The following is a 52,676-nucleotide window of genomic DNA, read 5'->3' on the forward strand; positions in this document are numbered from 1 at the left end:
AACCTGCAAACCGCAGTTACCAAGCGCAAAGGTTACCTGAACACCCGGCTTCACCGAAGTTCAAACCGCTAACTTTTTGCCAACCCGTTCACAACCCCACGCCATGAAAAACATCGTCATCTTCATCTCCGGCCGCGGCAGCAATATGCAGGCCGTTGTTCAGGCCGACATCCCCGGCACCCGCGTCGCCGCCGTGCTCTCCGACAACCCCGACGCCGCCGGGCTTCAATGGGCCGCCGCGCAAGGCATCTCCACCTTCGCCCGCCGCGCCCGCGATTTCGCCAGCCGCGCCGATTTCCACCGCGCCATGTTCGAAGCCGCCGAGCAATATCGGCCCGACCTCGTGTTGCTCGCAGGCTACCTGAAAATCCTGCCGCCCGAATTTTGCGCGCATTATCAAGGCCGCCTCATCAACATCCATCCCTCTCTGTTGCCTGCCTTCCCCGGCCTGCACACCCACCAACGCGCTATCGACGAAGGCTGCCGCCTCGCCGGCTGCACCGTGCACTTCGTTACCGCCGAGCTCGATTGCGGCCCCATCATCGCCCAAGGCGCCGTGCCCGTGTACGATACCGACACCGCCGATACCTTGGCCGCACGCGTGCTGAAAATCGAACACCAACTGCTGCCGCAAGCCGTGGCCGACTTCGCCGCCGGCCATCTGAGCATCCACGGCAAACGCGTACACAACCGGCGCACCGCAGGCGAAGCCGGGCAAAACTAACGGAGAAAATCAATGAGCTATCTGGTTTATTTACTAAACGACCAAGCTCCCGGCCAACCCAAAATCCTCGACAGTTTCAACGACACCGCCCGCCTGTTGAAAGAGCAGTTCCAGCTCGAAGCCTGCAATGATGCCGAGGGCAATTTCATCTGCTTCGCCCCGCCCACAAACGCCGACAGGCTACCTGAAAACGAGCCAGACGAAGACACCGCTATTTTCTACAGCCACAACGAGCAGGAAGGCGGCAGCCTGTGGCTGAAAAATCCAAGCGAAAGCCAGCTGCAATTGTTGCTAGACATCATGCTGGCGCCCAACGACGGCAGCTATGTGCTTGGCGATGCGGGCGAAAGTTACTGTGTAAAAAAAGGCGCGGTGGTTTATACCGAACCGCCTGCAACAGAACCACCTTCTGGCTGGCGGGGTAAAGCCCTCCAATTTTGGTATTCTTGGGGCTTCTCGATGACTTTGCTCATCCTGTTTGTGCTGCTGCAAATCATCTTATATCGCCTCGGCTGGTTGTAACGGCAGGCAGGGTTGGTGCTGCATATTGGTATATAGCAAGCCGCCCGCTGTTTATTTTTCAGGTAGCCTCCCCGCAAGAGGCTACCTGAAAGTTTTTGGGCGGCTATTTTGCCGCATTCCCCGCCGCCAGCAGATACCGCTATAATCCATCCAAGTAATAATCTAATCAAACTATTTTGGCGAAGCCCGCTGTGTTCGCTTTCAGGTAGCCTGTGCGCTGCCGCCCAAACGAGGTGTGATATGGCTTTTGTCGTAACCTTATTGCTGTTGATGTTCGGTGCTTTTGTGGTGATGCTGTTCCAAACGAGGATGCAGCAGCAGGAGATGGCCGAACAGCTATCGCGCTTGCAGAAAGAAGTGGAACAGCTGCGCCGCCGCCAGCCCCTGCGGGAGCAAAGGCTGGCTGAAAGTGAAAGTAGCGAGCTGCGCCAAAGCGATCAGGCTGTGCCTCAACACCTTGGGCAGGCCGGGCTTCAGCCCAATGCGCCTAGTGCGCCGCAGCCTGATTTCAGCGGCTGGCCGTACAACCCGAATGTGCCCACTTCAGCTGCTTCGGGCGCATCGCAGCCGAGTGTTGCTGCGTTTGATGCCATTCCTTCTGCGGCAGCCAGCCCGGCTCAATCAGCGCATCTGGCTGCCCATTACCAACCGGCAGAAACGGCGGTACATCCGCTTCCTGTCCAATCTGGTCAACCTAGCCAATCCACATTCGAACAACCTGCTGCGCCTGCGTTTTCAGGTAGCCTCACGGCTGCTGCATCGGCAGCGGGGGAAAAGGTGCCGCCTGCTCCGGCAGCGCAGCCTGCTCCTGCCGCACGGCAGCCTGAAGCGGCTGTTGAGGAACATGGCGTGATGCCGGGCAGCCGACCGGGCACGGTGAGAATCCGCAAACGGGGGTCGGCGCAAACCGCAGCCCAAACGCCTGCACGCACTCCGGCTCAAGCAGCGATGGCGGCGCAAAGCCAAGCTCAAACGACTGCCCAATCACCGGCCGATCAATCCGCCCAGCGGCGCCGCGTTGCCCGCCCGGCTGAGCGGGAGGAAAGCGCATTTGCTCCGCTGATCGATTGGCTGATGCACGGCAACCTGCTGCTGAAAACCGGCGTGGTGGTGCTGTTTTTGGGGCTGGTGTTCCTGCTGCGCTTTGCTTCGGAGCGGATTCATGTGCCGATTGAAATGCGCTATCTGAGCGTGATGGGCTCGGGTTTGGCGGCTGCCGTGTCGGGTTGGTTTTTGCAACGCCGCCGCCGCGAATATGGCCTGATTTTGCAAGGCTTCGGCATGGCGGTGATGTATCTGACCACGCTAGCGGCGGTGAAGCTGCACCCGCTGCTGCCTGCGGGCACGGCTTTTGTGCTGATGGTGGGGCTGGTGTGCGCAATGGCGGCGCTGGCGGTGCGGCAAGATGCGAAAATCATGGCGCAAGTGGCGCTTATCGGCGGTTTGGCCGCACCGATTCTGGTGAGCGATGGCAGCGGCAGCCATGTGGTGCTGTTCACTTATCTGGCGCTGCTCAACACCGGCGTGGCGGCAATCGCCCGCTTCAAAACTTGGCGCAGTCTGAACCTTATCGGCTTTATCGGCAGCCTGTTTATTGCCGTGATGTGGGGCTCTGCGGAATACACGGGCGAGTATTTCGCCAGCACCGAGCCTTTCCTGATTTTCCACTGGTTGCTCTACACGCTCTTGGCCTGCCTCTACGCGCTGCACCGGCGCGATGAGGCCGATGAGGCAGCCGTGCCGGATAACGCTGGGTTGGACGAACTGATTGATAGTTTGGTACGCCACGGCATGACTATCGGCGCGATAGACGGCACGCTGCTGTTCGGCTCGGCCGTGTCGGCGTTTGTGCTGCAATATCATATGCTGCCCGAGGGCGGCCATTGGTCGGCGGGCGCGGCACTGGGTTTTGCTGCGGTATATGCCCTGCTGGCCGGGGTGTTTACCGGCAGCCGCGATTTCCCGCTGTTGCGCCAAGCGTTGGCGGCGCTTTCGCTCGTGTTCGCCACCCTGGCGGTGCCGCTGGCCTTTGAGCAGGCGGCCACGGTGTCGTTGTGGTCGCTGGAGGCTGGGCTGGTATATGTGTTTGCACTGCGCCAGCAGCGGCCGCACACGCGGTTTTTGGCGGTGGTGGTGTATGCGCTGTCGCTGGGTGCATTGCTGTTTGGCGGCGAATTGGGCTGGCAGGTTGTGAGCGAAGAAAATGTGCCGCTGCTGGTTGGCCCGTTGGTGCCCACATTGGCGACGGCCTCGACCGGTCTGGCCATGTATGCCGCTTGGCTGCGTTGGCGCTGCCGCGGTTCGGCCTATTGGGAAAGCTGTGCCCAGCGCGGCGCTTTGGGCGCAGGCCTGCTGCTTGCAGGGCTGCTGCCGCTGATGTGCCTGCCGCGCCATTGGGCAATGGTGGCTTTGGCCGCATTGGCCTGGGCGGCGGTGCGGGTGCAGGCGGTGTTGCAGGATGCGTTTGCGCCCAACCCGCTGGCCGCACTTTCAGGTAGCCTCTCCGATGAAGGCGGGGCAGACGAAGATGCGGATGAGGCAGACGAATTCGCCTGGCTGCCCGGCAGCGGTTTGTTTGCAGTGGCCGCGGTAAGCTGGGGGATGCTGGCGATGCTGTTGCTGGCAGTTGTGTCCGGCGGGGAAGGCTGGCTGTCCACCATCTGCTGCTTTGCCGCCACGCTATTGTTGGGTGCGTCGGCCTACGCTTTGCACCGCCAGGGTGAGGCATGGCTACCTGAAAATGAACCCGGTGCGCTTCTGCGCGGCAAACACAGGCGCAGCAGGCAGCAGCACGATACCGCGTTTCCACTCCCTCTGCTGCTGCACCAAGCTGCCGGCTGGTTGCTGCTCGGCTTGGCATTCTTGGGCACGATACTCTCTTCGGTCAACCTGCTGCACCATCTGCCGGAAAGCCTGGCCGGCAGCGCCCCGCTGTGGACTTTGCCGTTGCCCTTCGCGTTGTGGACGGCGGCAGCCTGGCTGCTCGATTGGCGGCAGGGCAGGCGCACTGCGCTTTTGCTGGTGCCGCTGCTGATTCCGAACGCCATGCTGCTGTTTGGCGGATTGAGCCGTGCCGATTTGGTGGCGCACGCGCTTTCAGGTAGCCTCATGCACCTGGCGCTGGCTGCCTTGTTGGCATGGGTTTTGCGCCTGCAAGGCTTCCGTTCGCACGATACCGAACGCGGCTGGAGCATGGCGGCGTTTGCGCTGTGGGCGGCTTCGGCCACCGCCTTCTGCGGCATCCTTGCCGGCGAAATACTGGGCGGCGTGTGGGGGCAAATCGGCTGGCTGGCGCTGCCGCTGGCGTTGTGGCTGCTGCTGTATCTGGGGCGGGAACGTGCCGCATTGCGCCCCTATGCGGCCGCCTGCTCGCTGCTGTGCGGCGGCTACGCCCTGATGTGGCTGGTGGCAAACAATGCGCTCGAGCCGCGCACTGTGCAACCCTTCACCTACTTGCCGCTGCTCAATCCGATGGATTTGGCCGGGCTGTTGGTGGGGGCGCTGTGGCTGCGCTGCGTTGATTTGTGGCAGGAAGAATTTGAGCTGGAAAGCGAGGGCCTGCGGCTGCACCTGGCCGGTTCGGTGCTGCTCGGCCTCACCCTGGTGAGCGGCGCGGTGCTGCGCCTGTGGTATTTCTATATGGGCGTGGAGTGGACGCTGCACGGCATCATGGCTTCCTTCAGCCTGCAGGCGGCGCTGTCGATCGTGTGGGCATCCGCTGCCATCGGCCTGATGGTGTCCGGCCACCGCTTGGGGCGTCGCATCCGTTGGATGGCCGGTGCCGGGCTGATGGGCGTGGTGGTGCTGAAGCTGTTTACGGTGGAACTGGGTGGCAGCGGCGGCATCGCCCGCATCGTGTCATTTATCGGCGTGGGGCTGCTGCTCCTGCTGGTGGGCTGGTTCGCACCCGTGCCGCCGAAGGAGGGGGAGGATTAGCAGGGTGGAGGCTACCTGAAAAGTGAGGCTCCGGTGAAGTGGAAATACAGTGCAGCAGTGTTTCTGGTCAGCTGATAGTTTTCAGGTGGCTTGATTGAATGCTGATGTGTGGCTTGTTGTTAGTGAAAGAGAGATAAACTGTGGAAGAAATTGATCTGCTTTTTTTTAGAATGAAACGGCTTATGAATATCAATGAACCGTTTGAAGATCGGCATCGTTACCTATTGGATCGTCTCAGTCATGTCGGTGCGCCGTTTGGATTAAAAGGTGTGGATTTAAGCAGCTTAAAAATGCCACATCGCGAACAGCAAAAGCCATATGTTAAATATAAGCATCCTGATACGCCGCGTGTGTCTCAATGGTATGAGTATGAAAGACGTGTTGATTACGGAAGACCAGAACTTGATGAATGTTATTTCAGCGGGATAGACAAAATATGGTATGAGTTCAAGCCTGGCTATAAAAAGGTAAATTTTCATGATGTGGCTTATAGCCACTTCCCACAAGTGATTGAAATTTTCGAGCCACGAGCAGCTGAAAATTTTTATGCTGGTTACGCTATTTATTATGAAGAAGGATATCGCCCAGGTGAATCGCCGACTTTTGATTCCAGCGGCTTTTCTATTTCCATTGTTCCTGCCTACAACGATTTAAGGGCCCGCGGCATCACCCCTAACGGCCGCAACAATATCTACACCCTCAGCCCCGCCTGTTATTGGGATAAGGACCTGTGCCAAACCGCCTTGGGCTACGGCCGCGACGAAGTCATCCGCCGCCTTGCAGGGAAAGTGCCCGATGTGCGCCCGCTGGCTGATGGGGTGTACATCATCTTCAACGACAACCCCTTGCTCTCCTTCGATGACTTCCTCGCCATCCAGCACACTTTCAAGCCGATACTTGGTTTGCAATAGGCAGGACTGATGAAAGGCTACCTGAAAATTTCAGGTAGCCTTTTTAATGCCGCAAGAGTCTAGTGCAATGCTTGCCACACTTTCAGTGCATCAGCGGTGGCTTTCACGTCGTGAACGCGCAGGATGGCGGCACCGCGTTCCGCGGCATAGAGGGCAGCGGCTACGCTGCCGTGGATGCGTTGTGCAGGGTCGGCCTCGCCAGTGATTTCGCCGATCATGCGTTTACGCGATACGCCGATGAGCAGGGACAAGCCGGTTTGTGCTTGCAAATCGGGCAGGTGGCGCATGAGTTGGATATTGTGTTGGAGGTTTTTGCCGAAGCCGATGCCGGGGTCGAGTACGATGCGTTCGGAGCGGATGCCGGCGGCTTGGCCGGTTTGGGCACGGGCTTTCAGGTAGCCTGCCACTTCGGCCACCACATCTTGGTATTGCGGGTTGTTTTGCATGGTTTCGGGCAGCCCCTGCATGTGCATTAGGCATATGCCGGTGTCGGGGTGGGCGGCGAGCAGTTCGATAGCACCGCTGTCTTCTAGGGCGGATACGTCGTTGATGATGTCGGCCAGGCCATTACCGAGCAGGCGTTGCATAATGGCGGTGCGGCGGGTGTCCACGCTGAGGGGGACGTCCCATTTGATGATTTCGCTCACGATGGGTTGCAGTCGTGCCCATTCTTCTTCGGGGGAGACGTGGGCGGCACCGGGGCGGGTGGATTCGCCGCCGATATCGAGAATGTGTGCGCCTTCGGCCAGCAGGCGTTCGGCATGGGCGAGGGCGGCGCTACTGCTGCGGGAGTAGGTGCCGCCGTCGGAGAATGAATCGGGGGTGAGGTTGATGATGCCCATGATTTTGGGCGTGGATAAATTGATGCGGAAACGCCCGGCTTGCCAGGTGGGTTGTGTCATGTGAGGCTACCTGAAAAAGAGGGAAAATAGGATTATAAGCCTGCGTTGTGTAAAGGTCTTCTTTGCTGTGCTAGATAGCGGAAATAGGGTGGGTGCGGTGTGTTTGAAACAAAAAATAGCTGAAAAAATAGTGTTATGTAGTGAAAAAGATTGGCTGCATGGGTAGTGCTTTTTGTGCATAGATTTTTGATTTTTATTGATTATTTTTCTATTGAAAAGAGGGGTGTGGGGCTTGAGCGTATGTGCTTGAAGCAGCTATGTATCAAATGCATACAATTATGTCGGTGTTAATATTTACTTTGAAAAGCAAAAGGCATATACTGCGATTCAGTGTTGGACATGGCAGAAAAGCTTTTCTAGCCAGCTGCCTAGTTTGGTTCACTAAGAGAAGTAGGTGATATTTTTGGGATAATAAAGCCTGCCAAACCTTCCTGAGTTACAAAATAGAGAGTATGAATTAGTTTCGGGAAGTATGAACTGTTTGTTTTTATTTTGTTTTTGTGGAGATCTTGTAGAAAATGAATTACGATAAAACCGTAGCGGAAATGCTGAACGTGGATGGTGCCCTGGCTGCCGCAGTAGTGGATTACTCCAGCGGCATGTTGTTGGCCGGTGGCGGTAGCCCTTCCATTGATTTGGAAATTGCCGCCGCAGGCAACACTGAGGTGATGCGTGCCAAAAACAAAACCATGCAGATGCTTGGCCTGAAAGATGAAATCGAAGACATCCTGATGACTTTGGGCACTCAATACCACCTGTTGCGTCCGCTGCCCCGTCATGATGGTCTGTTCCTGTACTCTGTATTGGACAGAAGCAAAGCTAACTTGGCTTTGGCTCGCCGTTCTCTGATTAACGCTGAGCGCAACATGGGCTAATTGCCATATTCGAAACCGGCTGTCTGATAGACCAGGCAGCCGGTTTTTATTATTTACTGCTCCTAGTATGGTGCGGGAAAAATACAACAATCCTCCTGCCTTTTCTGCCATGCACTTGCCTCAGCTAGTATCCGGCCGCTACTATGCGCGGGTTTTCATTATTTATTCACCACTGCAAAGAAAGGAGCTGGCTATGCCGTACACTTCAATCCTCCGTTCAATCCTTTGCAGCTCAGAAGCCTAAGGCCATTCCCTTTTTCTGTGCCGCCCGCTTCGGGCTGCTTTCTCCCTATTCTGCAAACTGCATTTGATGCGCTGTTTTCCCGCGCCTGCCGTTTGCATTCTGCGGATAAATTTATTTGCCGTTTCAATCTATTGCCACCGTGTTCACGCGTGCTTGGCAGAGCTGTGCGCAAACGGATTTATCCGCCGCAAGAAAGTACATTATGGGCACACAAAATCCCCAAATCATTTCTGAAAACATTGTTTTAATAGCCGATTCAAATACCTGGGTTGAAGGCAACGCCATTCAACAACTCCAAACCACTGCCCGCCTGCCGCAGATGCGCCGGGTGGCCGGCATGCCTGATTTGCACGCCGGACGAGGTTATCCCGTCGGTGCGGCATTTTTCAGCCTTGGCCGTTTTTATCCCGCGCTCATCGGCAACGATATCGGCTGCGGCATGGCGCTGTGGCAAACCGATTTGCACACACACAAAGCCAAACCCGCCAAGCTGGCCAAACAGCTCGGTAGCATCGATACACCGTTAGGCGAAAATTGGCAGGAGCGGATTAACTCAATCCTGCCGCAGCATCCTTTTCAGGTAGCCTTAGGCACCATCGGCGGCGGCAACCATTTTGCCGAACTGCAAACCGTAGATACCGTTTACCGCCCTGAAAGGCTACCTGAAAACTTCGATACCGACTGCCTGCAATTGCTCGTGCACAGCGGCTCACGCGGGCTCGGCCAGCAGGTCTTACGTCGCCATGTGGACGCGCACGGCCATCAAGGGCTACCTGAAAACAGCCCCGAAGCTGCCGCCTATCTGGCCGAACACGACGATGCGCTGGCCTTTGCCCGCGCCAACCGCCTGCTGATTGCCGAGCGTATGCTGGAGCGTTGGCATGCCGAAGGCCGCTGCCTGCTTGATGTGCACCACAACTTCCTGCAACAGGCCGAAATCGGTGGCGAAACCGGCTGGCTGCACCGCAAAGGCGCCACCCCATCCGACTGCGGCCTGGTGCTGATTCCCGGCTCTCGTGGCGACTACAGCTATTTAGTCGAACCGGCCGCCGATTGCAGTATCGCCCTCAATTCGCTCGCCCACGGCGCCGGCCGCAAATGGCAGCGCGGCGAATGCAAAGGCCGCCTGTCGCACAAATACAGTGCCGACAGCCTACGCCGCACCGCCTTCGGCAGCATCGTGGTGTGTGCCGACAAAGCCTTGATTTTTGAAGAAGCCCCACAAGCCTACAAAAATATCGACAGCATCATCGAAGCCATGCGGCAGGCCGGCCTGATCGAGCCGATAGCCCGCCTCAAGCCGGTGCTCACCTACAAAACCAACGGCGGCTGCGGGGAGTGATGGCATGAAAATCATCAGCAAATTTAAAGACTTCTACGACCACAAAGTAGCCAAATACGGCATCGACCCCGTACTGGTATTCGACCGCCGCCAGCCGCCAGATGCCGAAATCCTGCGCGGCCTGCCCAAACCGCCTGCCGAATGGCAGCAGGAATTTGGCAGTTATGCCGTGATATCCGAACTGTATATCGGCAACCTGCGCGTGTTTCTGTTTGCTGCCGATAAGCAGGTATACAGCTCATACGACATCGATACCGTGTATCTGCAACACCGCCGCCACCGCTTTCCCCTGAGTATGGTTCGCTTTCTCGACGGCAGCGAATACTGCCTGCCGCAATGCCATAACTACTATTGGCCGGGGTATTGCCACTTCCAAACGCCCGACTTCAGCCCCCGCCGCTGCAGCCGCAGCCATCCCATAATCGCCAAATACCGCCATACGCCGCTTCTGCTCGCCTATTATGCCGACCCCAACCGGCCCACCCGGCTCGACAGCCGCCAAGATTTTGCCGAAAACCCGCAGCTCTCCGGCCTCGGCGTGTATATCGATCCCGATATCGTGTGGCAGCACCTTTGCGAATACCTCTCGCAGCTTAAAAGCGAGGCCGAAACCAGTCCGCCTGTACCAGATAAAGACAAAATCGGCAACAAAGGTTTCGATGCCAAGCATTCGTTCCGGCCGAAGATGAAAAGGAAGTAAACCATGATTTATCTGCAAATTTCCATCGCCCAGGGTCCGGCTGAATGTCAGATGTTTGGCCGCTTCGCCCTGCAAAAAATCCTGCGCGAGGCCGAAGCGGCAGGCGTGGAGGCCGAAATATTGGAAGAAACCTCGAGCAAACACGGCATCCTCTCTGCCGTGCTCAAGCTCTCCGGCAGCCGTGCCGAAAGCCTGGCCGCAAGCTGGCAGGGTACGCTGCAATGGGTGTGCCCCAGCCCGCTGCGGCTGCAGCACCCGCGCAAAAACTGGTATATCGGCGTGTTCAGGCTACCTGAAATTCCAGCGCTGCCGGAAAACGAAGGCATCGAATTCCAAACCTGCCGCGCCGGCGGCAAAGGCGGGCAGCACGTGAACAAAACCGAATCCGCCGTGCGCGCCGTCCACCTCGCCAGCGGCATCGCCGTGCGCGCCGAGGGCGAGCGCAGCCAGCACGCCAACAAAAAACGCGCGCTGGAGCTGCTCGCGCTCAAACTGGCCGAACACCACCAAACCGCCCTGCGCCAGCATGCCGCCGATGCGCACAAATCGCTCTACCAAGTGGAGCGTGGCAACCCGAGGCGGGTGTTTAAGGGGGAAGATTTCCGCGAACAGAGGTGATAGTGTGGATGGTGCGGCTTAGTCGGACCAATACAGTTCCGGTTTAGAATAAATTCACACTAGCAGGCTACCTGAAAGTTTCAGGTAGCCTTTTTTAAGCGAGCTTAGCCATCAGGCAACAGTGCCACGTCGTTGCTGGTGTTGGCTTGTTTTCAGGTAGCATATAGTTAGCTCTATCAGATGGAAAGTGTATCGACTGCTTAGTTGGAGCTTATCCAGCTTGCCGCTGTCAACTGCAAACGCGGTATCATCCCTAATTATGTTCAGGTAGCCTCCCATTTAAGCCGTCAGGCTACCTGAAAAACCATCCGGAGATTCATCATGCCCAGCCGTACCGACCGCCTGCTCAAACTCTTGCAGCTTCTACGTGCCAGCCGCCATCCGAAAAGTGCGCGGCTGTTGGCGCAGGAGCTGGGCATCAGCGTGCGCTCGGTGTATCGTGATATCGATACCTTGCGCGGGCAGGGCGCGGTGATTGGCGGCGAAGCGGGCGTGGGCTTCGTGTTGCAGCAGGATTGCAATCTGCCGCCGCTGATGTTTAGCGAAAACGAGCTGGAAGCGCTGATGCTGGGCATGCGTTGGGCGGCGGCGCATGCCGATGGCGAAATGGCTGAGGCGGCGCGCTCGGTGTTGGGCAAGGTGCACGCGGTGTTGCCGGCACGCCTGGCCGAGCAGGCGGCGGCGCATGCGGTGTATCCGATGGGCGGTACGGCGTATGGGAGCGGCGAAGGGCAGGTGTTGGCACTGGTGCGGCAGGCTTTGCGGCAGGAAACGGCGCTCAGCTTCAGCTACACAGATTTGCAGGGGCGAGCCAGTAATCGCACGGTGTGGCCGGTGGCGTTGGGCTATCTGGACGAAGTGCGGCTGTTGGCGGCTTGGTGCACGTTGAGGCAGGCATTCCGCCATTTCCGCTGCGACCGCATCACGCAAGCCCAAACCGGCGCGGCTTATCCGATGCCGCATCGGCTGTTACTGCAACGCTGGCGGCAGCAGGAAGGGCTGGATTTGAGTGCGTTTGATTTGAGCCGCTAGTGTTGATTTCGTTTCAGCGATGGTTTTGGCTGCTGACAAAAACTGACACAGCCATGGCGTATCATGGCGGCACTTCAGGCTACCTGAAAGCACAATCAACTGTTTTAAAAGGAAATATCATGAGCAAAATCACCCTCTATACCGTGCACCCTTCGCGCGGCAACAATGTACGCTGGATGCTGGCCGAATGCGGCGCGGATTACGACACTGTAGCGCTGGATTACTCGCAGCTCAAAGAGGCGGATTATTTGGCCATCAACCCGATGGGCAAAGTGCCCGCCATTAAGCACGCCGGACAAGTGATTACCGAGCTGCCCGCCATCCTCACCTATCTGGCCGAGCTTTTCCCCGAAAAAAGGCTGATCCCGGCTGCGGGCACGCCGGAGCGCGGGCAATACTACCGCTGGCTGTGGTTTGGTACGCAACTTGAATACGCCATCCTCGACCGTTGGCAACAAGTGCCGCAGAGTGAAGAGCGCCGCCGCGCGATCGGCTACGGCGATTTCGATACTGCGTTACACACCCTGAAAACCCTGCTGGCCGACGGCCGCGAATACGCCCTGGGGCAGTATTTTAGTGCGCTTGATTTATACTTGAGCGGCCTCTTGGCCTGGGGCATGTTTCGCACCCAAGTGGTGCCAAACGTGGAGCCGTTTGCAAGCTATATGCAGCGGCATTTGCAACGGCCGGCAGCGAGGGAGGCACAAGAGTAGGGAGTAAGTACGCAAAAGGCTACCTGAAAGTGGAGCGGAGTTTGCTGAAGCTAACTTTCAGGTAGCCTTTATAGCAGGCGTGTGATACAGAACTTTCATGGTCAGATCAGCAAGCAGAAGGAGGGTAGGATCGCGTACAACTGTATTGCTGAGATGAGGCTGCCTGAAATGAGATTGCCTCATCCGTTATAATCCTTATCTTCCTTATTCACACCTCCCGCCATGCCTGCCGCCCGCAAAATCATCCACATCGATATGGACGCGTTCTACGCCTCGGTAGAGCTACGCGAGCAGCCGCATCTGCGCGGCAAGCCTTTGGTGGTGGCTTGGGAGGGCGGCCGTTCGGTGGTGTGCGCCGCTTCTTACGAGGCGCGGCGTTTCGGGCTGCATTCGGCCATGCCTGCCGCTACTGCGCGGCGACTGTGCCCGCAGGCCGTGTTTGTGCCGCCGCGCTTTCATCTGTATCGTGAAGTGTCACAGCAGATTCACGCCGTGTTCCGGCAGCACACCGATTTAGTCGAGCCGCTCTCGCTGGATGAAGCCTATCTGGACGTTACCCATAACAAGCAAAACCTGCCTTATGCCAGCGAAATCGCCACTGCCATCCGTGCCGAAATCCTGTGCCAAACCGGCCTTACTGCCTCGGCTGGTATCGCGCCGAATAAGTTTCTCGCCAAAATCGCTTCCGATTGGCGCAAGCCCAACGGCCAATTCGTTATCCCGCCGCCGCGCATCGCCCAATTTTTGCTCACCCTGCCGCTGGGCAAAATTCCCGGCGTGGGCAAAAAGACTCTGCAAAAAATGCACGCCCTCGGCCTGCAAACGGCCGGGGATTTGCAAAAAATGCAGCGCGGCGAATTGGTTAACCTGTTCGGCCGCTGGGGCTACCGCCTCTACGACCTCGCCCGCGGCATCGATAACCGCCCCGTGCAGCCGCAGCGCGAGCGCTTGCAGATCTCCACCGAAATCACCCTGCCGCAGGATTTGCCGCTGAGTAAAATCGTTCGCCACCTGGCTGATTTGGCGCAAGATTTATGGGTGCAGGCTCAGCGTAAACAAGTGCAGGCGCACACGCTCACGCTCAAGCTGAAAACCGCCGATTTCCATATCCTCACCCGTTCGCAAACCTATTCCTCCGTCCTGCCTGATGCTGCCGCGCTGGAGCAGGCTGCTCGGCAGCTGGCTCAGCGCATGCCTGCCGGCCGCGACTACCGCCTTATCGGCCTGGGTGTCAGCCACCTGTTGCCACAGGGCAGTCAGCCGGAATTATGGGCAGAGCAGGGTATAGATACAGGAAAGACTACCTGAATCACTTTTGTTTCTAGTGTATTGATAAATAATGATTAAAATATAAAGTTTGATTTATATCAATAAAATACCGATTAACTAGAGTTTCCTGCCCAAAGTGGCATGGGGCGTGCTATTCTCTATGATGAATTTTAATTGGCAACGTTATTTTATTTACTCATACTAAACAGGAGGTTAATATGGCTTCAGCAATAGAACGTCCAGCTGCTTGGGCAGGCTTTGCCGGTGGCGATTGGGAAAACAGTATCGATGTGCGTGATTTCATCCAGAAAAACTACACCCCTTATGAAGGCGATGGCAGTTTCTTGGCTCCGGCCACTGAAGCCACCACCAAGCTGTGGGCGGAAGTGATGGAAGGCATTAAGGTTGAGAATAAAACCCACGCGCCGTATAAGATTGATGCGCAAATTGTTTCCGGTATCACTAGCCACGGGCCCGGCTATATCGATAAAGATTTGGAAACCATCGTCGGTCTGCAAACCGACGAGCCGCTGAAACGCTCCATCATGCCCTTCGGCGGCCTGAAGATGGTGAAAGATTCCTGCCGAATCTACGGTGTGGAACTGAATCCCGAAGTGGAAGAAATCTTCACCAAATACCGCAAAACCCACAACCAAGGTGTGTTTGATGTGTATACGCCCGACATCCGCCGCTGCCGGAAATCGGGCGTTTTAACTGGTTTGCCCGATGCCTACGGCCGCGGCCGCATCATCGGCGACTACCGCCGTGTGGCGCTTTACGGTATCGACCGCCTGATGGAAGATAAAACCGAGCAGTATCATTCTTTACAAGCCGATTTGGAATCTGGCCAAAACTTGGAAAGCGTTATCCGCCTGCGCGAAGAAATCAACGAGCAGCATATTGCGTTGAAACAGATGAAGGAAATGGCCGCCTCCTACGGCTTCGACATTTCCGGTCCGGCCAAAAACGCGCAAGAAGCCATCCAATGGACTTACTTTGCCTACCTCGCCGCCGTGAAATCGCAAAACGGCGCCGCCATGAGCTTCGGCCGCGTGTCTTCCTTCTTGGATATCTACATTGAGCGCGATCTGAAAAACGGAGTGATTACCGAAAGCCAGGCACAGGAATTCATCGACCACCTAGTGATGAAACTGCGTATGGTTCGTTTCCTGCGCACGCCCGAATACGACCAGCTCTTCTCCGGCGACCCGATTTGGGCCACCGAATCCATCGGCGGCATGGGCTTGGACGGCCGCACGCTGGTCACCCGCACCAACTTCCGCGTGCTGCACACCCTGTACAACATGGGCCCGTCTCCCGAACCGAACATCACCGTGTTGTGGTCCGAACAACTGCCGCAAGGCTTCAAAGAGTTCTGCGCCAAAGTCTCCATCGACACTTCGTCGATCCAATACGAAAACGACGACCTGATGCGCCCCGACTTCAACAGCGACGACTACGCCATCGCCTGCTGCGTGAGCCCGATGGTAATCGGCAAACAAATGCAGTTCTTCGGCGCGCGCGCCAACCTGGCCAAAACCCTGCTGTACGCCATCAACGGCGGCGTGGACGAAAAATCCAAAGACCAAGTCGGCCCCAAAACCGAGCCGATTAAAGACGAAGTATTGGACTACGACACCGTGATGACCCGCATGGACAGCTTCATGGACTGGCTGGCCACCCAATACGTTACCGCGCTGAACGTCATCCACTACATGCACGACAAATACAGCTACGAAGCCGCCCTGATGGCGCTGCACGACCGTGATGTGAAACGCACCATGGCCTGCGGTATTGCCGGGTTGTCGGTGGCTGCCGATTCGCTGTCTGCCATCAAATACGCCAAAGTGAAACCGATCCGCGACGAAAACGGCGTTGCCGTCGACTTTGAAATCGAAGGTGAATACCCGCAGTTCGGCAACAACGACGACCGCGTAGACAGCATCGCCTGCGATTTGGTGGAACGCTTCATGAAAAAAGTGGCCACCCATCCGACCTACCGCAACGCCATTCCGACCCAATCGGTGCTTACCATCACGTCTAACGTGGTATACGGTAAGAAAACCGGTAATACCCCGGATGGTCGCCGCGCCGGTGCGCCGTTCGGCCCGGGTGCCAACCCCATGCACGGTCGCGATGTGAACGGTGCGGTGGCTTCGCTGACTTCTGTGGCCAAACTGCCGTTTGAGTTTGCCAAAGACGGTATTTCCTACACCTTCTCCATTATCCCTGGCGCGCTGGGTAAAGACGAAAGCTCCCGCGAACGCAACTTGGCCGGTATGATGGACGGTTACTTCCACCACGAAGCCGGTGTGGAAGGCGGCCAGCACCTCAACGTAAACGTGCTCAACCGCGAAATGCTGATTGATGCAATGGAACACCCGGAAAAATATCCGCAGCTCACCATCCGCGTGTCCGGCTATGCCGTGCGCTTCAACTCGCTCACCAAAGAGCAGCAGCAAGACGTGATTACTCGCACCTTCACCAGCCGGATGTAATCATGCCCAGCTAGCTGGAATCAGTGCCGGAATTCCTTCCGGCACTTTTGTTTATTCCAGTTTTCAGGTAGCCTCACTCCTGTGCCCAGGCTACCTGAAAATTTATAGCCCAAGTAGGGCAGAGTGAGCTTTCAGCCCGCTGCCCAAACACCCAAAGCCATCAAGGCTACTTGAAACCAACACACGCCAACCACCATGCCAGAAACCATCCCTATTAGTTCCGATACTCCGCCTAAAAAGCAGCCCGACACCCGCGCCCGCCCCTACGAAGGCATCGGCTACGTCCACTCCGTAGAAACTGGCGGTGCCGTAGACGGCCCCGGCCTGCGTTTCGTCCTCTTCATGCAGGGCTGCTTGATGCGCTGCCTCTACTGCCACAACCGCGACACTTGGGATAGGCACAGCGAAAAAGAGCTGCACTTCACCGTGCCCCAGCTCATGCAGCAAGTGCTCTCCTACAAACACTACTTCCGCGCCACCGGCGGCGGCGTAACGGCTACCGGCGGCGAGCCCCTGCTGCAATACCAATTCATCCGCGATTGGTTTGTGGCCTGCCGCGAGCATGACATCCACACCTGTCTCGACACCAACGGCTACGCCCTGCATTACGACAGCGCCATGGAAGAGCTGCTGGATAACACCAATCTCGTTATGCTTGATCTCAAACAAATTGATCCCGAGATTCACAAAGTGCTGGTCGGCATCCCAAACACCAAAGTGTTGCGCTTTGCCCGCTATCTGGCCGAACGAGGCCAGCCCACCCGCATTCGCTATGTGGTCGTGCCCGGCTACACCGACGACGACCGCTCCGCCCATCTGCTCGGCGAATTCATTGCCGATATGCCCAACGCCGATACCGTGGAACTCCTTCCTTACCACGAACTCGGCGCCCACAAATGGGAATTGTGCGGCGACGAATACAAGCTCAAAGGCGTGTCTCCCCCGCCCAAAGAAACCATGCTGCGGATAAAGGAGATCATCGAAAGCTACGGCAAGCAAACCATCGTATAAGCCTGCCTGAAAAGGCTACCTGAAAACCCCCAAACATTTCAGGTAGCCTTTTTACCGCCATCCACCTTATACTGCCCACTTTCACACCCACCTTCGAAAGGCTCATCATGCGCCACGCCCAAGGCTTTGTCCTGCTGAAAGAAAACCGTTTCGACCCCGCTCGCTTCCTGCACACCTTACAACACGAATGGGGCATCAGCCCGGACGAAGGCGAAGGCATCACCAACGAAGACGGCATCCTCAACTTCAACGTAAACGGCCTGCTCTGCGCCCTCTCCCTCATGCCTGCGCCGCTGCCCGACGGCGAAGCCGAACAAAATGCCGCCTTTAATTACTACTGGCCGGAAGCCGTGGAGGAAACCGCCAAACATCAGGCGCACATCCTGCTTGTCGTGATGCCTCTTGGCGAAACCGACGCCACCCCGGTCGATGTGATGGCGCTCTACAGCAAACTGGCCTGCGCCGCCCTGGCCGACGAAAACAGCATCGGCATCTACACCTCCGGCACCGTTTTCGCCCCCGATTTCTACCGCGACGTATGCAGCAGCCTGCACGAAAACGAACTACCCATTCCCGCCTGGATATTTATCGGCCTCTACGGCAGCGAAGAAGGAAGCAGTGCCTACACCATCGGCCTGGAGCAATTCAACAAAATGGAGCTCGAAATCCTCAACAGCGAACAAGAGCCTGCCGATTTGCACGCTTTCCTGTGCAACATCAGCGACTACCTTATCTCGCAAAACGTTACCCTGCAAGATGGCGAAACCATCGGCTTTTCCGCCGAAGAAAAACTCTCCATCACCCGCTCCCCGGCTGTAGCCGGCGTGGCTGAAGAAACCCTGAAAATCGACTACTAAACAGTGTTATTTCAGGCGATCTTAACGGCATAACGGTGAAAAAGCGGTGGTGCTAACAAATTCTTAGTAAGGAGGAAAATAATGAAGTACGATAATTTTTTCTTTCCCGCCGATGATCTTGCTACGAGCTGCCGCTTTTACCAAGATGTGCTGGAGTTGCCCGTTAAATTCGACTTTTCTGCAAACGGCATGGTGGCTTTTCGGGTGGGTAACGAAGAAGCGGCCATCATCCTCAAAGAGCGGAAAAAATTCCCCGATATGGCTCCTACTTTGTGGATTGAAGTGGAAGATGTGCGGGCAAAATATGCCGCATTGCAGGGTAGGAATATCCGTTTTCTAAGCGAGCCATTCCGTATCCGTACCGGATGGGCAGTGGAATTTGTCGATCCGTCCGGCAATCGGTTGGGGTTGGTTGATTATCAGGAGTAAACGCAGATCAGAGCGCTCATGAAACCGAAAAGAATATGAGCAGCTAGCGCATAGATAAAGGCTACCTGAAAGTGCTAGCAAGCATTTTCAGGTAGCCTTTTGTATGGCAGGCAGTAGTTGAGTTGGTGGTTGTTAGCCAGTCTTTTTATCGACTCGGCCACTCAATCTCAAGCCGGCTTTGTTTTAAAGCCAAGCTGCGTCCACGCGAATACTGCCAGCGCGGCAACGGCGAGGGCGGCGCCTACCCAGCCTAGTGCGCCCAGCCCCCAGTGGCGCGAGATGATGCCGCCCAAGAGCGCGCCGCCGCCGATGCCGATGTTGTAGCTGCCCGAGTAAATCGCATTGGCCACATCGGTGGCATCCGGTGCATAGCGGATCACGTGGGCAACCATGCTCAACCCCAGCACACCGATGCCGATGCCCCAGACCAGCGAGAGCGCAAACATCGCCGCCGTACTGTCGCCTAAAGGCTTAAACAGCAGTAATGACACCAGCAGCAAAGTGGCGGCGCTGAGCAGGGTAGGGTTGGGGTGTTTCGGGTAGAAGCGTGAATACAGCCAGCTGGCCGCCATGCCCGACAAGCCGAACACCAGCAGCAGCGCCGTGGCCGTATCCGGCGGCATATGGGTGATTTCCAGCACATAAGGCTCGATGTAGCTATAGGCCGTGAAATGCGCGCTCACAATCAGCACCGCCATCGCATACATCCCCAATAGGCGCGGGCGTTTGGCCAACAGCGGCAAGCTTTTGAGTGAACCTGCGTTTTTGCTTTCCAGGCGCGGCAGTATTTTGGCCAGCAGCACCATCACGCCCAAGGCCAGTATGCCGATCAGCGCGAAGGTAAACCGCCAGCCCAGCCACTGCCCCACCAGCCGCCCCAGTGGCAAGCCTAATACCGTGGCCATGGAAGTGCCCAGCGACATCCAGCCCAAAGCCTGCTGCCGCCTGCCCGCCGGCGCCAATCGCATCACCAGCGAGGCGGTAATGGCCCAAAACAGCGCATGGGTAAAGGCAATCAGCACACGCGAAGCCAGGAGCACGGGAAAGCTCCAAGCCACGGCAGACAGTCCGTGCCCGGCCACAAACACAACAAACAACGCAAGCAGCAGCCTGCGCCGCTCCGCATTGGCCACCAGCAGCATCAGCGGCAGCGAAGCTAGCGACACCACCCAGGCATACACGGTAATCATGATGCCCGTATCGGCGGCAGACATATTAAAGCCCTTACCGATGTCGGTAAGCATGGCGATGGGGATGAATTCAGTGGTGCACACCACAAAAGCGGCCACCGACATGGCAAACACGCGCAGATAGGCCAGCAGGATCGGGGCATGGGGGTGATGTTTGAGCATAGCGTAGATGACAAGTAAAGTAAGGTTTTCAGGTAGCCTTTAGCGGCTGGGGAACGGAATAATTTTCTATCAGATAAACCTCTTCGGCACGGCAAGTTTCATATATCCATCGATTCCAATTATCCACCACCCATTCCCGGCTGATACCTGACGCGCCAGCCAGCTCGGCTTCTTGCGGCAGTTTTACCAAAACCAAACCTGCCTTATGGCCGGTGGTAACCAGCAAACCAAACCTTCTGTCGCCCCCCGGCAGCTCCACCAACATCAAATCAACATATTCCTCATGCGGATATGCGCCAGGCAGGCGAAGAACCATTCCACGCTTTAAATCACCGTGATAATCAAGCAGTTTTTTCATGATTGAGCCTTATGCCAGTGCTGAGCGTTTCCGAAATATAGGCTACCTGAAATGATTGGCAACAGTTTTCAGGTAGTCTTTAAACCCTAATTCGGCAGACGGGTTAAGGATTCAATATTCTTGCAATCAGCGCTTTATCCTTGTCTACCATATTCGGAATCTGCACTTGAATGCCGTTGCCGGGAGCAACTTCCGCTGCTTCGCCCCTGCGTTTCATGGCTTGCAGCACGATGGTTTGGTTGCCTTGCGGGTGGATGATTTCCAGCGTGTCGCCCACGGCGAAGCGGTTTTTCACTTCCACGGTGGCCCAGCCTTCGGCGTCGATTTCGGTAACGTGGCCGACGTATTGGCTCTGTTTGGCCACGGAATGGCCGGTGAGGTAGTTTTGGTAGTCTTGCGTTTGGTGGCGCTCGAGGAAGCCGGAGGTGTAGCCGCGGTTGGCGAGGCCTTCGAGTTCGGCCAGCAGGCTGTAGTCGAAGGGGCGGCCGGCTACGGCGTCGTCGATTGCTTTGCGGTAGGCCTGGGCCACGCGGGCGACGTAATACACGGATTTGGTGCGGCCTTCCACTTTGAGGCTGTCTACGCCGATACGGGCTAGCTCAGCCACTTGTTCTACGGCGCGCAAGTCTTTGGAATTCATGATGTAGGTGCCGTGTTCGTCTTCCATAATCGGCATCATTTCGCCGGGGCGGTTGCTCTCTTCGATGAGGAAGATTTTATTGGCGGCGGGGTGGCGCACTTGACCGTTGATGCCTTCGAAGGCGGCGTTGGCTTCTTCTTGGGCTTTGTTGAAATCAAAGCCTTGCAGCAGGCGGGCGTCGCCCATTTCGTCGATTTCGGCGGGGTGGACTTTATAGTCCCAGCGGCAGGAGTTGGTGCAGGTGCCTTGGTTGGGGTCGCGGTGGTTAAAGTAGCCGGATAGCAGGCAGCGTCCGGAGTAGGCGATGCAGAGTGCGCCGTGTACGAATACTTCGAGCTCGACGTCGGGGCATTCTTGGCGGATTTCGGCGATTTCTTCCATGCTCAATTCGCGCGACAAGATAATGCGTTCCACGCCGATGCGCTGCCAGAATTTCACGCCCCAGTAGTTGGTGGTGTTGGCCTGCACGGAGAGGTGGACGGGCATATCGGGCCAGCGTTCGCGGGTAACCATAATCAAGCCGGGGTCGGCCATAATCAGCGCGTCGGGCTTCATGGCAACCAGCGGCTCCATATCGGCCACAAAGGTTTTGAGCTTGCTGTTGTGCGGCAGGGTGTTGACGGTGAGGTAGAACTTTTTGCCGCGTGCGTGGGCTTCGGTAATGCCGGCCTGCAATATGTCGAGCTTGGCGAATTCGTTGTTGCGGGCACGCAGGGAATAGCGCGGGCTGCCGGCATACACGGCATCGGCGCCGTAATCGAAGGCGGTACGCATGCGCTCGGGGCCGCCGGCTGGGAGAAGGAGTTCGGGAGATTTCATGGCGTGATTCAAATGGGATAAGGGGGTAATCGGAATAGAAGCGGTTTGTTTTCAGGTAGCCTTTAAGTTATTCGGAGATGCTTTAAACGATTTTCAGGTAGCCCCTTAAGCAGGCTACCTGAAAACGAAGTTTCTGCGAAGCTAAAACATTTGCTTCCACAGTAAGCTAAACATCGGCTTCCACAGAAGCGGCAGTAAAACGAATTATAGCGCAAAACGGCGGCTAACCGGCTTCGGCAGTGTCGTGTTTGGGCGCGGGCTCCCAAATCTGCGAGGTGAAGAGTTGCGCATCGTGTACATAGGGGTTGTTTTGATCCCACACATAGCCGGCAAACACGGCGCTGAGCATGCGATCGGTTTCCGGCGTGCGCTGGCCGCTGAAAATCATGTCTTGCAGCGTGCCGGAGTACCAAGCCTCCACATAGTGCCGGAACACGTTTACGCCAGACATCAGCGGGCGGGCGAATTCGTTTTGCCAGTTCACCTGCTGGCCGTTCAGTTGGCGAGCCACCAAATCGGCGGCGAGCTTGGCCGAGTGGGTGGCGATGGTAACGCCGGAGGAGAATACCGGATCGAGGAATTCGGCGGCATTGCCCAATAGGGCGAAGTGGCGGCCGTAGAGCGATTTCACGCTGGCGGAATAGCCGGGCAGGTAGATGAAGGGGAAGTCGTTATCCCATTGTGCGTTTTTCAAAATGCGGCGCAGGAACGGCACTTCTAGTGCAAATTTTTTCAGGATAACGGCAGAGCTTTCCTGCCCGAGTTTTTCAGGTAGCCCCACCACGCCGATTGAAGCGCGACCGTTGGAGAAAGGAATCAGCCACAGCCAAATATCGCGGTGTTCGGGGTGGACGCACACTAGGTTTTTATTGCGGTCGAAGGACTGATCGGTGATGTGGTCTTCGATATGGGTAAAGTGCACGTGGCGTACAGGCAGGTCGGAAGGAATGTCCCAGCTGAGCATGCGCGGCAGCACGCGGTGGTAGCCGCTGGCATCCAGCACGAAGCGCGCGCCCAGCACATAAGGATCGCCGCCTTCCTGCTGCACCACCAGTTTGGCGAAATCGCCATGGTTGTCGAAGGCTTTCACCGTGGAGCCGAACTGTACGGTTACGCCTTGCTTGATGGCTTCGTCGATCAGGATTTTATCGAAACGGGCACGCTCTACATTGAATGCGGTGGATGGGCCGGAGGAGAATTTATCGGTGAATTTGAAGCTGGTGTTGCGTTCGCCCCAGGAGAAAGCGAAGCCGTTTTTATATTGAAAGCCGAATCCGGCCTGCACGGCAGGCAGGAAGCCGGCCTCATGCAGCAACTCTATGCAATGCGGCAGTAGGCTCTCGCCGATAACGAAACGCGGAAAATGCTGCTTTTCCACCACACAAACATTGAATCCCCGCTTGTTCAATAAAGCAGCCGCCACTGCCCCAGAGGGGCCGGCGCCGATGATAACGACGTCGTAATGCTGAATCATGTTTTCCCTTTAATTATTGGTTTCTGCTCAGCTGCAATTGGTTGGTTGTAAGTAGTGGCAAGATTATTTGTTTTCAGCCAATCAGCCATTGCATTCCATTACATGGCAATATGGGCTTGAATGGTTTGAAAACTATTTATGATTATTAATAATTGGACAAAAATTGTCCAAAACCAACCGCCGTGGGCAACACGGCACGACCTTTGCCTGTTTGAGCAGTGTTGCCCGGTAAGCAATAGACCTATAGGCTACCTGAAAGCAATTACTCTGCCAAGCTATATTTATTTTTAAATTAGCGGATTAACTTTATTCCTGCCACGGCGTATGTTGGTATTAATGTGCTTTCGAGTCTTGTTAGCGGTTTACAGCCCCGCATCGGCAGCAAATTTGATCCGCTATCGTCCGCAGACAGCTTGCTGGACAGGACGTACAATAATGCTCATTATCCATGGCTACCTGAAACTCCAAGGACTCCACCATGCAGGATTTCCACGTTGCACAACTGCCGCTGCCGCCGCAGGGCACCCACCTTGTCGAGGCTTCCGCAGGCACGGGCAAAACCTACAGTATCGCCGCGCTGTTCACCCTCCTGGTGGTGCTCGAAGGCTGGGCGCCGGAAAACATACTGGTGGTTACCTTCACCGAAGCCGCCACCGCCGAGCTGAAAAACCGCCTGCGCGCCCGGCTGGGCGAAGTTTTGGCTGCCCTGCAGAGCGGGGAAACGCCGGCCGATGAGTTTCTGCAAAGCCTGCTGGCCGAAGCCTTGGCCAAACAAGAGCGCGGCAAACTCATCCTGCAGCTGCAGGCCGCCCTGTCCGGCTTCGACACCGCCGCCATCTACACCATCCACGGCTTCTGCCTGCGCGTGTTGGGCGACTACGCCTTTTTGTGCGGCGTGCCCTTCGAACTGGAAACCGGCCCTGCCGATACTGACGCCCGCCTGGTGGCCGCGCAGGATTTCTGGCGTGAACACGTGGCCGACCATCCGCAAAACGCGCGCATTGCCGCCCAATTCGGCATCACCCCCGCCTCCGTGCTGGCTGAATTTTCAGGTAGCCTCAAACGTGCTTTTCTGGATTACAGGCTACCTGAAAACCGCCTGCCGCAAATATTGCAAGGCTACAATGCCGCTTGGCAGAAGCTGCAACGGGATGTGGAGGAAATCGAAGCGGTGTACCGCCGCATCAAGCCGCAGCTTCACGGCGGCACATTCAACGCCTCTATCGACACCCTGTTTGCCGAGCTCCGGCAAGCCGCACAAGAAGGTTTGGAACAACCCATGCTTTCCAAGCCGGACAAACTGCTGTGTTTTGAAGACAACGCCTTGCGCGGCAAAATCAAGAAAAACCAGCATATTGAAGAAGCCGACATCGCCGCCCTCCAGCCCTTGGCCGTTCTGGGCCGCCGCCTGGCCGAAATCAGCGAAGCCGAGCAGGAAGCCGCTATCCGCCTCAAGCTCGAATGTTTGGGCTACCTGAAAACCCGTTTGGCTGAAGACAAGCGCCGCAGCCCGCGCCGCGACTACGACGATTTGCTGCTCGACGTGCACGCCGCCCTGTCCAACTCCGATCATCCCGAGCAAGCCGAAGCGCTTGCCCAAGCCCTGGCGGCCAAATGGCGCGTGGCGCTCATCGACGAATTCCAAGATACCGACCCGCTGCAATACGCCATTTTCCACACCGCCTTTATCCGCCAAGGCGTGCCCGTATTTTTGGTGGGCGACCCCAAGCAGGCCATCTACGGCTTTCGCGGCGCCGACATCCACGCCTACCTCGCCGCCGCAGCCGAAACCGCCCCCGAACAAAGCTACACCCTGCACACCAACTACCGCAGCCACCGCAATCTGGTCAACGGCATCGGCCATCTGTTTGCCGCCCGCAGCCGCCCCTTCGTGCTACCGCAGATTGCCTACCCCGCCGTGCAGGCCGCCCGCGCCGAGAGCCTGCTCAGCCCCTCGCCCGAAGCCGCCGTGGCCGTGCGCTGGATCAACCCGGCGGGCGAAAGCGAAGGAAAGCTGCCGAATAAAGATGCCTTGCGCGAGCTCTGTGCCGATTATTGCGCCCGCGAAATTGCCGCACGGCTCAATCAGGCGCTTTCAGGTAGCCTTTCCATCGGCGGTAAACACGGCGGCGGAAACGTGCCACTGCATCCGGGGCAGGTGGCCGTATTGGTCCGCACCCACAGCGAAGCCGCCCTGGTTGCGCGCGCGCTCAAACGCCGGGGCGTGCGCAGCGTATTGCTGCAACAGCAATCAGTGTTCGACACGCCCGAAGCCGAAGCCCTGCACGCCCTGCTGCTGTTCTGGCTGGCCCCGCAGCAAACCGAATACCTGCGCTTCGTGCTCGGCGGCATTTTCTATGGCTACACCGCGCAAGACCTGGCCGAATTGAACGGCAACGAAAACCGCCTGGCCGAGTGGATCGCCCTGGCCGAAACCGCCGCCGAAGCCTGGCGGCAGCACGGCATCTACACCGCGCTCACCCGTTTCGCCCGCCAAAGCGGCCTCGAACAACACCTTCTGCACACCCGCAACGAACGCAGTTTCACCAACTTCTGGCAGCTGGCCGAAATCCTGGCGCTGGCCGCCGACGAATGCGTTACGCCTTCCGCATTGGCGCAATGGCTGGAAGCACAGTTGCAAAACGTTGGAAAAGACAAAAAAAACACGGAATACCAGCTGCGGCTGGAAAGCGATGAAGACTTGGTGAAAATCGTTACCATGCACGCGGCCAAAGGGCTGGAATACCCGCTGGTGTTTTGTCCTTTCGTGTGGGATACCAGCCGCGATTTGGTGAAAGACTGGAATATCATCAGCCAAAGCAACGGCCGTAACCTTTTGTTGGCCAAAGCCCAGCTGGGTGAAGAAGACGAGCGGCAGCTGTTTGCCGAAGACCTCGGCGAACGCCTGCGCCTCTTGTATGTCGCCCTCACCCGCGCCCGCGAGCAGCTCGTGCTCTACGCCGCCCCCTGCAGCAACACCCCGGAAAACACCTTCGCCTACCTCCTGGCCGAAGCGGCCGGAGACGACTGCCAAACCATCCGCGACTCTTGGCGCGGCCTGAAAGGCCAAGCCCTGGCCGAAGCCCTGCGCCGGGCCTGGCTCCAATGCATCCAAAGTGCCACGCCCGGCCAGTTGCAATGGCTGGAAGGCGAGCCGCCCGAAGCCAATTACCGCGCCCGCGACGAACAGCAGGGCAGTTACCGCGCCCTTGTGCTGCCCGAGCGGCCGCTGCAATTTATCCGCCATACCAGCTTTACCGGCCTGAGCCGCCAAACCCTTGCCGCTGAAGAGTTGCTATCTGAAAACCTGCTGGCTGATGAAAACCCCGCCGCCGAAACCGAAAGGCTACCTGAAAACGAACGCAGCGAGTTTCTGCGAAGCAAAAGTGTAAGCAGCGAGTTGCGTTTCGACGGCCCAAGCCCAGTTCTGCCAAGCGGGCAGGATGATTTGTGGCAAATCGAAGCTGAAACCGCACTGCTGGCTTTTCCAGCTGGCACCAATCCCGGCATCTGCCTGCACAGCATTTTGGAACAAACCGATTTTGTCCACCCCGCCGCCGAACAAGCGGCATCCTATGCCGATATCCTAGATAGACACGGCTTTGAGTCCGAGCAATGGCTGCCGGCGGTGTTGGAAATGGTAGAAGCTGTGCGCCGTGCGCCGTTGGCAGAGAATACGCAGTTGGCCGGCATCCCCGCCGGTAGCCGCATGGCGGAAATGGGCTTCGTGCTGCACCTGCACGATTTCGGTTTGAAACGCCTGCGCCGTTGGTTTGCCCGCCCTGACATCGGGCTACCTGAAAACGCTGCCGCCCACCTGCCGCAGCCGGATTTCCACGCCGTAACCGGCTTCCTCAACGGCTTCATCGACCTGATTGCGGCAGACGAGAACGGCAGGGTGTGCGTAATCGACTATAAATCCAATCACTTGGGCAATCATTTGGCCGATTACAGCCAGGCCGCGATGAGTGCGGCAGTGGGCGAACACCACTATTATCTGCAGGCGCTGATTTATGCCGTGGCCACCGCACGCTACCTGAAACAACGCCGCGCCCTGCCCGAATACATCCATGTGCGTTACCTGTTTGTGCGCGGCCTGAATCCGCATGGCCAGGAGGGTTTGTGGTGCTGGGACATTCCCGTTTCCGCCCTGCAGGAGTGGCTTGAATAGCCGCAGCCGTGCCGACGGGGCAAAGAGTGGCAGAAAAATCAGCATAAATAACAATCCTTAGCCAAGTTTTCCAGAATGGATATTGACTATTTGCTAAATCTGCCTATAATATGCCCCTTTCGTAAGTACGGCGCAGCCGGAAAACGCCCAAGCGGGAATAGCTCAGTTGGTAGAGCGCAACCTTGCCAAGGTTGAGGTCGCGAGTTCGAGACTCGTTTCCCGCTCCAAGTTTTCAATCATCCGAATCCCAAGCGGGAATAGCTCAGTTGGTAGAGCGCAACCTTGCCAAGGTTGAGGTCGCGAGTTCGAGACTCGTTTCCCGCTCCACTATCCACTTATCGATTCGGGTGCTACGCGGGAATAGCTCAGTTGGTAGAGCGCAACCTTGCCAAGGTTGAGGTCGCGAGTTCGAGACTCGTTTCCCGCTCCAAGTTTTCAATCATCCGAATCCCAAGCGGGAATAGCTCAGTTGGTAGAGCGCAACCTTGCCAAGGTTGAGGTCGCGAGTTCGAGACTCGTTTCCCGCTCCAAGTTTTAGCTTTTGGCCGATACAGTCGGCCAAAAGCTAATTTGGCGGGATAGCAAAGTGGTTATGCAGCGGCCTGCAAAGCCGTGTACGCCGGTTCGATTCCGACTCCCGCCTCCAAAATACCAAAGTGAATGTAAGCCGCAGATAGCAAATAGCCGTTGCGGTATCGGTTTAAATCAACCATACATCAATCAGCACGGCGGGGTGGCAGAGTGTTTATGCTGCGTGGGGTGCAACCCTCGCATAGGCCGGTTAAAATCCGCGCCCCCGCCTCCAATCATCCAGGCTGACAAACCACAGCCCGGCCCGAGTGGTGGAATTGGTAGACACAACGGACTTAAAATCCGTCGCTCCTTAATACGAGCGTACCGGTTCGATTCCGGTCTCGGGCACCACAAACCGCTTTATAGCGGTTCTTTTTTTGTCTATTGCCATCTACTGATACAAATCATCAAATTTATTTAGATAAATACATGAAGCATGGAGATGGGAACATGACTGACCTTAGTGATAAATTAATCCCAGATTTATATGCGGAAATAGAACCTAATGTTGGTGCTGCCAATATCAATCTAGGATTAAATTTTGATTTTTTTATAAAAAAAGTAGACTATATTAATGTTGAAGAACATGATGTGAGTATAAGAAATTGTTCATTGGGTATTCCGTATGAAGATTATGATGAAAATATGGGAGAAAATTTAATAATAAAAACAAAAGATATATGGTGTATATACAATGAAGAACCTTGGGAGTGGGATGGTGAAATAGTTGATGATATATACGCATATTGGAATAATTCAGTTGTCTTAAGGTTTTCAAAACGACAAGATGGTAGTTTTATCTTATCAAGTATCTGTCTGCAGAATAAATATAAAGGTAAATATATAAATTCATTAGGATTAGGAGATAGAGTATCTTTAGTTTTAGATAAATATGATATATTATTTTATGCAGACTTACATTACTTGGCCAAAAAAATTACTATAAACGAACTAGAGAATTTTGATGGTAATTTAGATCAATGTGAAGTAGGTTTTGTTAATAATTTATCATGGGAAGACAGAGAAATTATAAAAGGAATAAGTATACAGACTAACTATAGAGAAGCAGTTGATATAACTAATTTTAAAGATCAAATAATTGAGAGTATTGAAGTGTTTATTGATTCATAGCAAGAAGAGAATAATAGGTATTTATTATTCCATACATATTCTATCGGTATTACTGTGAGATAGCTGAAAATAAATAATCAAATAAATTTAATCAGTTGTACTGGTTTGTGTGGCACTCATCTAGAATCCTGAAAGTAGGATATGGATTTCTCAGGTAGCCTTTCATCAATCTTGTCTAAACAAGAGTGCGCATGGAGTCCATACCGTCAGCTGATAAGCCTTGCTGTTGTTCAGCTCCAATGCGGTATTTCCTAATACATATAACTACTCACATCACGGCTAGCGCGGCTAGGCATTTTTCGCGCTGGCCGTTTTGCGGGGGGATGGTTTGGCCGGGCAGGATTAAGGTGTAACGCTGGCCGCGGCCGTGGGCTTCGAGCACGCGGTAGCACAGGAGGCCGGCGAGGCGGTCGGTGCTGGTACCGGCGGGGTAGTCGGCATAGCTGATGATGTGGTCGGCGGCGTGGAAGGCGGGTTCTTCGAAGTGTTTGTCGAGCAGGCGGCCGCTTTTGGCGTAGCTTTTCCAGGCGATGTGTTGCAGAGAAGTGCCGGGTTGGTGGTCTTGCAGGAAGGCGAGGTCTTCGTTGCCGCCGAGCTTGCGGCGCGGCTCGCCTTCTTCGGCTGGGGTGCTGCCGGGCGGGGCGGTGTGCGGTTGGGGGGCGGGATAGACGAGGCCGTTGTCGGGCCAGTGCCATACGCATTCCACGCTGCTCACGGCAAACGGCCACACGCTGGCGCAGCGCAGCGGGGGCAGGATGAGGCGGCCGCGCCGTGCGGGCAGCACGGGCCAGATGAAAGGTTGGGGCTGCTTGGCGGTGAATAGGGCGGCGCGGTATTCGGGATCGGTGTTGCGGCGGCTTTCGGGGGCAAACCACAGCTGGCGGTGGCGGGCTTTGACGGAAGAGGCAGGGAAGAGTTGGATATCGGCAGGTTGCCCTTGGAAGAGTTCTTCGGGCAGGGTGAGGTCGAGGCGCAGGCCGAACAGTTGGAGGCAATTGAGCAGGGTGCCGACAAACAGGAAGCCGGCGAGCCAGAAGGCGACGATATAGGCGAGGTTTACCTGATAATTGAGCCCGACGAGCCACAACAGGGCAATCATGGCGGCCAGGCTGATGCCGAGCCGGGTGGGGCGCAGGCGGAGGTCGCGCAGGCGCGGGCTGTATTGGTTGGCGCTCACGATACGGCTACCTGAAGCAGCATTTGTTCCAGCAGCTGGGGGATGGATTGGGGCTGCAAGGTTTGCAGGCGGTGTCCGGCCACGGCTATCCATACGGCTTTGATGTCTTCCGGCAGCACATAATCGCGACCGGCGAGGAAGGCCCAGGCTTTGGCGGCTTTAACCACGGCAAGCCCGGCGCGTGGGCTGAGGCCGGTAACGAACAGGCCGGGCTGGCGGGTGGATTGCACCAGCCGATAAACATAATCGGCGGCCTGCTGCGAGCATTTCACTTGGGCGGCCTGCGCCTGCCATTGGAGCAGGATTTCGGCATTGCACACGGCTTTGAGCGCGGGCAGCAGTTGGCGGCGGTCGCCTTGGGCATAGAGTCGGCGTTCGGCTTCGGCGGAGGGGTAGCCCAGTGAGAGGCGCATCATGAAGCGGTCGAGTTGGGATTCGGGAAGGGGGAAGGTGCCGAGCTGCTCGATGGGGTTTTGGGTGGCGATGACGAAGAATGGTTTGAGCAGGCGGTAGGTTTTTCCGTCTACGGAAACCTGTTTTTCTTCCATGGCTTCCAAAAGGGCAGACTGCATTTTGGGCGAGGCACGGTTGATTTCGTCGGCCAGCAGGAAGTGGTGGAAAATGGGGCCGGGATGGAATTTAAATTGGCCGTCGGCAGGTTGGAAGACGTTGATGCCGAGAAGGTCGGCGGGCAGCATGTCGTTGGTGAATTGGACGCGGCGGTAGCCGAGGCCGAGCACGGCGGCTAATCCGTGGGCGAGGGTAGTTTTGCCCACGCCGGGTACGTCTTCGAGCAAAACGTGGCCGTCGGCCAGGATGCAGGCCATCAGGTGTTGGAGAACGGCTTCTTTGCCGAGAATCAGGCTGTTGAGTTGGGAGAAGACGTTTTGTAAGTAGGGATTCATGGTGTGGATGGTTTAGAGTTGTGGTGTGAGTGAGGCTACCTGAAAATGTTTTTGCGGTGGCGCTTATGAAGAAAAGCCCTGTTCAATCAACAGGGCATATTTTTCAGGTAGCCTAATCTTGTACTGGCTCTTCGGCGGCAACCTGCTCGATTAATTGGGAGATGCTCATGCCGCGTTCGAGCGATTGGTCGTATTTGAAGTGCAGCTCGGGCGTTTTAAACAGCTTGATGCGGCGGGAGAGCTCGCTGCGCAGGTGGCCTTTGGCGTGTTCCAGCGCTTCGGCGGTAATTTCACGCGTGGCATCGTCGAGCACGGTGTAATACACGGTGGCGTGGCTGTAGTCGCGGGTAAGCTCGACTTCGTTGATGGTGATGAAGCCGGCGCGCGGGTCTTTAAGGCCGGTACGGACGAGCTCGGCCAGCTCGCGCATAATTTGTTCGCGCACGCGGTCTTGGCGGGCGTAGCCGCGGTGGGTTTTGGCCATGTGGTCTTTCTCGATATAGGGGTTATTTCAGTTCGCTGGTGCGATCGAGCAGGGCATCCATCAGCGAATCATATTGTTTTTTACGATGTTGGATGCGCAGTTGGTCGAATTCGCCCAACTGTTCTTCAAAAGTGTATGTTTTGAAATAGGGCTTCAGGTCGAAGGACTTTTCCAAAAAGCGAATAACGTTGAGGTCGTTTTCACGATCAACAGGGCGCATGGGCAGCCGTCCGGTAAGCACGAAGTTGTCGGGCATGACAAGGGTGGCCACGATGATCGGCTCATCGTTTTCACGTTGGCGTATTTCTCGGATTAGGGTAAACGTTTCAAAAGTGTAGGTTTGTTTGTCGTTCATTTTCGCGTACTCATCAGGGCAGCGGTTGGTATGGTGGGCAAACACGGTGTAAACAGGCGATATGATACGACAACCATCGCCGGCTGGGTATAGGCTGAGGCATTTATTTCTTTACATATATAGCCAAATTGTTATAGCAAGCCAAATTGATTTCGATACAAGATGAACTAACGTCGTAACGAAAGTTAAGTTGGTTGGCTATAAAAACATCATCGAAATGTGGAGCTTTGGTAAAGTTGCTGATTTGCCCAACATTTTACTGCGCCACAATGCTCTCAATGCAGCCTGTTGTGCTTAAGATATAACAAGAGGCTACCTGAAACGGATTCGGGCAGCCTCCTGTTTCGCTTGATGCCTGTTTACAGGGTACGGGCTACTTCCACGATATCGAAGGCTTCCAGCATATCGCCTTCTTGGATATCGTTGTAGTTCTTCAGCATCAAGCCGCATTCGAAGCCCATGCGCACTTCTTTCACATCGTCTTTGAAGCGTTTGAGCGATTCGAGCTCGCCGGTGTGGATCACCACATGGTCGCGGATGAGGCGAACGCGGCTGTCGCGTTTGATGAGGCCGTCGGTAACCATACAGCCGGCAATGTTGCCCACTTTGGAAATATTGATGACCTGGCGGATTTCCACTGTGCCGGTTTGCTGCTCTTTCTGCTCGGGGGCGAGCATGCCGCTCATGGCTGCTTTCACATCGTCGATGGCGTCGTAGATGATGTTGTAGTAGCGGATTTCGATGTCTTCGTTTTCGGCCAGCTTGCGGGCGGAACCGTCGGCGCGCACGTTGAAGCCGATAATGAAGGCGCCGGAGGCGATGGCTAGGTTGACATCGCTTTCGGTAATGCCACCTACGCCGCTGTGCAGCACTTCCACTTTCACCTCGTCGTTTGACAGCTTTTTGAGGCTACCTGAAAGCGCTTCGTACGAACCCTGCACGTCGGCTTTGATGATAACGGCCAGATTTTGTGCCGCCTGACCATCGCCGGCGTTGGCAAATAGGTTTTCCAGCTTGGCGGCTTGCTGTTTGGCCAGCCGCACGTCGCGGTATTTGCCTTGGCGGAACAGGGCGATTTCGCGGGCTTTTTTCTCGTCAGCCAACACCATGGCGTCTTCGCCGGCATTGGGCACGTCGGAAAGGCCGAGGATTTCTACCGGAATGGAGGGGCCGGCTTCCTGTACCTGTCTGCCGTTTTCGTCCACCATGGCGCGGACTTTGCCGAAGGCTGTACCGGCCAAGAGCATATCGCCTTTTTTCAACGTGCCGCTCTGCACCAGCAGGGTGGCCACCGCGCCGCGGCCTTTATCAAGGCGGGCTTCTACGATGATGCCTTTGGCGGGTGCGTCTACCGGCGCTTTCAGTTCGAGCACTTCGGCTTCCAGCAGCACGGCTTCCAAAAGTGCATCGATATTGATGCCTTGTTTGGCGGAAACATCGACAAACTGCACATTACCACCCCAAGCATCGGGGATGACTTCGTGTGCGGTCAGCTCTTGGCGGATGCGTTCGGGATTAGCGGCTTCCTTATCGATTTTGTTCACGGCCACCACCATCGGCACACCGGCCGCTTTGGCGTGGGCGATGGCTTCGATGGTTTGCGGCATCACGCCGTCGTCGGCAGCCACCACCAGAATCACGATATCGGTGGCCTGTGCGCCGCGTGCGCGCATCGCGGTAAAGGCTTCGTGACCGGGGGTGTCGAGGAAGGTGATAACACCGCGCGGGGTCTGCACATGGTAGGCACCGATGTGCTGGGTAATGCCGCCGGCTTCACCTTGCACCACTTTGGCACGGCGGATGTAGTCGAGCAGTGAGGTTTTACCGTGGTCCACGTGGCCCATCACGGTTACCACCGGCGGGCGCGGCAGAGCCTCGGCTTGAACCGCGGTTTCGGTGTCGTCCAAGAAGGCTTCGGGGTCGTCCGCAGCGGCGGGTTTGCCGATGTGGCCCATTTCTTCCACCACAATCAACGCAGTTTCCTGATCGAGCGATTGGTTGATGGTCACCATCATGCCCATCTTCATCAGGGCTTTCACTACTTCCACACCCTTAACTGCCATTTTGTGTGCCAAATCGGCCACGGTGATGGTTTCGGGCACCAGCACTTCATGCACCACCGGCTCGGTCGGGGCTTGGAAGGCGTGTTGGTTCGGCTCCAGCTTGAGCTGTTTCTTACCTTTTTTACCACCACGTACGCGCTCCTCATCGCCACGATTGCTGCGTTCTTTGCCTTTGCCTTTGGCGGAACGGCTGCGCGGCATATCGTCGTCGCGCTGCTGGTGGCGATCGCCTTTTTTCGGGCGGTTGCCGACCGGAGCGGCATTGCCGGAGGAAAGGGGAGTTTTTTCGCTCGGTGCGGCACTGCGTGGGGCAGATTGCTGCTCTTTGGCCAGTTTGGCTTCCTGCTGAGCTTGCAGTTTGGCTGCTTCGCGGCGGGCCTGGCGCTCCTGTTTTTCTTTCAACAGGGCTTGTTGGTGGGCACGCAGGGCTTCGGCACGGCGGGCTTCTTCGTCACGCATGGCCTTTTCGGCGGCGCTAACCACTTCCACCGGTTGCGGTGTTGGCTCAGGGACCTTTTCTTTTTTCGGTTTGCGGCTGCGTTTCGGTTTGGCTTCGGCTGCCGGAGCGTCATCCGGCGTGGCTGCTTCAGTAGCTGCCAGTGTAGCATCAGCTTTGGCAGCAGTAGTTTCTGCGGTAGGTGTTTCAACCACTGTTGTTTCGACAGCCTCTGAGGCTACCTGAACATTTGGTTCTTCCACGGCAGGGTCGGCTGCAGGTGCTTCTGTGGCAACAGGTGCGGCTGGTTGTGCCGGGGCAACTTCAGCAGCGGGTTTGCTCTCGGCAACTGCTTCAATCGGCGGCACGGCCACGCGGCGGCGGCGGCGGGTTTCCACCTGTACGCCGGCCACAGTGCTGCGTTCGGTACGGGTACGGCTCACGCTGATGGATACAGTGCCACTGTCGTTCTGTTTGCGCAGGTGCGCCAGCAGGGCTTGTTTGTCTGCCGGGCTGATGCTGTCAGCACCACTGCTTTTTTCCACGCCGGCGGCTTTAAGCTGCTCCAAGAGCGTGGGCACGGATTTTTTCAGTTCGGCGGCAAATTGTTGTACGGTATTACTCATAAGTTTCCGGCCTCCTTATTCCTGTGTTTTGGCAAACCAATGTTCGCGGGCGGCCAAAATAACGGTTTTGGCTTCTTCTTCGCTCACGCCGGTGATTTCGATCAATTCGTCGGTGGAAAGCTCGGCCAGGCTGTCGCGGGTGGTGATGCCCGCTTGCGCCAAATCGCGCAGCATGTCTTGGTCGATGCCGTTGAGGGTTTTCAGCTCTTCTTCCACTTCGTCCAGTTTTTCTTCCGACATGATGGCCAGGGTGAGGATAGCGTCGCGGGCACGGTTGCGCAGGGTTTCTACGGTGGCTTCATCGAAGCCGATTTCCACCAGTTCGGCAGCAGGCACATAAGCCACTTCTTCCAAAGCGGCGAAGCCTTCTTCAATCAACAGGTCGGCGGTTTGTTCGTCCACGTTCAGGTGTTGCATGAACAGGCTGCGGATTTGCGCATCTTCGGCTTCGTGGCGCTCTTCGGCTTCCTGTACGGTCATGATATTGAGCTGCCAGCCGGTTAGGTCGGCGGCGAGGCGCACGTTTTGGCCACCACGGCCGATGGCGGGTGCGAGCTGGTCTTCAGCCACGATAACGTCTACCGAATGGTTGTCTTCATCAATCAGAATACGACTGACTTCGGCGGGGGAGAGTGCATTAATCACAAACTGGGCAGTTTCGGGCGACCACAGCACCACGTCCACCCGTTCGCCGGCCAATTCGTTGGACACGGCATTCACACGCGAACCGCGCACACCGATGCAGGTGCCTTGCGGATCGATACGCGCATCATTAGATTTAACGGCGATTTTGGCGCGTTGGCCGGGGTCGCGGGCAGCTTCTTTGATTTCTAGCAGGCCGTCTTCGATTTCCGGCACTTCTTGTTCAAACAGTTTCACCAAAAATTCGCGTGAGGTGCGGCTGAGGATAACTTGTTTGCGGCCGCTGTTGCCTTGTTCGTCCACGCGCAGGAAGAGGGCGCGGATGCGGTCGCCGCTGCGGAAGTTTTCGCGCGGGATGCACTGGTCGCGCGGAATCAGTGCGTCCAAACGGCCGATTTCCACGATGATGCCGTGGCGCTCAACACGTTTGACTGTACCCATTACCACGTCTTCGCGGCGGGCGAGGAATTCTTGCAGAATCTGCTCGCGCTCGGCATCACGGATGCGCTGCAAAATGATTTGCTTGGCAGTTTGTGCGGCTTGGCGGCCGAAGGCCACGTTTTCCAGCTCTTCTTCGTAATACTCGCCGATTTGCAGTGGGGAGTCGGGGAATTCTTCTTGAATTTCCTCGATGGTTTTTTGCGTGTCGGGGTAGGTGTAGTCTTCATCGGCTACGATTAACCAGCGGCGGAAGGTATGATATTCACCGGTGTTGCGGTCGATGCTCACGCGCACGTCCATGTGTTCACGGTCGGCCTTTTTCTTGGCGGCCACCGACAGGGCGAACTCCAATGCTTCGAATACCACTTCAGATTCAACGTTTTTTTCGCTGGCCAGAGCTTCGGCCAGTTGCAACATTTCGCGGCTCATGGGAATGAACTCTCCATTAATTGATAAATAGGCAAATTAGAATTCGGGCTTCAGGCGCGCCCGGTCGATATTGGATAATTCGATGGCAGCAGTTTTGCCATCGAAGGCGATAGTCAGTACATCGTTTTCAAAGTTTTCGATGCGGCCGATGAAGTTTTTCTGACCCTCTACCGGCAAACGGGTTTTCAGCTTGACGAGGCTACCTGAAAAACGGATAAAGTCAGCCGCTTTTTTTAGTGGGCGGTCGAGTCCGGGGCTGGAAATTTCCAGCCGTTTGTAGTCCACATCTTCCACCATGAAGAGGCGACTCAAATGGTTGCTGACGGTGGCGCAGTCTTCCACGGTAATGCCTTCGGGCTTGTCGATAAACACGCGCAAATCGCCTTGTGCAGTGAGCTCGAAATCCACCAGTTCGTAGCCCAGGCCGGGCAGGGTTTTTTCTAAAACGGCTTGAATATCCATGATTCCATAGTTGAAAAAACAAAAAAATGGCCTCGGGGCCATTTCTCATTTATCTCGTATAAATAACTGAAAAACGGCGCGATTCTAAACCATATTCGGCGGTTTGGCAAATCTGTTTGCACCCGATACGCAGGGTGACGGGCGGGTTGTGAGAATCGCGCAACAATGTAGGATTGGAACGAAGGAGAAGGTTGGATTGTGGCTTTAAACTGCTCTGAGGCTTATGTTTTGGCGTAACAGTACAGAAACGTTATTTTCATTTTAGATTGTGGCTGATACTTTCAGGTAGCCTGTGTTACCACGCGATGTAAAACATCGCTTTAGCCAGAAACACAATCAGCAGCATCTGCACCAGCACGGCGCGATGGATGTATTTGGAAAAGGCCACGGTCATGGTGTGGCGGCGCATACGGGTAACGGCGGCCAGAAAGTGGCAGAGGATGCTGAAAGCCAGCAGCAGCTTGATGGAGAGCTGGATAAAGAAAGAATTGGCAAACGGATTGTGGAGAATTTGCAGGTAGCGGTGCATCATCACCAGGCCGGAAAGAAACAGCAACCCAACTACCCAGGGCATGACTTTCACCGCCCGAGCGGAAAGTGCCCGTTCGGCTTCGCGCCGAGCCTCACGGCTGACTTTTTTGGTGTGTAGTACCGATAAAACCAGCGACTCAAACAACACCCCGCCCACGAAGGTAATGGCACAGAATAAGTGAATGATGTGTGCAACGGAGTAAACAGACATTTACCTGCCTTTTGATGCAATCACAGAAAAATGCGATACTCTCACAGGCAGGTAGGGTGGTCAAATCCGCCATACCTCTCTGATACTGATAGAAAGGGTATATATCATGAGAAAATCTACCATTACTTCTATTTTCACTGTTATGCTGCTGACTGCCTCCCTGAGTGCCTGTACCGGCATGACCACCAAACAGCGCAATATCGCAGTGGGTGCCGCAGTGGGCGGCGTGGCCGGCAATGTGATTGGCGGTGACACCGGCTCGACCTTGGGGGGTGCTGCCTTGGGCGGCCTGGTAGGCAGCCAGGTTCAATAAGTTCTAAACCCTTGCCAATGATGCGGGCGGAAGTGTGAAAGCACTTCCGCCCGTAGTTGTTTTGATATTTTATGGATTGGCACAGTTTCGATATTCAGTCATTCCGATTAGGCCGCGGTAGGGTAAATCAGGCAGCATCGGTTTTATCGAAACGGTTAGAAATAATGGGTACCGCAGCCGGCCGGTAAGCCGGGTTCTGTCGTTGGACAGTCATTCCTCTAGGCCGATTGTTGCCAAGCGGCTCAAGCAACCTACCCGAATGCTCGGCGAGCAGCGTCGTTGCATTCTGTTTGGTCTTGCTGCGGATGGGGTTTGGCCTGCTACGGACTGTTACCAGCCGCACGGTGCGCTCTTACCGCACCATTTCACCCTTACCTGTGCCGTGTTGCCACGGCCATCGGCGGTTATGCTTTCTGTTCCACTTTCCGTCGCCTCGCGGCGCCCGGCCGTTAGCCGGCATCCTGCTCTGTGCAGCCCGGACTTTCCTCCCCGCCCAAAGGCGCGGCGACTGTCTGGCCTGCTGCGATACGGACGGGATTATAACGGATTGGGTGGGAAAGGCTACCTGAAAATGGTGATGCCAGAAAGAAAACTTGGTCTTGCTCGCATAGTTCACCAATTACCTGGATTACTTTGTACAGGCTGCTCAATTGGTAGGCTACCTGAAAAGATAAGATAAAAGATCAAATGCTTACTCGGCCAAGTCGTCGATGCTGCTGGCTACTTGTTCCAGTTCGCCGCCGTCGCTCGACCAGAGGAAGATGGCTTCGCCGAGCTGTTGCGGGGATTCGGGCAATAGGAGCAGGAAGTCGCCGCATTGATTGTCGCCAATCAGCACGGCTTGGGCGGGGAAACCATGCCAGCTTTCCCGGGCAGAGGCGGTTTCTTTGGCAATGTGATTGCAGGTGCGGCGCAGGCGTTTTTTGTCGGAGGTGTCGAATACGGGCAGGAGGGTGAAGCTGCTGTCTTCGTTGTCGGGTTCGAGCAGGATTTCACCGCCGTTTTCGGCTGAGAGCCTGGCTTTGAAGCGGGGTGGGAGCTGGATGCCGAGGGATTGTTCGGCAGCTTGGATATATTTGGGCTCTACGGGGAAAGGCATGGGTTTGTTCCGATGAGGTGAATGGAATATTGGGCTGGATTGGGCATAAACGCCACGCTACTTTTCAGGTAGCCATCATCTGTGGTGAGGCTACCTGAAACCGCTCAACGCTATTTGCGCCAGTAGGCGGGGGTGAAGAGCATGAACACGGTGAAGATTTCCAGGCGGCCGAGCAGCATGACGGCGGCGCACAGCCATTTTTGCACGGCGGCTAGTTCGGCGTAGCTGCCGGCGGGGCCGACGCTGCCGAGACCGGGGCCGGCGTTGGTGATGCAGGCGGTGGCGGCGGTGAGGGCGGTAACGAAATCGAGGCCGGTGGCCATGAGGGCGAAGGTGGCGAAGATGATGGTGAGGAAGTAAACGGCGGTGAATACGAGCACGGTCATGGCGGTGCGCTCGGCGATGTGCATGCCGTTGATTTTTACGGTGTGCACGGCGTTGGGGTGCAGCAGCAGCATCATTTCGCGCAGGCTGAATTTAAACAATACGATGGCACGGATGGTTTTGAGCCCGCCGCCGGCGCTGCCGGCGTTGGAGAGGATATTGGCGAGGAAAAACATCCAGAGGGATACGGGCAGCGGCCAGGCGGCGAAGTCGGTGTTGGCGTAGCCGTTGGCCAGGCCGATGGAGATGAAGTTAAAACCGACAAAGCGCAGGGCGTGCGACCAATCGGGGTAGAAATCTTTGTGCCACAGATAGAGGGTGCAGGCAATGATGCTGGCAATCAGGGTGGTAATCATCACACGCACTTCGCTGTCGCGGCGGTAGACGTTGAGGCTGCGTTGGCGGAAGGCGTAGTAGTGGTTGGTGAAGCTGATGGCGGCGATGATGCTGCCGACGGACAAAATCATTTCGATGGGCACGGAATCGAAATAGGCGATGTTTTGGTCGTGGGTGGAGAAGCCGCCCAGGCCGAGGCAGGACATGGCGTGGCACACGGCATCAAGCCAGCTCATGCCGGCCAGGCGCAGGGCGAGGCAGGTGATGAGGGTGAAGAAAACGTAGATTAACCAAAGGTTTTTGGCGGTTTGGGAGATGCGGGGGGCGAGCTTGCTGTCTTTGTGGATGCCGGGGATTTCGGCTTTGAAAAGCTGGGTGCCGCCCACGCCGATCATGGGCAGGATGGCTACGGCCAATACGATGATGCCCATGCCGCCCACCCAGTTAAGCAGGTGGCGCCAGAAGTTGAGCGAGGGGGGAAAGCTGTCGAGGTTGGTGAAAACGGTGGCGCCGGTGGTGGTGAGGCCGGAGATGGCTTCGAAGAAGGCGTCAGTGTAGCTGATGCTGGGTAGATACCAATAAAACGGCAGGGAGGCGACCACGGCAAAACCCACCCACAGCAGGAAAACGAGGGTGAAGCCGTCGCGGGTGCGCAGCTCGCGCTGATGGCTGCGGGTGATGAGCCAGATGATGCCGGAGGCGCAGATGGTGGCGGCGGCGGTGTCGGCAAACACCCAGAAGGCAGCGTCTTGGTAGAGATACGACACGAGCGTGGGCGCCAAGAGCAGCAGCGAAAACACGAAGCCGAGGCGGGAGAGGACGTGGATGATGGGGGCGAGTTTGTAATACATGGCGTGGCAGTTTCAGGTAGCCTGTGCGGCAGGTATTTTACCTGTTTTAACGGGATAGCGTAGCGGCGGCTGAGGCTACCTGAAAAATAGCAGGCGGGGTGCTTTACTTTATCCTACGGTTTGTTTTTATTCATATTCACGATAAAACGCCAAAGGCTACCTGAAAGCGGATACGGCGGTTTCAGGTAGCCTGCGGCATGCGCCAACGGGTGCGGATTAGGCGCGTTTCGGGTCGTTGGGGCGCAGTTCGGCCGCCAGTTTGTCCAAAATGCCGTTGACGAATTTGTGGCCGTCGATGCCGCCGAAGGTTTTGGTGACTTCAATCGCTTCGTTGATGATCACGGGGTAGGGCGTTTCCGGCATATCGCGCAGCTCGAAGGCGGCGGCCAGCAGCACGGCGCATTCGATGGGGCTGAGGTCTTTTTCGTCGCGGTCGAGCAACGGGCGGATGATCTGCATCAGCTCGCGGCGTTTGGCCTGCACGCCGAAGAAAATGGCGGTGAAGAGCTCGTTGTCGGCCTTGGCGAAGTATTCGTTTTCGCGGATGTTTTTGGCCACTTCGGCATCGGGCAGCTGGTTGAGCGCGGCCTGATACAGCGCCTGCACGGCAAATTCGCGTGCGCGGCGGCGCGGGGTGCGGTTTTTCGGTTTCATTACTCGGCTTTCTGAAATCAAGGGCTACACGATGGCATCGGGCAGGTTGTTGCTGGCCGGATTGAGGCGGCGCAGCAGGTTGGCGCATTCCACCGCCACCACGGCGGCTTCGGCGGCTTTGCTTTGGATGCGCGCGTGGGCTTGTTCGTCGTTTTCGGTGGTGAGGACAGCATTGGCGATGGGGATGTTGAAATCCAGCCCCACGCGGCTGATGCCGGCGGCGGACTCGTTCGACACCAATTCGAAATGGTAGGTTTCGCCGCGAATCACCGCGCCTAAGGCCACCAGTGCATCAAAGCTGTGCGACTGCGCCATATTTTGTAGCGCCAGCGGCACCTCCAGCGCGCCGGGCACGGTGGCTACGGTGATGTTGCCGTCGGGCACGCCCATTTCCACCAGTTTTTCGGTGCACACTTCAAGCATGGCGCTGCCGATTTCGTTGGAAAAACGGGCTTGTACGATGCCGATATTCAGGCCTGCGCCGTCGTGGTTGGGGGGGATGATGGTCATGTCCGCTGCTCCGTTGTAGTGAAATAAGCAAAAGCGGCATGCGCCGCAAAGAAAGCGGATTTTACACCAAAGCGCACGTTTTGGGGCTGTGAAGGAAGATGGCTTGCGTTACAATGGCGGCGTTTTGCTCCACTTTTCAGGTAGCCTCCCATGCCAACCATCACTCTTATCGCCGCTGTGGCGGACAATCGCTGCATCGGCAGCGGCAACGCCATGCCCTGGCATATTGCCGAAGATTTCGCCTTTTTCAAACGCTACACCTTGGGCAAACCCGTGGTGATGGGGCGCAAAACTTGGGATTCGCTGCCGAAAAAACCCTTGCCCGGCCGCCGCAATATCGTGATTACCCGCCAGCCGCTCTGGCAGGCCGAAGGCGCGGAACGTGCCGACAGCTTAGATGCCGCGCTGGCCGTGCTGACCGACGTGCCCGAAATCATCATCATGGGCGGCGCGCAGATTTACGCCCAAGCCCTGCCGCTGGCCACCGATCTGCGCCTCACCGAAGTGCGCTTAGATATTGACGGCGACGCTTTTTTCCCCGCCTTTGACCCCGACGAATGGCAGGAGGTTGAACGCAGCAGCCACACCGCTGCTGCCAACGGCATCCGCTTCGATTTCGTGCATTACCGCCGCGCCCGGCAGGCCAGCTGAAAGATTGAGGCTACCTGAAAAATGCTGCACCGCCTGATCGAGCGCCATTGGCAAACGCCCAACCCGCTGCTCACGCCGATTTTATGGCCGCTGGCGCGGCTGTTCGGCCTGTTGGCGGCGCGGCGGCGTGAAGGCTACCTGAAAGGCCGGCGGCACAGCGAAAAGCTGCCTGTGCCGGTGGTAGTGGTGGGCAATGTGCAGGCTGGCGGCAGCGGCAAAACCCCGGTGGTGCAGGCCTTGGTGCGTTCCTTGCAGGAGCGCGGCATCCGCCCCGGCATCATCAGCCGTGGCTATGGCCGCAGCGGGCAGGGCGTGCATGTGTTAACCAGCCAAAGCACCGCCGCGCAGGCCGGTGATGAACCGCTGCTGCTGCATCGCAGCACCGGCGCTCCTGCCGCCGTGGGCAGCCGCCGTGCCGAAGCGGGCAGGGCGCTTTTGGCCGCGCATCCCGAAGTGCAAATCATCATTGCCGACGACGGCTTGCAACACTATGCCCTGCAACGCGATTTCGAACTGGCCGTGTTCCCCGCCGCCGATGTAGGGCGGCCGCTGGATTTGCTGCCCAACGGCAATTTGCGCGAGCCTTTGCAGCGGCTGGAAAGCGTAAACGCCGTGCTGCTCGCTAACAGCACGCCCGACAGCCACGAGCCGGATTGGGCGCTGCCGGATAACGTGTTGCTTTGCCGCAGCCGCCTGCAATGCGGGCAGATTTACCGCCTGCACCGCCCGCACGAACCCTTGCCTGAAGGCTACCTGAAACAGCGCCGCGTTATCGCCGCCGCCGCCATCGCCAAGCCCGAACGTTTTTTTGCCGAACTGGCGCGGCTGGGCATCGAAACCGAACGGCAAATTGCCCTGCCCGACCACGCCGCCTGGCAGATTGCCGATTTGCCCGCAGCCGATTGCTACATCGTCACTGAAAAAGACGCAGTGAAGCTCGCCGCCGACACCGCGCAGGAAGTATGGGTGTTGCCTGTGCGCGCCGAATTGCCGGAAGCCTTAGTGCAGGCCGTAATGCGCCGCTGCCTGCCGGACTAAGGAGCAGGCTACCTGAAAACAGCGGCACGGCAGGCCGCGCGGAAAAGTTTCGGGCAGCCTCACAGCGTAAGCAATTTTGCCAACAGGCGTTCGCGCCCGATACCCGCCGCGCCAACCCAACCAACCGGAGACCCCAAACCATGGACAAAAAATACCTCGACCTCCTCGTTTGCCCGCTCACCAAAGGCGCGCTCGAATACCATGCCGGCCGCCAAGAATTGTGGAGCCGCCAAGCCAAGCTGGCCTTCCCCATCCGCGACGGCATTCCCATCATGCTGGAAAACGAAGCCCGCCCCCTCACCGAAGAAGAGCTGCACGCATGAGCACCCCGTTTACCGTCATCATCCCCGCCCGCCTGGCCTCCAGCAGGCTACCTGAAAAAGCCTTGGCCGATATTGCCGGCAAACCCATGGTGGTGCGCGTGGCCGAGCGCGCCAAGCTGAGCGAGGCACAGCGCATCGTCGTGGCCACCGACCACACCGCCATTGCCGCCGCCTGCTCCGAATACGGCATTGAAGCCGTGCTCACCGGCAAACAGCACACCAGCGGCACCGCCCGCCTAGCCGAAGCCGCACTGCTGCTGGGCATGGCCGATAGCGACATCGCCGTGAACGTGCAGGGCGACGAGCCACTGATTGATCCCGCCCTCATCAACCGCACCGCCGAATTGCTCGGCAGCAGCAGTGCGCAAATGGCCACCGCCGCCCACCCGATTGCCGACGCGGCCGAATTTCTCAACCCCAACTGCGTGAAAGTGGTGCTCGACCAGCGGCGCAACGCCCTCTATTTCAGCCGCGCCCCCATCGCCTGGCCGCGCGACGCCTTCGCCGAAACGCAAGCCGTGCTGCCCGAAGGCTTCGCCCCGCTGCGCCACATCGGCCTGTATGCCTACCGCGTGGGCTTTTTGCACCAATACGTCGGCCTGCCGCCCTCGCCGCTGGAGAGCATCGAATCGCTCGAACAGCTGCGCGTGTTGTGGCATGGCGGCAAAATCGCTGTAACCGTGTGCGACAACGCCCCCGCCGCCGGGGTGGACACCGCCGAAGATTTGCAGCGCGTGCGCGATTGGTTTGCCCAGCATCCCGAAGAGGCTACCTGAAAATAAATCGCAAATAGTACGGCAAGGCGAGCCAACGCTGTACCGGTTTATGTTAATCCACTATAAATCGCCCGGCCGAGCAAAGCCTATATGGTTTTAACTGCGTTGAGGCTTCGCTTCCAGGTAGCCTGTTCTCCCGAAACAGCTTGCCTCCGCCTTGAACGACCGATTTTAAGGAGTTGAGTTATGCGTTTGCTCCGCCGCGTTGGTTTCGCCGCCCTACTGATTGCCGTTGCCCTCTCTGCCGCTTATTTTGCGAATCCCACCCGCCCGCCGCAAAATCCCGCCGCGCCGCCGCCTGCATCGGAGCAGGTCGGCAACGCGGATAAGGCGCCGCCCATCGTCCGCGCCGCCCGCAGCCAAATCGGCCGAACCGTGCGCTACGACCCCGCCTATACTGCGCTGGATTATCCGATGGGTGATGTGCCGATAGCGAAAGGTGTGTGCACCGATGTGGTGGTTCGCGCACTGCGGCAGCAGGGCATAGACTTGCAGCAGCTGGTTCACCAAGACATGAAAGCGAATTTTTCCGCCTACCCGAACCGCTGGGGGCTGAAACGCCCCGATCCGAATATCGACCACCGCCGCGTGCCGAATCTGGAGGTTTATTTCACACGGCACGGCTGGGCGGTGCAAGACGGATACCGCGCGGGCGACATCGTTACCTGGCGGCTGGCGGGCAGAGGGCTGCCGCATATCGGCATCGTATCCGACCGCAAACAGGGTGATACACCGCTGATTATCCACAATATAGGCGCAGGCACGCGCGAAGAGGACGTCCTGTTCCGCCACGAAATCGTCGGCCATTTCCGGCAGCCCGCCAATAGGGCGCCGTGAAGTGGCGGCGCGGCCAAGCCCGATGCTGTTTTCAGGTAGCCGATTGCCCGAGAGGCTAGCTAAAAGCGATGTTTGGCTAAGCTAAGGCTGAGTTCCTGTAAAGTTGAAAACCGCTTGAGCTGCCATTCCTGTTTTTCAGGTAGCCTCTTCGCGCCAAGCAGGCTACCTGAAATCAAAATCTGCCTAACAAAGAAACGAATATGACCACACCCGACAACACCGTCCGCCTTTCCAAACGCATGGCCGAGCTCGGCCTCTGTTCGCGCCGCGAAGCCGATGCCTATATCGAGCGCGGCTGGGTGAGCGTGAACGGCGAGAAAGCCGTGCTCGGCCAAAAGGTGGGCGCAGGCGACCGCATCGAGCTGCACCGCGCCGCGCACGAAGAGCAGGCCGGGCGGGTGACCATCCTGCTGCACAAGCCGGTGGGCTTCGTGAGCGGGCAGGCCGAAAAAGGCTACCGCAGCGCTGCTGAGTTGATTACTGAGGCCAACCATTGGCCGGAAGACCGCAGCCCGCAAAAGTTTAAAGCGGCACACCGCCACGGTCTCGCCCCCGCCGGCCGGCTGGATATCGACTCGGTCGGGCTACTGGTGCTCACGCAAGACGGACGCGTGGCCAAAAGCCTGATCGGTGAAAACAGCGGTGTGGAAAAGGAATATCTGGTGCGCGTGAAGGGCAAGCTTTCCGAAGAAGGCCTGCGCCTGCTGAACCACGGCCTGAAGCTGGACGGCGAAGCGTTGCGGCCGGCCAAGGTGTCGTGGCAAAACCAAGACCAGCTGCGCTTTGTGCTGAAACAGGGCAAAAAACGCCAAATCCGCCGCATGTGCGAGCTGGTGGGGCTGCGTGTGGTGGGGCTCAAGCGCATCCGCATCGGCAAGGTGAAACTCGGCGCGCTGCCGCCGGGGCAGTGGCGCTATCTGGCGCCGCACGAGCGGTTTTGATTGAAGATAATTGAATAAGGCTACCTGAAAAGCGTGTGTGGTTTACGCTATGTTTCAGGTAGCCTTTTGTTGTGGCCGGGCTGATTCATCAGTTTTTGGCTAATTCAAAATATTTCTGCATCACCAGCAGGCTGGTGATCAGTTCTTGCCTGCTATTGAAGAAGGGCTGCATATAGGCGTTGGCGTTGCGGATGATGCGTTCGGCGGCATCGGGGTGTTGCTGGTAGAAGGCGAGTTTTTCTTCGAAATCGCTGTAGTCGGGCTGGAGGTGGACGTAGTGGACTTCAGGCTGCAGCAGGCCTTCCAGCAGCCAGGTTTCGTAGACGGGGGGGGTCATGAAACAGAGGGATCGGGAGGCAAGTATCCATTTGAGGTTGGTGGCGACGTCGTTGCCTTCGATGCTGAGGATGTATTTGTATTGCAGCTGTTGGCCTACGCTCATGAAGCTGCGGTGGTAGGGCTGGCCGATGGATTGTTTGTGTACGCAGCCGACGTCGCACTGGGGATGGTCGTGGTATTGGCTCAAGAAACGCAGACGTTGTTCTTGAAAGGCGGCGCCGCGCCAGACGAGTTGGTTGCGTTTGGCGGCAAAGGGGGTACGGTCTGGATAAATGTAGAAGTGGCGCACGCTGTCGAGCTTGAGTAAAACGGAGTGTTGGTTGTCGCTCCGGATGGGGCGGCTTTTCACGAAAGCGGGCTGGGCGGGAATGTGGGTGACATCGCCGAATTCGTAGGCGAAGCGGGCTTCTGCCGGGAAGTAGCGCAGGAGGGCGGCGAGGTCGTAGTAGTAGGCGGAGGTGTGGCTGCCGCGTTTGAAGTTGCCGGCTTGGCCTACCGGGGTGAGGCTACCTGAAAGGGCAAACGGTTGGTTTTGCCGGTTGCAGTAGTCCACGCGCTGCCGGATTTGCTGCTGGATTTCGCTGGGAAGGCGGGCAAACTCGGCCAATACGGGCTCTATGGATTTGGCGAGCAGGCGGTGTGGCAACAGGCCGAAGGGGCTGTGGCGGGTGTAGTAGGCGAGTTTGTGCAGGCGGCGGTGGTAAATGCCGAGGTCGATGGGCATGGCAGTTTAGCGGGGTTGCATCAATTGTTTGGCTTCCTGGCGTTTGAGTTTCCAGCCGTGGGAGCAAATGGGGCAGGTGAGGTAGTATTTTGATTCCATGCGGAACAGGGGGATGAAGAAGAAGGTGAATTTGGTGTAGGCGTTGGTGATGTGCAGGTTGACGCGGTTGTTGCAGTGGCTGCAGATGCAGCTCTCGCCGCTTTCGCCAAGGTCGTCGAAATAGCCTTTGCTGCCCCAGATGAAGATCATATTATTTTCCCTTTATACATAGATGGTTATATGTGAAAGCCGAGCCGGCATGCTGCAGCCGGCCCGGCTGGTTTGCTTATACGATTTCGGCTTTGGTGATGACTACGGGTTCAACCGGCACGTCGTCGTGGTAGCCGTGGCGTTTGGTGGCCACGCCTTCGATGGCGTCGACGACATCTTGGCCTTCCACTACTTTGCCGAATACGGTGTAGCCCCAGCCGTGCAGGCTTGGGGAGGTGTGGTTGAGGAAGTCGTTGTCTTTGGTGTTGATGAAGAATTGGGAGGAGGCGCTGTGCGGGGCTTGGGTACGCGCCATGGCGATGGTGTATTTGTTGTTTTTCAGGCCGTTTTGGGCTTCGTTTTTAATCGGGGCGCGGGAGGGTTTTTCCTGCATGTTTTCGTCCATGCCGCCGCCTTGAATCATGAAGCCTTTGATCACACGGTGGAAAATAAGGCCGTCGTAGAAGCCGTCTTTCACGTATTGTTCGAAGTTGGCGGCGGTTTCGGGGGCTTTTTCGTGGTCGAGCTCAATGCCGATGGTGCCGAAGTTGGTGTGGAGTTTGATCATGTCTATTGTCCTGTAATTAGGTTGGAGAAAAGGGAAGAGGCTACCTGAAAAACGGTTTGGGGTTTCAGGTAGCCTTTGATACGGGATTATTGTTTAACGGCTTCGATTTGGATGTTCAGCTTCACTTGGTTGCTGATCACGCCTTGCAGGAAGTTCATGCCCCACTTGCTGCGGTCGATGGTGGTGCTGAAATCGCCGCCACACACTTGGGCGTTGGCGCGCTGGCTGTGGTAGCAGTTGAAGCGGTCGGCGTTGAGGCGCACGGGGTGGGTTTGGCCGAGCAGGGTAAGGCGGCCGTCCACGCTGGCGAGCTTGCCGTTGCGGAAGTTGAAGCGGGTGGATTCAAAGCGCATGCTGGGATATTGGGCGGCGTTGAATAGGTCGGCGGAGGCAAGGTGGTGGTCGAACTGTTCGTTGCCGCTGCGCAAGTTGGCCACGGGGATGTCGATTTTCACGCTGCTGGTTTTGGCCTGCGGGTTGTATTCCACCGTGCCGGAGAGGTTGTAGAAGCCGCCGGTGTTGGTGCTGGTGTTGAAGTGGTCGATGGCGAAACGGGCGTTGGTGTGATGGCTGTCGATTTTATAGGTGTCGGCCTGGGCGCTGCCGAAGGCGGCGGCGAGAACGGCGAGGGTAAGGGCTTTTTTCATCTGGTCATACTCCTGATGCGTTGGGATTATTGCGAAAGGACGCGCACTTGGCGGATCACGACGGGCGTGTGGGGCACGTTTTGATACATATCCACCGTGCCGGTGGGCACGCCGGCGATTTTGTTCACCACTTCCTTACCGGCGGTTACTTTGCCGAACACGGCATAGCCGTAGCCGCGAGCGGTGGGGGCGGTGTGGTTGAGGAATTCGTTGTCTTTCAGGTTGATGAAAAACTGGCTGGTGGCGGAGTGCGGCTGGGGGGTGCGCGCCATGGCGATGGTGTAGCGGTTGTTTTTCAGGCCGTTGGCGGCTTCGTTATCGAGGGCGCGGCGGATGGGGGCTTTTTCGGCCATTTGGGCGGTGAGGCCGCCTCCTTGGATCATGAAGCCGGGAATCACGCGGTGGAAGATGGTGCCGTTGTAAAAGCCGCTGCGGGCGTAGGCGAGGAAGTTTTCCACGGTTTTCGGTGCACGGGTTTCATCCAGAGAAAGCTCAATATTGCCTTGGCTGGTTTCAAGCAACACGCGGGTTTCGGCATGGGCGGCGAGGGCGGAGCAGCCGAGTGCGGCGGCCAGGATGAGTGTGCGGAACGGTTTGTTCATGATATTGGTTAAGATGTGGAAATGAATAATGGCGTTAGGGTAAAGGCTACCTGAAAATTTTGCAAGCACGGCTAAAGCACTTCTGCCTGCTGCGTCAGCAGGCGTTGCGGTATTGCTCATGCTGTTTGCAACTCCTCGCCCGGCAAGAAGAAAGAACGGCTTCCGCTGCCATAGATGCCGGCTATGGTGAGAAGGGTTGTTTTAAATACAGAAAGCATTGATTGTGTTAAAATCGCCCGCTTTTTATATTCTAATTTTCCGCAAAGGCGCACCCATGATTTCCACTTCCGGCATCACCATGCAGTTTGGCGCGAAGCCGCTGTTTGAAAACGTATCCGTCAAATTCGGCGAAGGCAACCGCTACGGCCTTATCGGCGCGAACGGATCCGGCAAATCCACCTTCATGAAGATTTTGGGCGGCGATTTGGAGCAGACCAGCGGCGAAGTGGCGATTGAACACGGCGTGCGCTTGGGCAAACTGCGCCAAGACCAGTTTGCCTACGAAGACATGCGCGTGCTGGACGTGGTGATGATGGGACACACCGAAATGTGGGCGGCGATGACCGAACGCGACGCAATTTACGCCAACCCCGAAGCCACCGAAGAAGACTATATGCACGCGGCAGAACTGGAAGCCAAGTTCGCCGAATACGACGGCTACACCGCCGAGGCGCGTGCCGCCGAATTGCTCAGCGGCGTGGGCATTGCCGAAGAACTGCACAACGCCACCATGGCAGAAGTCGCGCCCGGCTTCAAGCTGCGCGTGCTGCTGGCGCAAGCCCTGTTCTCCAAACCCGACGTGCTGCTTTTGGACGAGCCGACCAACAACTTGGACATCAACACCATCCGCTGGCTGGAAGGCGTGCTGAACCAATACGACAGCACCATGATTATCATCAGCCACGACCGCCACTTCCTGAACGAAGTCTGCACCCACATGGCGGATTTGGACTACAACACCATCACCGTTTACCCCGGCAATTACGACGACTACATGCTCGCCTCCGCCCAATCCCGCGAACGCGCGCTGAAAGACAACGCCAAAGCCAAAGAAAAATTGCAGGAATTGCAAGAATTTGTGGCGCGGTTTAGTGCCAACAAATCCAAAGCCCGCCAAGCCACCAGCCGTCTGAAACAGGCCGATAAAATCAAAGCCGAAATGGTGGAAGTGAAACCGTCCACCCGCCAAAACCCGTATATCCGCTTTGAAACCGACGAGAAAAACAAGCTGCACCGCCAGGCCGTGGAAGTGGAAAACCTCGCCAAATCATTCGACAAAACTCTGTTTGAAAAACTGTCTTATATTTTGGAAGCCGGACAACGCCTCGCCATCATCGGCCCGAACGGCGCGGGCAAATCCACCCTGCTGAAACTCCTTGCCGGCGCGTTTGACGAAAAACTTTCCGACATCAAACCCGATGCAGGCTGCATCAAATGGGCGGAAAAAGCCACCATCGGCTACTACCCGCAAGACCACGAAAACGACTTCGACTGCGACATGGACCTGACCGAATGGATGCGCCAATGGGGCCAAGAAGGCGACGACGAACAAGTGATTCGCGGCACGCTCGGCCGTTTGCTGTTCGGCAGCAACGACGTGGTGAAAAAAGTGAAAGTGCTCTCCGGCGGCGAAAAAGGCCGCATGCTCTACGGCAAACTGCTGCTGCTGCGCCCCAACGTGCTGATTATGGACGAGCCGACCAACCACATGGACATGGAAAGCATCGAATCGCTGAACATGGCGCTGGAAAAATACAAAGGCACGCTGATTTTCGTGTCGCACGACCGCCAATTTGTGTCTTCTCTTGCCACGCAGATTATCGAGCTCGACGGCAAAGGCGGCTTCGAATATTACATGGGCGATTACGAAGGCTACTTAGCCAAGAAAGGCTTGGTGTAACCACAAAAGGCTACCTGAAAAATGGAAATCAATTTTCAGGTAGCCTTATATATTTCGCGCCGTCGGGGGCTAGTCCTGACGGTATCTTTGCCAGACAGGCATTATTCACATCATAAGGCTGGACTAGCTCTCTTTGATCAAGCTAACTCAAAGGAGCTTTTTTCATGTCTTATCAATTACCTACCTATCCAAACATCACCGCCTACCTAGGCCAGCAACCAGGCGATCTTTTCTGTGAACTCGCCATCAAACTGAACATTGAATCAGATCGCAGCTTCATCCTTTTCGAACACATCATCGAATCAGATCACCTTTCAGCCGTGGACTGCTCCCATCTATAACAACCATAACCGCAATATCCAAACCATGCCCTACCCTGTTGCCTGTGTGCAAACCGATACAAGCTGCACTTGCTACACCGAACAGGCCACGCCCTTGGATCTGCCTGCCAAGCAATGCCAAAACTATGTGAAGAACGGCATATACAACCCCTATAAGGCACGGCAGGAAACCACTGACAACGCACCGCAGGGCAGTTATAGCGGCGGCAGCGGGGCAAGTGTCCTGAGCTTGGATAGTCCTGCTAAGGCTACCATGGCACATGCGGAAACCAGGGGGACTATGGGCATACACACTCGGGATTCCCGCGCTGCTTGCCTTGTTTGCTTGGATGGTGGGCGTGTTGGATTCATTGTCGCCGCTGGCGGGGCAAATCCTATTTTGGCTGGCGGTGGGCGTGATGCTTGCCTACGCCCTTTTGCCGTTTTTCCTACGCTATCGAGCCTGTAAGGCAATCGGTCTGCGTTACAAAGAGCTGAATGAATCGCCTCTTACTTGGCTGATAGTGGTGTTGCTGTTACTTGCTTTTGGTTATGGGGTATTGTTTGGGAATAAACCGTAGCGTAGGTTTGGAATCTGCCCAAGTATGAGGCTACCTGAAAATCGGTGCAGCGGTTTTCAGGTAGCCTGTAGCTGAAATATTTTCCATACATGCCAGTCAAGGCTGTATGCGGCACTTTGGTTATGCATAGTGCAAATCAAACGGGACGGTTGTTCAAAACCGTCCCGCCA

49 protein-coding genes, 7 tRNA genes and 1 other RNA gene are annotated in these 52,676 nt (G+C 56.7%); 34 read left to right on the plus strand and 23 right to left on the minus strand.

What is annotated here, in order from left to right:
* The first annotated feature begins 103 nt into the window (after positions 1-103).
* From purN to HMPREF2796_RS11120, 4 genes are all read left to right on the plus strand, one after another.
* The gene (gene purN, locus HMPREF2796_RS06825) at positions 104-724 is read left to right on the plus strand and encodes a phosphoribosylglycinamide formyltransferase (RefSeq protein ID WP_070632248.1); all 621 of its coding nucleotides are present in this window, start codon (positions 104-106) and stop codon (positions 722-724) included.
* Positions 725-736: 12 nt separating this feature from the next.
* Positions 737-1,246, plus strand: coding sequence for a hypothetical protein (locus tag HMPREF2796_RS06830; RefSeq protein ID WP_070632251.1), 510 nt, complete (start codon positions 737-739; stop codon positions 1,244-1,246).
* 240 nt (positions 1,247-1,486) lie between these two features.
* Positions 1,487-5,182, plus strand: coding sequence for a DUF2339 domain-containing protein (locus tag HMPREF2796_RS06835; protein ID WP_070632254.1), 3,696 nt, complete (start codon positions 1,487-1,489; stop codon positions 5,180-5,182).
* Positions 5,183-5,364: 182 nt separating this feature from the next.
* Positions 5,365-6,093, plus strand: a complete 729-nt coding sequence (locus HMPREF2796_RS11120) for a hypothetical protein (RefSeq protein ID WP_141749182.1) — start codon at positions 5,365-5,367, stop codon at positions 6,091-6,093.
* A 59-nt stretch (positions 6,094-6,152) separates the two neighbouring features.
* Here the strand turns inward: HMPREF2796_RS11120 and folP are convergent, their stop codons facing one another.
* Positions 6,153-6,995 carry a dihydropteroate synthase gene (gene folP, locus HMPREF2796_RS06845; protein ID WP_070632260.1) on the minus strand — a complete coding sequence of 281 codons (843 nt, stop codon included), beginning with the start codon at positions 6,993-6,995 and terminating at the stop codon, positions 6,153-6,155.
* 518 nt (positions 6,996-7,513) lie between these two features.
* Between folP and HMPREF2796_RS06850 the strand changes: the two genes are divergently transcribed.
* From HMPREF2796_RS06850 to HMPREF2796_RS06900, 11 genes are all read left to right on the plus strand, one after another.
* Positions 7,514-7,870, plus strand: a complete 357-nt coding sequence (locus HMPREF2796_RS06850; protein WP_003821944.1) for a hypothetical protein — start codon at positions 7,514-7,516, stop codon at positions 7,868-7,870.
* Positions 7,871-8,316: 446 nt separating this feature from the next.
* Positions 8,317-9,456, plus strand: a complete 1,140-nt coding sequence (locus HMPREF2796_RS06855) for an RNA ligase RtcB family protein (RefSeq protein WP_070632263.1) — start codon at positions 8,317-8,319, stop codon at positions 9,454-9,456.
* Between the two features lie 4 nt (positions 9,457-9,460).
* Positions 9,461-10,156, plus strand: a complete 696-nt coding sequence (locus tag HMPREF2796_RS06860) for a hypothetical protein (protein ID WP_070632266.1) — start codon at positions 9,461-9,463, stop codon at positions 10,154-10,156.
* 3 nt (positions 10,157-10,159) lie between these two features.
* Entirely contained in the window at positions 10,160-10,774 is a 615-nt protein-coding gene (gene prfH / locus HMPREF2796_RS06865; RefSeq protein WP_070632268.1) for a peptide chain release factor H, read from the plus strand.
* A gap of 321 nt (positions 10,775-11,095) precedes the next feature.
* The gene (locus tag HMPREF2796_RS06870; RefSeq protein WP_070632271.1) at positions 11,096-11,806 is read left to right on the plus strand and encodes a helix-turn-helix transcriptional regulator; all 711 of its coding nucleotides are present in this window, start codon (positions 11,096-11,098) and stop codon (positions 11,804-11,806) included.
* A 119-nt stretch (positions 11,807-11,925) separates the two neighbouring features.
* Positions 11,926-12,519 (plus strand): glutathione S-transferase family protein, encoded by a 594-nt coding sequence (locus tag HMPREF2796_RS06875; protein ID WP_070632274.1) that lies wholly within the window; start codon positions 11,926-11,928, stop codon positions 12,517-12,519.
* A 222-nt stretch (positions 12,520-12,741) separates the two neighbouring features.
* The gene (dinB, locus tag HMPREF2796_RS06880; protein WP_070632276.1) at positions 12,742-13,827 is read left to right on the plus strand and encodes a DNA polymerase IV; all 1,086 of its coding nucleotides are present in this window, start codon (positions 12,742-12,744) and stop codon (positions 13,825-13,827) included.
* A gap of 179 nt (positions 13,828-14,006) precedes the next feature.
* Positions 14,007-16,286, plus strand: coding sequence for a formate C-acetyltransferase (pflB, locus tag HMPREF2796_RS06885; protein WP_070632279.1), 2,280 nt, complete (start codon positions 14,007-14,009; stop codon positions 16,284-16,286).
* Positions 16,287-16,481: 195 nt separating this feature from the next.
* The gene (gene pflA / locus HMPREF2796_RS06890) at positions 16,482-17,297 is read left to right on the plus strand and encodes a pyruvate formate lyase 1-activating protein (RefSeq protein ID WP_049258723.1); all 816 of its coding nucleotides are present in this window, start codon (positions 16,482-16,484) and stop codon (positions 17,295-17,297) included.
* A 107-nt stretch (positions 17,298-17,404) separates the two neighbouring features.
* Complete coding sequence (locus HMPREF2796_RS06895) at positions 17,405-18,154, plus strand: DUF4261 domain-containing protein (protein WP_023886315.1); 750 nt, start codon at positions 17,405-17,407, stop codon at positions 18,152-18,154.
* A gap of 81 nt (positions 18,155-18,235) precedes the next feature.
* The gene (locus tag HMPREF2796_RS06900; protein ID WP_070632282.1) at positions 18,236-18,583 is read left to right on the plus strand and encodes a VOC family protein; all 348 of its coding nucleotides are present in this window, start codon (positions 18,236-18,238) and stop codon (positions 18,581-18,583) included.
* 167 nt (positions 18,584-18,750) lie between these two features.
* Here HMPREF2796_RS06900 and HMPREF2796_RS06905 read toward each other — a convergent pair whose 3' ends face one another.
* The 4 genes from HMPREF2796_RS06905 to HMPREF2796_RS06920 all read right to left on the minus strand — a co-directional run bounded on the left by HMPREF2796_RS06905 (position 18,751) and on the right by HMPREF2796_RS06920 (position 23,226).
* Positions 18,751-19,935 carry a sugar transporter gene (locus HMPREF2796_RS06905; RefSeq protein WP_070632286.1) on the minus strand — a complete coding sequence of 395 codons (1,185 nt, stop codon included), beginning with the start codon at positions 19,933-19,935 and terminating at the stop codon, positions 18,751-18,753.
* Positions 19,936-19,963: 28 nt separating this feature from the next.
* Positions 19,964-20,293 (minus strand): Imm45 family immunity protein, encoded by a 330-nt coding sequence (gene imm45 / locus HMPREF2796_RS06910; RefSeq protein WP_070632288.1) that lies wholly within the window; start codon positions 20,291-20,293, stop codon positions 19,964-19,966.
* Positions 20,294-20,396: 103 nt separating this feature from the next.
* Positions 20,397-21,752: a prephenate-dependent tRNA uridine(34) hydroxylase TrhP gene (gene yegQ / locus HMPREF2796_RS06915; protein WP_070632291.1), complete on the minus strand. Its 1,356-nt coding sequence runs from the start codon at positions 21,750-21,752 to the stop codon at positions 20,397-20,399.
* A 223-nt stretch (positions 21,753-21,975) separates the two neighbouring features.
* Positions 21,976-23,226, minus strand: coding sequence for an NAD(P)/FAD-dependent oxidoreductase (locus HMPREF2796_RS06920; protein WP_003821904.1), 1,251 nt, complete (start codon positions 23,224-23,226; stop codon positions 21,976-21,978).
* Between the two features lie 478 nt (positions 23,227-23,704).
* Between HMPREF2796_RS06920 and recB the strand changes: the two genes are divergently transcribed.
* The 9 genes from recB (at position 23,705) to HMPREF2796_RS06960 (ending at position 29,101) form a co-directional block, all read left to right on the plus strand.
* The gene (gene recB / locus HMPREF2796_RS06925) at positions 23,705-27,397 is read left to right on the plus strand and encodes an exodeoxyribonuclease V subunit beta (protein WP_070632294.1); all 3,693 of its coding nucleotides are present in this window, start codon (positions 23,705-23,707) and stop codon (positions 27,395-27,397) included.
* A 151-nt stretch (positions 27,398-27,548) separates the two neighbouring features.
* Positions 27,549-27,624, plus strand: a tRNA-Gly gene (locus tag HMPREF2796_RS06930).
* Between the two features lie 24 nt (positions 27,625-27,648).
* Positions 27,649-27,724: transfer RNA gene (locus tag HMPREF2796_RS06935), tRNA-Gly, on the plus strand.
* 27 nt (positions 27,725-27,751) lie between these two features.
* A tRNA-Gly gene (locus HMPREF2796_RS06940) sits at positions 27,752-27,827 on the plus strand.
* Positions 27,828-27,851: 24 nt separating this feature from the next.
* A tRNA-Gly gene (locus tag HMPREF2796_RS06945) sits at positions 27,852-27,927 on the plus strand.
* 42 nt (positions 27,928-27,969) lie between these two features.
* A tRNA-Cys gene (locus HMPREF2796_RS06950) sits at positions 27,970-28,043 on the plus strand.
* An 81-nt stretch (positions 28,044-28,124) separates the two neighbouring features.
* Positions 28,125-28,202 (plus strand) — tRNA-Cys (locus tag HMPREF2796_RS11390).
* Between the two features lie 28 nt (positions 28,203-28,230).
* Positions 28,231-28,321 (plus strand) — tRNA-Leu (locus HMPREF2796_RS06955).
* Between the two features lie 99 nt (positions 28,322-28,420).
* Positions 28,421-29,101, plus strand: coding sequence for a hypothetical protein (locus HMPREF2796_RS06960; RefSeq protein ID WP_141749183.1), 681 nt, complete (start codon positions 28,421-28,423; stop codon positions 29,099-29,101).
* Between the two features lie 268 nt (positions 29,102-29,369).
* On the opposite strand, the gene HMPREF2796_RS06965 is transcribed toward HMPREF2796_RS06960, so the two are convergent.
* The 8 genes from HMPREF2796_RS06965 to HMPREF2796_RS07000 all read right to left on the minus strand — a co-directional run bounded on the left by HMPREF2796_RS06965 (position 29,370) and on the right by HMPREF2796_RS07000 (position 37,863).
* Positions 29,370-30,278 carry a DUF58 domain-containing protein gene (locus tag HMPREF2796_RS06965; RefSeq protein WP_070632301.1) on the minus strand — a complete coding sequence of 303 codons (909 nt, stop codon included), beginning with the start codon at positions 30,276-30,278 and terminating at the stop codon, positions 29,370-29,372.
* Entirely contained in the window at positions 30,275-31,183 is a 909-nt protein-coding gene (locus HMPREF2796_RS06970) for an AAA family ATPase (RefSeq protein ID WP_070632303.1), read from the minus strand. The genes HMPREF2796_RS06965 and HMPREF2796_RS06970 overlap by 4 nt, the downstream gene beginning before the upstream one ends.
* Positions 31,184-31,295: 112 nt before the next feature.
* Positions 31,296-31,667 carry a 30S ribosome-binding factor RbfA gene (gene rbfA / locus HMPREF2796_RS06975; protein ID WP_003821868.1) on the minus strand — a complete coding sequence of 124 codons (372 nt, stop codon included), beginning with the start codon at positions 31,665-31,667 and terminating at the stop codon, positions 31,296-31,298.
* Between the two features lie 22 nt (positions 31,668-31,689).
* Positions 31,690-32,022, minus strand: a complete 333-nt coding sequence (locus HMPREF2796_RS06980) for a hypothetical protein (protein WP_003821867.1) — start codon at positions 32,020-32,022, stop codon at positions 31,690-31,692.
* A 359-nt stretch (positions 32,023-32,381) separates the two neighbouring features.
* Positions 32,382-35,147, minus strand: a complete 2,766-nt coding sequence (gene infB / locus HMPREF2796_RS06985) for a translation initiation factor IF-2 (protein WP_070632306.1) — start codon at positions 35,145-35,147, stop codon at positions 32,382-32,384.
* 15 nt (positions 35,148-35,162) lie between these two features.
* Complete coding sequence (gene nusA, locus HMPREF2796_RS06990) at positions 35,163-36,659, minus strand: transcription termination factor NusA (RefSeq protein WP_070632309.1); 1,497 nt, start codon at positions 36,657-36,659, stop codon at positions 35,163-35,165.
* A 36-nt stretch (positions 36,660-36,695) separates the two neighbouring features.
* A complete protein-coding gene (rimP, locus tag HMPREF2796_RS06995; RefSeq protein ID WP_049258550.1) occupies positions 36,696-37,121 on the minus strand; it encodes a ribosome maturation factor RimP in 426 nt (141 codons plus the stop codon).
* A gap of 295 nt (positions 37,122-37,416) precedes the next feature.
* Positions 37,417-37,863, minus strand: coding sequence for a CopD family copper resistance protein (locus HMPREF2796_RS07000; RefSeq protein WP_003821861.1), 447 nt, complete (start codon positions 37,861-37,863; stop codon positions 37,417-37,419).
* Positions 37,864-37,969: 106 nt separating this feature from the next.
* Here HMPREF2796_RS07000 and HMPREF2796_RS07005 point away from each other — a divergent pair, with 106 nt between their 5' ends.
* Positions 37,970-38,176 carry a glycine zipper 2TM domain-containing protein gene (locus tag HMPREF2796_RS07005; RefSeq protein ID WP_023886327.1) on the plus strand — a complete coding sequence of 69 codons (207 nt, stop codon included), beginning with the start codon at positions 37,970-37,972 and terminating at the stop codon, positions 38,174-38,176.
* A gap of 169 nt (positions 38,177-38,345) precedes the next feature.
* Here the strand turns inward: HMPREF2796_RS07005 and rnpB are convergent.
* The 5 genes from rnpB to ribH form a co-directional block, all read right to left on the minus strand.
* Positions 38,346-38,700, minus strand: an RNA gene (gene rnpB, locus HMPREF2796_RS07010) — RNase P RNA component class A.
* Positions 38,701-38,867: 167 nt separating this feature from the next.
* Positions 38,868-39,275 carry an SMI1/KNR4 family protein gene (locus tag HMPREF2796_RS07015; RefSeq protein WP_064086252.1) on the minus strand — a complete coding sequence of 136 codons (408 nt, stop codon included), beginning with the start codon at positions 39,273-39,275 and terminating at the stop codon, positions 38,868-38,870.
* Between the two features lie 110 nt (positions 39,276-39,385).
* Entirely contained in the window at positions 39,386-40,846 is a 1,461-nt protein-coding gene (locus tag HMPREF2796_RS07020) for a TrkH family potassium uptake protein (RefSeq protein WP_070632313.1), read from the minus strand.
* 216 nt (positions 40,847-41,062) lie between these two features.
* Complete coding sequence (nusB, locus tag HMPREF2796_RS07025) at positions 41,063-41,500, minus strand: transcription antitermination factor NusB (protein ID WP_003821852.1); 438 nt, start codon at positions 41,498-41,500, stop codon at positions 41,063-41,065.
* Positions 41,501-41,524: 24 nt separating this feature from the next.
* Positions 41,525-42,010 carry a 6,7-dimethyl-8-ribityllumazine synthase gene (gene ribH / locus HMPREF2796_RS07030; RefSeq protein ID WP_070632315.1) on the minus strand — a complete coding sequence of 162 codons (486 nt, stop codon included), beginning with the start codon at positions 42,008-42,010 and terminating at the stop codon, positions 41,525-41,527.
* Between the two features lie 150 nt (positions 42,011-42,160).
* Between ribH and HMPREF2796_RS07035 the strand changes: the two genes are divergently transcribed.
* The 6 genes from HMPREF2796_RS07035 to HMPREF2796_RS07060 all read left to right on the plus strand — a co-directional run bounded on the left by HMPREF2796_RS07035 (position 42,161) and on the right by HMPREF2796_RS07060 (position 46,576).
* A complete protein-coding gene (locus HMPREF2796_RS07035; protein WP_070632319.1) occupies positions 42,161-42,661 on the plus strand; it encodes a dihydrofolate reductase in 501 nt (166 codons plus the stop codon).
* A 21-nt stretch (positions 42,662-42,682) separates the two neighbouring features.
* Positions 42,683-43,699 (plus strand): tetraacyldisaccharide 4'-kinase, encoded by a 1,017-nt coding sequence (gene lpxK, locus HMPREF2796_RS07040; protein ID WP_070632322.1) that lies wholly within the window; start codon positions 42,683-42,685, stop codon positions 43,697-43,699.
* Between the two features lie 140 nt (positions 43,700-43,839).
* The gene (locus HMPREF2796_RS07045) at positions 43,840-44,022 is read left to right on the plus strand and encodes a Trm112 family protein (protein WP_049258544.1); all 183 of its coding nucleotides are present in this window, start codon (positions 43,840-43,842) and stop codon (positions 44,020-44,022) included.
* Positions 44,019-44,798 (plus strand): 3-deoxy-manno-octulosonate cytidylyltransferase, encoded by a 780-nt coding sequence (kdsB, locus tag HMPREF2796_RS07050; RefSeq protein ID WP_070632325.1) that lies wholly within the window; start codon positions 44,019-44,021, stop codon positions 44,796-44,798. Before HMPREF2796_RS07045 ends, kdsB begins: the two co-directional genes overlap by 4 nt.
* Before the next feature lie 186 nt (positions 44,799-44,984).
* Positions 44,985-45,635, plus strand: coding sequence for a DUF1287 domain-containing protein (locus HMPREF2796_RS07055; RefSeq protein ID WP_070632328.1), 651 nt, complete (start codon positions 44,985-44,987; stop codon positions 45,633-45,635).
* Between the two features lie 200 nt (positions 45,636-45,835).
* A complete protein-coding gene (locus HMPREF2796_RS07060; protein WP_070632331.1) occupies positions 45,836-46,576 on the plus strand; it encodes a pseudouridine synthase in 741 nt (246 codons plus the stop codon).
* Between the two features lie 88 nt (positions 46,577-46,664).
* On the opposite strand, the gene HMPREF2796_RS07065 is transcribed toward HMPREF2796_RS07060, so the two are convergent.
* The 5 genes from HMPREF2796_RS07065 to HMPREF2796_RS07085 all read right to left on the minus strand — a co-directional run bounded on the left by HMPREF2796_RS07065 (position 46,665) and on the right by HMPREF2796_RS07085 (position 49,705).
* Complete coding sequence (locus HMPREF2796_RS07065; RefSeq protein WP_070632334.1) at positions 46,665-47,639, minus strand: glycosyl transferase family 90; 975 nt, start codon at positions 47,637-47,639, stop codon at positions 46,665-46,667.
* 6 nt (positions 47,640-47,645) lie between these two features.
* Positions 47,646-47,888 (minus strand): zinc-ribbon domain-containing protein, encoded by a 243-nt coding sequence (locus HMPREF2796_RS07070; RefSeq protein WP_070632337.1) that lies wholly within the window; start codon positions 47,886-47,888, stop codon positions 47,646-47,648.
* Between the two features lie 76 nt (positions 47,889-47,964).
* Positions 47,965-48,456 (minus strand): peptidylprolyl isomerase, encoded by a 492-nt coding sequence (locus tag HMPREF2796_RS07075; protein WP_070632339.1) that lies wholly within the window; start codon positions 48,454-48,456, stop codon positions 47,965-47,967.
* 86 nt (positions 48,457-48,542) lie between these two features.
* On the minus strand, positions 48,543-49,103 hold the full coding sequence (locus tag HMPREF2796_RS07080; protein ID WP_070632342.1) for a YceI family protein: 561 nt from the start codon (positions 49,101-49,103) through the stop codon (positions 48,543-48,545).
* A 26-nt stretch (positions 49,104-49,129) separates the two neighbouring features.
* Positions 49,130-49,705 carry a peptidylprolyl isomerase gene (locus HMPREF2796_RS07085; RefSeq protein ID WP_070633451.1) on the minus strand — a complete coding sequence of 192 codons (576 nt, stop codon included), beginning with the start codon at positions 49,703-49,705 and terminating at the stop codon, positions 49,130-49,132.
* A 274-nt stretch (positions 49,706-49,979) separates the two neighbouring features.
* On the opposite strand from HMPREF2796_RS07085, the gene HMPREF2796_RS07090 reads away from it, so the two are divergent.
* From HMPREF2796_RS07090 to HMPREF2796_RS07095, 3 genes are all read left to right on the plus strand, one after another.
* On the plus strand, positions 49,980-51,605 hold the full coding sequence (locus HMPREF2796_RS07090) for an ABC-F family ATPase (protein ID WP_070633453.1): 1,626 nt from the start codon (positions 49,980-49,982) through the stop codon (positions 51,603-51,605).
* Positions 51,606-51,769: 164 nt separating this feature from the next.
* Positions 51,770-51,946 carry a hypothetical protein gene (locus tag HMPREF2796_RS11395; protein WP_168162821.1) on the plus strand — a complete coding sequence of 59 codons (177 nt, stop codon included), beginning with the start codon at positions 51,770-51,772 and terminating at the stop codon, positions 51,944-51,946.
* Positions 51,947-52,206: 260 nt separating this feature from the next.
* Complete coding sequence (locus HMPREF2796_RS07095; RefSeq protein ID WP_070632345.1) at positions 52,207-52,506, plus strand: hypothetical protein; 300 nt, start codon at positions 52,207-52,209, stop codon at positions 52,504-52,506.
* Positions 52,507-52,676 lie beyond the last annotated feature (170 nt).

The sequence above is a fragment of the Eikenella sp. HMSC071B05 genome, assembly GCF_001811325.1.
GTDB lineage: Bacteria > Pseudomonadota > Gammaproteobacteria > Burkholderiales > Neisseriaceae > Eikenella > Eikenella corrodens.

What these genes read in the sequence shown, in the direction of transcription:
- purN (WP_070632248.1), top strand. Translation starts at nt 104, where the DNA reads ATGAAAAACATCGTCATCTTCATCTCCGGCCGCGGCAGCAATATGCAG.
- HMPREF2796_RS06830 (WP_070632251.1), top strand. Translation starts at nt 737, where the DNA reads ATGAGCTATCTGGTTTATTTACTAAACGACCAAGCTCCCGGCCAACCC.
- HMPREF2796_RS06835 (WP_070632254.1), top strand. Translation starts at nt 1,487, where the DNA reads ATGGCTTTTGTCGTAACCTTATTGCTGTTGATGTTCGGTGCTTTTGTG.
- HMPREF2796_RS11120 (WP_141749182.1), top strand. Translation starts at nt 5,365, where the DNA reads ATGAATATCAATGAACCGTTTGAAGATCGGCATCGTTACCTATTGGAT.
- folP (WP_070632260.1), bottom strand. Translation starts at nt 6,995, where the DNA reads ATGACACAACCCACCTGGCAAGCCGGGCGTTTCCGCATCAATTTATCC.
- HMPREF2796_RS06850 (WP_003821944.1), top strand. Translation starts at nt 7,514, where the DNA reads ATGAATTACGATAAAACCGTAGCGGAAATGCTGAACGTGGATGGTGCC.
- HMPREF2796_RS06855 (WP_070632263.1), top strand. Translation starts at nt 8,317, where the DNA reads ATGGGCACACAAAATCCCCAAATCATTTCTGAAAACATTGTTTTAATA.
- HMPREF2796_RS06860 (WP_070632266.1), top strand. Translation starts at nt 9,461, where the DNA reads ATGAAAATCATCAGCAAATTTAAAGACTTCTACGACCACAAAGTAGCC.
- prfH (WP_070632268.1), top strand. Translation starts at nt 10,160, where the DNA reads ATGATTTATCTGCAAATTTCCATCGCCCAGGGTCCGGCTGAATGTCAG.
- HMPREF2796_RS06870 (WP_070632271.1), top strand. Translation starts at nt 11,096, where the DNA reads ATGCCCAGCCGTACCGACCGCCTGCTCAAACTCTTGCAGCTTCTACGT.
- HMPREF2796_RS06875 (WP_070632274.1), top strand. Translation starts at nt 11,926, where the DNA reads ATGAGCAAAATCACCCTCTATACCGTGCACCCTTCGCGCGGCAACAAT.
- dinB (WP_070632276.1), top strand. Translation starts at nt 12,742, where the DNA reads ATGCCTGCCGCCCGCAAAATCATCCACATCGATATGGACGCGTTCTAC.
- pflB (WP_070632279.1), top strand. Translation starts at nt 14,007, where the DNA reads ATGGCTTCAGCAATAGAACGTCCAGCTGCTTGGGCAGGCTTTGCCGGT.
- pflA (WP_049258723.1), top strand. Translation starts at nt 16,482, where the DNA reads ATGCCAGAAACCATCCCTATTAGTTCCGATACTCCGCCTAAAAAGCAG.
- HMPREF2796_RS06895 (WP_023886315.1), top strand. Translation starts at nt 17,405, where the DNA reads ATGCGCCACGCCCAAGGCTTTGTCCTGCTGAAAGAAAACCGTTTCGAC.
- HMPREF2796_RS06900 (WP_070632282.1), top strand. Translation starts at nt 18,236, where the DNA reads ATGAAGTACGATAATTTTTTCTTTCCCGCCGATGATCTTGCTACGAGC.
- HMPREF2796_RS06905 (WP_070632286.1), bottom strand. Translation starts at nt 19,935, where the DNA reads ATGCTCAAACATCACCCCCATGCCCCGATCCTGCTGGCCTATCTGCGC.
- imm45 (WP_070632288.1), bottom strand. Translation starts at nt 20,293, where the DNA reads ATGAAAAAACTGCTTGATTATCACGGTGATTTAAAGCGTGGAATGGTT.
- yegQ (WP_070632291.1), bottom strand. Translation starts at nt 21,752, where the DNA reads ATGAAATCTCCCGAACTCCTTCTCCCAGCCGGCGGCCCCGAGCGCATG.
- HMPREF2796_RS06920 (WP_003821904.1), bottom strand. Translation starts at nt 23,226, where the DNA reads ATGATTCAGCATTACGACGTCGTTATCATCGGCGCCGGCCCCTCTGGG.
- recB (WP_070632294.1), top strand. Translation starts at nt 23,705, where the DNA reads ATGCAGGATTTCCACGTTGCACAACTGCCGCTGCCGCCGCAGGGCACC.
- HMPREF2796_RS06960 (WP_141749183.1), top strand. Translation starts at nt 28,421, where the DNA reads ATGACTGACCTTAGTGATAAATTAATCCCAGATTTATATGCGGAAATA.
- HMPREF2796_RS06970 (WP_070632303.1), bottom strand. Translation starts at nt 31,183, where the DNA reads ATGAATCCCTACTTACAAAACGTCTTCTCCCAACTCAACAGCCTGATT.
- rbfA (WP_003821868.1), bottom strand. Translation starts at nt 31,667, where the DNA reads ATGGCCAAAACCCACCGCGGCTACGCCCGCCAAGACCGCGTGCGCGAA.
- HMPREF2796_RS06980 (WP_003821867.1), bottom strand. Translation starts at nt 32,022, where the DNA reads ATGAACGACAAACAAACCTACACTTTTGAAACGTTTACCCTAATCCGA.
- infB (WP_070632306.1), bottom strand. Translation starts at nt 35,147, where the DNA reads ATGAGTAATACCGTACAACAATTTGCCGCCGAACTGAAAAAATCCGTG.
- nusA (WP_070632309.1), bottom strand. Translation starts at nt 36,659, where the DNA reads ATGAGCCGCGAAATGTTGCAACTGGCCGAAGCTCTGGCCAGCGAAAAA.
- rimP (WP_049258550.1), bottom strand. Translation starts at nt 37,121, where the DNA reads ATGGATATTCAAGCCGTTTTAGAAAAAACCCTGCCCGGCCTGGGCTAC.
- HMPREF2796_RS07000 (WP_003821861.1), bottom strand. Translation starts at nt 37,863, where the DNA reads ATGTCTGTTTACTCCGTTGCACACATCATTCACTTATTCTGTGCCATT.
- HMPREF2796_RS07005 (WP_023886327.1), top strand. Translation starts at nt 37,970, where the DNA reads ATGAGAAAATCTACCATTACTTCTATTTTCACTGTTATGCTGCTGACT.
- HMPREF2796_RS07015 (WP_064086252.1), bottom strand. Translation starts at nt 39,275, where the DNA reads ATGCCTTTCCCCGTAGAGCCCAAATATATCCAAGCTGCCGAACAATCC.
- HMPREF2796_RS07020 (WP_070632313.1), bottom strand. Translation starts at nt 40,846, where the DNA reads ATGTATTACAAACTCGCCCCCATCATCCACGTCCTCTCCCGCCTCGGC.
- nusB (WP_003821852.1), bottom strand. Translation starts at nt 41,500, where the DNA reads ATGAAACCGAAAAACCGCACCCCGCGCCGCCGCGCACGCGAATTTGCC.
- ribH (WP_070632315.1), bottom strand. Translation starts at nt 42,010, where the DNA reads ATGACCATCATCCCCCCCAACCACGACGGCGCAGGCCTGAATATCGGC.
- HMPREF2796_RS07035 (WP_070632319.1), top strand. Translation starts at nt 42,161, where the DNA reads ATGCCAACCATCACTCTTATCGCCGCTGTGGCGGACAATCGCTGCATC.
- lpxK (WP_070632322.1), top strand. Translation starts at nt 42,683, where the DNA reads ATGCTGCACCGCCTGATCGAGCGCCATTGGCAAACGCCCAACCCGCTG.
- HMPREF2796_RS07045 (WP_049258544.1), top strand. Translation starts at nt 43,840, where the DNA reads ATGGACAAAAAATACCTCGACCTCCTCGTTTGCCCGCTCACCAAAGGC.
- kdsB (WP_070632325.1), top strand. Translation starts at nt 44,019, where the DNA reads ATGAGCACCCCGTTTACCGTCATCATCCCCGCCCGCCTGGCCTCCAGC.
- HMPREF2796_RS07055 (WP_070632328.1), top strand. Translation starts at nt 44,985, where the DNA reads ATGCGTTTGCTCCGCCGCGTTGGTTTCGCCGCCCTACTGATTGCCGTT.
- HMPREF2796_RS07060 (WP_070632331.1), top strand. Translation starts at nt 45,836, where the DNA reads ATGACCACACCCGACAACACCGTCCGCCTTTCCAAACGCATGGCCGAG.
- HMPREF2796_RS07065 (WP_070632334.1), bottom strand. Translation starts at nt 47,639, where the DNA reads ATGCCCATCGACCTCGGCATTTACCACCGCCGCCTGCACAAACTCGCC.
- HMPREF2796_RS07070 (WP_070632337.1), bottom strand. Translation starts at nt 47,888, where the DNA reads ATGATCTTCATCTGGGGCAGCAAAGGCTATTTCGACGACCTTGGCGAA.
- HMPREF2796_RS07075 (WP_070632339.1), bottom strand. Translation starts at nt 48,456, where the DNA reads ATGATCAAACTCCACACCAACTTCGGCACCATCGGCATTGAGCTCGAC.
- HMPREF2796_RS07080 (WP_070632342.1), bottom strand. Translation starts at nt 49,103, where the DNA reads ATGAAAAAAGCCCTTACCCTCGCCGTTCTCGCCGCCGCCTTCGGCAGC.
- HMPREF2796_RS07085 (WP_070633451.1), bottom strand. Translation starts at nt 49,705, where the DNA reads ATGAACAAACCGTTCCGCACACTCATCCTGGCCGCCGCACTCGGCTGC.
- HMPREF2796_RS07090 (WP_070633453.1), top strand. Translation starts at nt 49,980, where the DNA reads ATGATTTCCACTTCCGGCATCACCATGCAGTTTGGCGCGAAGCCGCTG.
- HMPREF2796_RS11395 (WP_168162821.1), top strand. Translation starts at nt 51,770, where the DNA reads ATGTCTTATCAATTACCTACCTATCCAAACATCACCGCCTACCTAGGC.
- HMPREF2796_RS07095 (WP_070632345.1), top strand. Translation starts at nt 52,207, where the DNA reads ATGCGGAAACCAGGGGGACTATGGGCATACACACTCGGGATTCCCGCG.